The sequence below is a fragment of the Alteromonas infernus genome, from assembly GCF_902705815.1.
On sequence record NZ_CACSIG010000068.1, the window covers coordinates 1 to 57,671 of the forward strand.

Here is a 57,671-nt window from a genome sequence, read left to right on the forward strand (position 1 = left end):
AGTCGGTTTTTTTGTGCCTGTGGTTCTAACTTTCTCGTTAAACCACTTCCACAATAAACACCAGGCAAACCTTAACTATTTTTGGGTAGGTACGTTCTAGCTCGGTCATCACTCAAACGCTATAAGTACATCCATGCGCTGGTGCAATATTCTAGCGACCTCTATTCCAGCTTCGGTTTGCCAATAATATACAATGTGCTGTTGCGCGGGAAAGCTTCTAGCCTTTTCAAACAGTTCAGGTCTGTTTCTTCCCAAAGTTGGAGTAGTCGCAATCTGAATCATAGTTTCATGTAGCAGCGACACGTATTTCTTCGCCTGAGACAGCCCCCATTTTTCGATGGTCTTGGCGGATATGAGTCGCAAGTCTTCCTCAGCAAGCTCAGATAATTTATACCTTGCCATCGATTTCTTTGCTCACTTCAGCAAAAATATCCAGCGTAGACTTATCGGAAGTTTGCCCATCAGACAACTGTTTAAAGCCCTTACCAACCTCTTCTCTTAGTATCTCAAGTTGCTGTTGCTTCGATACATCTTTTTCAAACAACAACCGTAAACCATCTCTGATCACCTCGCTTGCAGATGTGTAAAGTCCTGATGCAACTTTTTCATTTATGCGTTTTTCAAATTCAGAGCCAAGAGTAACGTTCATAAACACCTCCACATGTTATGCTTATATTATGCGCATGTTATGATCATTTTGCTAATCTAAAGGTAGACTTTTTACAAAGCAGTACTAATTGCGCAAATTGGCTGGAATCTTGGTTGAGAATCAAAGTAGTTATGTAAAGAATTTGCAAAGTTTCTTTTTCGTCTGATAGGTAATTGATTTTATAAAACTAAAATAGCCACCGTCTTTTCAAAATCCGCTGCTAACGATAGCGTGGCGGTTCAAGTCCGCCCACTGGTACCAAACATTAAACCAACTTTTCAGTTGGTTTTTTTGTATCTGAATTTCAACAAATCGCCACGCAAGCGTGTCGGCCGAGTGTCGGTCCAATCAAAGTCCGCCCACTGGTACCATCTCTTCTTTATGAAGTAGATACTGAAACCGGCTCTACACCATAAACGGGGGATCAGTATTTATCCTGTTCTATTAATTTGGGGTAAATCAGACGAGTAAATTAACTTCAAACAAAAGCTTTTTCAGGTCTTGTCTAGAATCAAAAACTAGAAGAAGAATGACTGTCTTTGTAGACTCTTCAACTCGGTAAAGCACCACATTATGACTATCGACAAGAAGCTGCCTGTATTCGGTTAACCCTAACTCCAGGAGCCTGTCACTATGAGGCGCAGAATACGGATTTCCAGAGAGTTGAGACTTAACTTTCGATTTAATAGCTCGCTTGGCCTCGTTTGCAACATTGTGATTAAATTTTCTGATTAAAAATGCATCCAGTTTTTTCAAACAAAGTTTAAAAACCGGTGTCACTTTTATGCTGTATTCAATCGTCGTCAAATGCTTCATCCAGATCCAATAGCCCGTTCTGTCGCGCTCTGCGTTCTGACAAATTTATGAGTTTTAATAATGCTATAGTTTGTTGCTGTTCTTCGTAGTCATTCGCATCCTGAATAACATACTTTGGCTTGCCATTTTGCGTGACCAAAATGGGGTTATCCAGTTCCAGATGATTCGCATGTTCCTTCATGTAAGATACAGTTTGAGTTTTCATGACAATCTCTTTGGTCTAAATATAGACTTATTATAGTCCGATAGACGAAAAATGAAACGGATAGATTTCCGAGTGGACCGCAATATTTTCATGATATACCTATACCGGAGCATTTATTTAATCAATTCGGCTTCAAAATTGAAAACTCTGCATGTTATGCTTTTACATTAATTCAGCGATTCAAGACTACTTACTTGACAAAGTTTGATAAAGATTTCCCGAAACTAGAAATGCGGCTTGACGCATTTTTTGATGCCATTGATGACGAAGATTACAAACTTGCCCGACTCATTGTAAAAAAGGCGGTCAGGAAATTCCCCCGACATCCTGTTTGCTTCGCGCTTCAAGGGCTAGCAGCCGTATTTATCGATGACGATCATACCGATGGTTATTTGTTTTTTAAGCAAGCAATAAACAGTGGCTACGCACCTGCTTTTGTATATTTTAATTTTGGACTCTGTGCCGAAAAATCTGGCTCAGTTGCTGAATCTTTAGCGGCTTTTCAAAATGCGCTGGACAGTGCGTCACCGGAAGAACTTCATCAATATGAACCTGCCAGACTCCATCTCCAGGCGATAAGAGAGCAACTTCCCGAACACCTCACTTTAGAACAGTACCTTATAGACGCCGAAATTTTTGAAGAAGGTGTTGTATTGTTAGAAAGTCATAAGTTCAGTGAAGCGGCAAACTGCTTTACTCTACTGTTAAAAAGCCAGCCTGAGCATGTACAAAGCTGCGGCAATTTGGGAATTTGTCAGATGTATTTAGGCGATCACTTGTCTGCAAAACGTGCGTTTCATCGAGCATTGGCAATTGATCCAGATTACCTGTTAGCTGAAAATAACCTGACAATGTTAAAAGCGCTTGAAGACGGAGAGATAGAAGAGCTTCCAAGATTTGGTATTACCGATTTCTATGCAGAAAAAGAGAAAACCTCAAATCCTGCCACTGAACTCAATCAGGCTATATCACAAGCCATGGCCAACGAGCAGTTTGACTCAATTGAGGATGCCCAAGCATTTGTTGAGAACTATATGAATGAGCATAACAGTTCACCGAATACTGATATGCTTAACCTCACACCAAGCCAAACTCACAAGCTACTTACTGAGCCTTTCGAATCCAGTGATTTACTTAGCTGGCAATTTTCGAATGTTACCAAATTTACATCAGCCCCTGTTTATTGGTTAGCTGTAAATTTAATAGGAGCTTTAGGGGCTGATGGAGTTAAGTGCACCGCCAATGGAAATTTGCCCCGCAATTTATGTCGGTCGCTATTCGATAGTTATATGAAAGAGTTTGCTCCCAGCTTTATCGTTTCCAAAATAAATAAAGAAGACGATTTCATTAACCTACATGTAGTTCGCAGCATCTTGTTGATTGCCAAATTAATTCGTAAACACGGTGGGCGCTGGAAGCCATTGAAATCAACATGGCAACTTTATGAGCGCATACAGCAAGGTGATAACACAGCTGCGACTGAACTTTATCAAATACTGTTTAAAACGTATGCTACTGAGTACAACTGGGCGTACATTAGTGGTAATGAGAGCGATTGTGCATTCTATCAGTTCAGTATAGGTTACTCATTGTATATGCTTCGTCATCTTGGCACTGAATGGCGACATTACCGAGAATACCAGGTACTTTATGAGCAGGCTTTCCCAGATCAAGCAGATTCGTTGTCAGAGCTTTCAAAGATAGAATTTCCCTCCCAGTATATTTTTCATTTCTGGTTCGACTTTGCATGGCAAGTCGGACTAATAGAAAAACGTGAAAGCACCGATGAAAATACAAATGGATTTTCCAAAGAAATCGTAGCTACGCCTCTGTTTACCGAACTGATTTCTTGGCACATATGAATCCGGTAATAAAAAACGTCATTTACTCTAATCGAATGCGTGCGGCGTCAGTAATCACAGCGTCTTCAATAAACCTCAACTTATTTGTTATGGCATGGAATTTCAGATCAAAACACGCCGTTTATCTGAATCTGATAGAAAGGGATTCCACCTAAACCTCATCTCCTTTGTTTGGGGCTTCGTGGACTGGGGGAAGGAGAATCGGGTAAAGTGGCTTTAAGCATTTTCTTTGCGAAAAGCTGTTAGTCATGCAAAGAATTTGCAAAGCGTCATTATTACAATTTAAATTGCTGATTTAAAATAATTATTTCAAACACTAACTTTTCAAAATCCGTTGCTAGAAATAGCGTGCCGGCCGAGTGCCGTTCCATCGCGTGGCGACCAATCATAGTCCGGCCTCTGGTACCATCTCTTTTTATTTACTAAGAAGAGAAACAATAAACCGACCTTTGAGTCGGTTTTTTTGTGCCTGTGGTTCTAACTTTCTCGTTAAACCACTCCCACAATAAACACTAGGCAAACCTTAACTATTTTTGGGTGGGTGAAAACATCAAAGTTGTTGAAGGGCGCACTAGTTGAGGCGTCTACTTTCAGGCGGGCCCAGGTAACTCGGTTTTACGCCCCCCAAATTGGTAACGGGGCTATGAAAAGCGCCTTCAGATTTTATTGCTGGCGTTTTCAACCCTCCTGTATCAATAACAAATTTTTGAAATACTATTCCACTGTCTATCAACCATACTTTCAAGGTATGTTCACCAGCAAGTAACCCTTTGTGCTCCGATTTTTCGATTGCGATATGATTACTCACTCGCTCCCCCCCAAATGCCCGTTACATCATGTAAATTCAAGGTTTGGGGCGGTTCGTCATCAATGGCAACAGCGAACTTTAGCCCCTCTCCTCGTTTAAAGTTATAGGTAGGTGCAAGGTAACTCTCAAGTGTAATATCGGTATCGTCGAATAGCGTAAACGTATAGCTCAAATGTGGGGAGTTTTGAGTAAGCGGCTGCGCAGCTAAATTTCCAGGAGATACCGTTACGGCTGAACGTGCACGCCCATAGTTTGGAATTGTTATCCATGACAATCCCACTTTCCGTTAATCTCGCGGGCGTTGACTTTTCCCTCTGAAATCAGTTTATCTATTAGCGGGCTATGGCCAATGGTGCCAACGATAACAGCAGTTTTCTCTTGAATATCACCGTTAACAATTGTTGGGATCACCTCAGTAACTCGTTCGATATCTTTTTGCAAATGACCAATCACCTTTTGGACGCCAGAAAAATCCTTTGTGCTAATCCAAAGTGGTGCTGCACGCCCTTTATGGACAAGAGGGAATGCTCCCTGAATATTTTGCTCTTCAGTAACATAAGTGTTTGCATAGCTGGGCCTCAAACAAACAATCAGTTGTAAGCTAATAAAAACCGTAACTAACACGCCAATTCGCCAATTCGCCAATTCGCCAATTCGCCAATTCGCCAATTCGCCAATTGTTCATATCATCACCTGCTTAGAAGATACACAATATGTATTGAGATAGTGCTTGTGTGTCGGCATCGCTTCTGCTGTTCTACGCACGCTTTTTCGCAACCCTTCCATATTATGAATCAGCGCTTGTTGCGGAATGCTATCCACCACCCCATTATATTGAGTAGGATGAATGCCTTGGCCAAGCATAACGGCAACCCAGCTATGGGGAGTAAACAATGCATCTGGTTTAATATCGACCTCTCCGCTAGATTGAAATAGTGTCATTGTGTCTTTCAGAGATTGAGGGATTTGCATATCACGAACATGGCGCCAAAACGCAGAATCGTTGCGTGATGTAGCGTTATAGTGAAGTACAATAAAGTCTCGAATATCTTGGTATTCAGAAGCCATCACCTGGTTATAACGTGTTTTTTCAGCGCCATTCCCACCACGTAGTGGCCATAATTCTATCAAATGCTGAATACCCACCTGCACCAAGTGAATACTGGTTGATTCAAGTGGCTCAATAAATCCTCCCGCCAGGCCAATGGCAACACAGTTATTTTGCCAAAAATTTCGCCGGTGGCCTGTTTGGAATTTCAGGTGCCTTGGTTCATGTAATGGTTCATCTTGAAGATTGTCCATTAACGACGCTAGTGCTTCATCCTGACTCAAGTACTTACTGCAATAGACATAACCATTTCCGGTTCTATTCTGCAGAGGAATTTTCCACCGCCAACCCGCATCTTGTGCATAAGCTTGCGTAAATGGCCGAGGGTTTGTATCGCTTTTCGTTTGTACTGCTATAGCGCGGTCACAAGGGAGGTAACTTGACCAATCAATAAATTCACTGTTTAAACACTTTCCTATTAGCAAAGCACGAAAGCCGCTACAATCAATAAACAGATCCCCTTTAACCACTCGTCCATTTTCTAGCACTACAGACTGAATATCCCCGCTCGCCACATTTTGGTGTATATCTACCACCTTTCCTTCAATACGAGTAACTTGCCTTTTTTCTGCGTAGCGACGTAACAGTTTTCCGTAGGCTGCGGAATCAAAGTGATAAGCATGACGCATGGTTGAAATAATGGTGTTGGCGCTACCACGCGGCTGTGAAAAACGGCCTAACTTGGCGGCGACTGTGCATAGATTGAAGTCACAAATATCACTGCCTATGCCCTGTGAAATCACACCTTCCCTAGCTAGTTTATTGAGCTTTAGCCAAAGTTGATGAAAAGGAATTTGGGGCATATCTTTGCCGAAAAAGCCAAAAGGGTGAAAATAGCTTTTTCCTTTTTGATACCAATCTATAAATTCAATACCTAGTTTAAAGGTACCTGAGCATTCACTAAGCATGTGATGCTCGTCAATGCCAAGAAATTGATTAAACTCAGCCAGTAGAGGAATTGTTGCTTCACCTACGCCAATGATACCAATTTCGTCCGATTCAATAAGTGTTACATCGGTACCTGGGGGGGAAATTCGAGCTAAAGCTGCCGCGCACATCCATTCCGACGTACCGCCGCCTACAATAACAACCTTTGTCATCGGCGACCTCCTTGGCTAGGCCGGAAACCACCTTCCACAACATCACTGATCAACGCCCTATGGCTTGGAACCGCCGACATAGCATTGAGGCTTTGCTGACGAATGCTCTCAAATTCATGACGCGCATCATCGTAAAAACGTAGTGCACCTGCCCTCGCGCTGATATCCGTTTTAAACCCCATACCATAAAGAATGTACTGCCAGCTGTTTTCATCAAAAATATCGTGACTAGCGTCGATATCTAGAAATGAGGGCGGCCTATGCCTCCATTGTGATAGTTTTCCTTTTAGGTAATCTGAAGCGGTTTCTGGAAGACGGTTTTCACGCCAGAATGAGGTGTCATCGCGTTCACTCAGGTAATAATGGACCTTAATAAAGTCTGTCACGTGCTCGAAACGAGTACACATGGCTTTATTATACTGTTCAGCGGATTGCTCGTAATCTCCGGACCAAGGAAATAGATTACATATCATTAGTTCAGCCACTTCAGCAAAACTAATACCTGTGGCTTCCAATGGCTCAATAAATCCCGCAGACAAACCTACGCTAATACAGTTTTTATGCCATTGAGTCTTCCGATAGCCGGGTTCAAACTTCAACAAGCGATGCTGAAGTCCTTCGGCACTTGGTCCTATGTATTTTTTAAGTGCTTTTACTGCAGTTGATTCATCACAATGCTCAGACGAATAGACGTAACCAACGCCTCGCCTTTGATGCAAACCTATGTCCCATATCCAACCCGCTTCCTGTGCCGTGGTATACGTACATGACGGAATATCTGCCTGAGGGTTATCGTAAGGTACTTGCAACGCTACAGCGCGATCGCAAAACAACTCTTTTTTATAGGAGGTAAAAGGTATACCCATGGCGTCACCAATTAAGCGGGCTCTGAAGCCCGTGCAATCGATGTATAAATCTGCGGTTAGTTCACCGTTTTGACGAGCAACAACAGAAGCGATAGCCCCTTCACTATCTAAATTAACCTTTTCGATAGTATCAACAAGCCGCCTTACCCCACCTTCCATTGCTTTATTTTTCAGTAGCTCTGCCAGTTTTGTAGCATCAAAATGGTAAGCATAATTTAATGGCGCATCATAGTTTGGATGAGTGATTAACTTTGGCGCTAATCTCTTCTTAATGACCGTATCTTGAACAGTACATGCTTGAGCCCATGGTACGTCACCTGCTACCCCTAACAACCAATAGGGAAGCAAGTCCATATCGGTATGCTGTGACGCGACCTGAAATGGATGAAGGTAACTATCATCGGGTTTATCCGCAGGATTGTATTTCCAATTGTTAAACCGGATCCCTTGTTTAAACGTGGCGTCCGCATGCTTAATCAGATCACTCTCATCAATACCAATACGCTTCATGGTTTTTCGAATAATAGGAAAAGTCCCTTCCCCCACTCCGAGAATACCAATCTCATCTGACTCAATAAGCGTGATTGATACGCCACCGGAGGTATCCGTCGCTAACATACGCGCCATGTAGGCTGCAGTCACCCAACCCGCTGTTCCACCGCCAACGATCAATACACGCTTTTTCATATCAATACCTCTGATTTCAATGATTCTTGTGTTCACACACCTATTGAGTAATTAAAAATCAAACCCTACATGCAAACTTATTCGACGGTCAGCAATGAAAACAGCACGGTCTACAAATACGCCGTCCAAAATTTCCATCTCTGTGCGTTGTTCCTCATCGGTAAGGTTTTGTACATTGAGTTTTACATTAAACGTATCACTAAATCGGTAAGAAATACTTGCATCAAATCGACCAATAGCTGACGCGTAAACGGGTAGGCCGATTTGTATATCTTCTCCGGAGGTGGGATCGGTGTACACTCTCGTTGTACCAGAATCGTTAGTTGTTGTTAGGTAACGATCACGCCAGTTATAAGCTAACCTAGCGCTTATATTGTCTTTGTCATATAACAATGTTGCTGAATATGACCACTCAGACAAACCGATTACGGGAACATTCAGCGAATCACCGTTAATATCCAAGGCAAACGCATTGGGGGCATCGTTATCGATAAAGGTTACGTTGCTATCTACGCCAAAACCGCTTAGCCAACCCGGTAGGTTGTCAAAATAGGTGCGTCCCCCCAATTCGAAGCCTGCAATTTTTGTATCTTCATCGGCGTTGAAATTCGTTCGACTCGATACCGGCCCATCAAGAAAGACGCTTTCATCACTACTCACCAAGGCAGACTGGGGGTAATCTTCTTCTGAAAAGAACCCACTGGCGGGTGCAGAAAAGTTATTGAACGTTATGTAGTTTTCGATGGTTTTGTGGAATAGCGACAAGTGCATCGAAGAACCTTTCTGAGGGCTTCCACTGCAAGGCAACATAATAGCCATTTCGCACCCTTTCGAACTGATCTTGAGTATAACGAATCCCTGCGGGTACATAAACGCGGTCTCCGTTGTAGCTTGTGGCTTGATATGGTGGAAGAATGACATTGCTATCGTGAGACGCTATTTTTGAATAGGCAAGGTTAACCAGTACACCGAATTCTCCCATATCGGTATCAATACGGTTTGAGACCATCCCGGATAAAGCAGGTGTAACCTCTTTAGCAAAGTCACCGTAATCCGCAGTAACCGACGCATCAGCTTTGAAACCTTCGAAATCAAAAGGCATGCGAGTTTGTAAATCAACGGTACCTGATACTCCCCCTTCGATAAGATCGGCTCGGCTTGCCTTATAAACAGTAACGGCTTTGAGTAATTCGGGCCCCACATCAGCCCAACTTAGGCCCGATCCTCCATTGGCAGAAAACACTTCGCGCCCATTAATCAGTGTTTTAGTTTTACTTAGCCCACGCACTTGTATACCGGAGCCTTCGAACGCATAACCATCGGGTGAGCCCTCTGCTCCGGCTCTTATTCTGTTCATTGTCACACCAGGTGAACGCTCAAGAATTTCTAACAAAGATGTGCTCGGTACCTTACCTGCTTCATCAAGAACAATGGAATCGCCAATAGTATCTGCGGCACGTTTCAAGTCGATAGCATCTTGTAATGATTGCCGTTGACCCGTCACGGTTATAAGTTCAACGTCCTTAGTTTCCGTGTCTGATGTCGACTCTATTTTCCCGTTTTTCTCTTTAGAGGCTTGTACCGTCTTTTTATCCTTTTCTACGTCTTCTTCATTTGTACTTTGCGCAAATACAGGCGTAGTCATTGACATGATCGCTAAAGACAATAGCGAAAGTTTAAAAGTTGGATATTTCTTTTTCGTTGTGTCTATTTTTATATCAAGGAGGGGAGATTTTATTTTTCTAAAACTAGGCCTTGCAGCAGCCCTCCACATCGGTTGATATCAGGCCCCAACCTGACATTGTGCTTTATATGTAACCCTGAACGCCCAACAAACATACTTGTATACAACAAGTATTGGACAACTGCATTATCCCCAATCAAATTAACAAAAAAGTTACTTTTATTAACAACAAGGTTACGTTTGTTCAAAAACAGTGTGGAAATGGGGTAAAAGTAGAATTTTAATGGATAAAAATGATTAATTTATCCATTAAGGCGCTTGCGGCAACCGCCTTAAAAAATGAGTATTAAAAAAGGAATTTACTTAGCAAAGGCGGCGTGGATGGTAGGAATACTTTTGAACGGCCAAACGATTAGATAAAAAACTCTGGGTGATCGATAGGCAAGCGATCCAGTACTTTATAAACTCCGCGTAGGTGAACTGCCATGGCTGAAATGACTGCCTGTTGATTGCCTGACCGTATTGCCTCAATAATGACAGGATGTTGTTCAATTACTCTTCTATATTGGCCTTCCATATGCAGACTCAGGTTTCGCACACGATCCATATGCGCTTTTTCTTGCTCAATCATGTTACTGGCCCGTGCATAACCTGTATGGTTCGCGAGGAGTTGGTGAAAATCATCATCAAGCGATTGAAACAAGAGCGCATCGTCAATAGCGGCTGCCGCTTCTTGTTTTTGGATTATTACTTCGGCTTGTGAAAAAAGCTGAGGTTTTGCATGCTTTGCCAGGTAGCTAACGACTGAAACTTCGAGCGCCTCACGAATAAACCTTGCTTCTAAAATGGCTTCTTTGCTTAAGCGAGAAACATAAGTTCCACGCTGTGGACGCACGTCAACAAAGCCAAGATTAGCTAGCTTAATTAATGCTTCTCTCACCGGTGTTCGACTAACACCAAAATGTGTTGCTAATGCGGTTTCCGATATAAGCTGTCCTGGTTCGAGTTGCATACTGACGATTGCATCACGAATAAACCCGTATACCTGGCTACCTGCAGGACGGCTATAATCTATTTGCTTTGCATATTCTGTAACGTGTTCTAAGAACTGAACTGACTTACTACTCACAACGATAACCTCCTACATAGCGAGTCGACCATCGCTGTAGTTTACTAGGTGTTTAAAGGTAGTTCTCGGTCTTTAAACGCATCTTTCTAAAGCTTATGCGAAAGCACAGGTCGAAAGGCGTGGAAATGTCACATAGACTACATCACATAATCCACGCACTTGCTATTTTACCTACTCTCTACCAAACAGCTCACTAAAAAAACGACTGATAGCAGGCTGTGCCTTTGGCTTTGATTTTCGCTTGAACTCAATATTCAGCTTTTCAAATACTAGGTTATCATCAATACGATACACTGTAAGGTTATGAATACCTTTATCCAGATCATTCACCTCCCATTGTAATGTTTGCTTATTATTGATTACCGCCTTTGCCCATGCCTTTTCCTCTGCTGTTCGTTGTGCGCCCCCTGTGGCATGCAAATCAAAACTGAGGGTTTCCGCTGGTCTATCGTCAATTGCAACTCCCATTCTAATACCACCGCGGGCATAGGTATCTAGTGTGGGACTCAGTTCTATTGTAATAATTGCATCACCATAAAAAGGCTGATCGATTTCATAGGTGAGTGACACATTATCTTCAATGCGAGTAGGCCCCTCGCCTTGAGGCAATACGATCACACCAGCTTTGGCTTGGCCGAGATGCTCCACCTTCGCCCACCCCAACTCTTTATTGTTATTCGCTTTTACGTAGTCAGCAGCATGAATAACCTGCTTGCTCTTAGGTAACGACACCTCTTCAAATTCAACGTCAATATCATTTTTTCCACCATAAATAGTGGATACGACAGGCATGGTTTGCTGTTCAGGGTCGTTCCAAGTCACATAATTCATATGCACTTGATTAATCATGCCATCCCACTTTCCATCGTTAATTGAATGGTATTTGTCCGTCAGTGCTTTATCTTTCTCAAAATTTGTTTCAACGATATTTTTGAAATAATTAGCGCGAGCATCACCCGCATCCACCAATTTTTGATTCCAAGCAGCGGCAAAATACATTTCATAAAGATTGCTCATTGATGCAATGGGCCATTCTACGAGTTGAAAAAATGCTGAGTAATGTTTATCGCTTATTTTAGCTTTTACTTTTTCCATATCAGCCTCAAGTATTTGCCATTTGCTATAGTGCTGATAAAACTCCCCCGCTTTTAATGCAGGCGCCGATACCTCTCCTACCGCAAATGTATCTTGATTAAGCAACTCGGGCTTTCTCATTGCGGCATAGGTGCCATAGCGCGCTAAAAGATCGCCAACATCATTCGCTAAATCCACGCCAAACGATTGCTTAGCAAAGTCACTTGCGTAGTCTTGCAGTGCCTGCGTGTCCATTTTTTGAGGATCCCATGCCATCGTTAAGAAGAAATCAATGGGAAACTCTATAGGCTTGAGATCCCCTACATTTACTACCCACAAGTCCTTTGCACCCCGTTCATAAGACAAGTTCATTTGTTGCCATACCTTGCCAATTTGCACGGTATTGGTCCACTTATAGTTGCGCGGTACCCCGACGTAATCAAAATGGTAATACACACCGAAACCACCTTCTCTATCAACATTTTTTGTTGGCAGACGACGTACAAGCCCCCAGTTGTCGTCGGCAAAAAGCAGCGTAACATCGTCTGGCACTGTCATTCCCTTGTCATAGTAATCTTGAACTTCCTTGTATAGCGCCCAAACCTGTGGAGTTTGCTCAGCGGGTTTTCCTGTCACATCAGCAATAATTGCACGTTGGTCATCCACAACCTTTTCTAGTAACTCTATTGCGGTTCCTTCTGACATGGGCTCATCACCATCCCCTCTCATTCCAACAGTCACGAGTGACTCATAGGGCTTTCCGTTCCCCTTTGACATCATACGCTCGATACCCCCGCGCCAGAATTTTTGAATATTTTCACGGTTTGTTTCGTAATTCCAGGCGCCACCACCGGCTGGATTTTCAGACTTGCGGTGCCATTCAGCATGCGCACGCGTCATTGGTTCATGGTGTGACGTCCCCATAACCATTCCCATATTATCCGCTAAGGCTGTATTTTTGGGATCATCCAGATGAAACGCTTTACCCCACATTGCTGGCCAAATGTAATTTCCCTTTAATCGCAGAATTAAATCGAACACATGTTCATACATAGCCGCATTAACACCGCCAAACTTTTTCTGAGCCCATCCTTTTAAAGCTGGATCTTCGTCATTGATGAAGATACCTCTATAGCGAACCTTGGGTTGATCTTGCGTACTCCCTGCAGTAATAAAAACATTGCTCTTCTGCTCTGTAGGAACGTCGGCAAACCAATACCAGGGCGAGACCCCCATTTGCTCTGATATTTCAAAGGTACCAAAAATAGCGCCTCGACGGTCAGCTCCTACAATCACTAATGCGTGCTCAACGTCTGGCATTGGCTTTTCAACTACGGCTATTTTGTAAGCCTCCCACTGCCCTTTAATCTGCGATACATCTAACTTGCCTTTTTGTACTAGTTCATCAATCAACGCATCTTCACCTAGCACACCGATTATCACAGCTGGCTGAGAAATAGACTGGTTTTGCGAGATATCTGCTGGTTTGCCCCCCACTCGCTGAATATCCTGTGAAAATGCCTCAGCCACTCGTTTAACAGCGGAATCAGCGCTAGGAGAAATAATAATAGGTAATGGTTGACCGTCACTAATTAATGGCAGTCCTTCATTATCTTGGAAACAAACAGATGCTGGTTTTTCGCAGGCAAAAATTACCGGTGAAAATAGTGCGCACAGGATTGGTACCGACTTGATGATCGCTTTCATATGGATTATTCACTCAAATAACGGGTTGTTTATAAAATGTAAACACAGTATTTGCACCATAACAACAGCTAGTATACAAGTATGCATTATGTTTTTGTGGATTCGTATTTTGGTTTTTTCCTTTGCTAATCCTGGGGTATTTGAGAAATTTCGTATGTCATTTACTTAATTCTTTATTGTCTTTTAAATGAATTGCTTCGCTGTATATTTGCTTGATACGACGATAGGTCACATTTTATTAACAGGGATTCTAAGTATGCTATTTATTAGGAATTATAAGGGACTACTTGCCCTTACCTTGCTACTGTTAGCTACAAATGTTACAGCCAAGCAACGAGAAAAAATTGATTTTACTGGAGAATGGCGATTTTACCGCTACGCCGATAATCAAACGCCTGATAGCTTGATTTACGATACTCGCCCCAACGTTAACCAGTTTGACGACAGCCAAGCGGCGGATACTCGCCCTTCCGATGCGGTAACAGTTAATAGCCACGATGGCGTATTAAAATCCTGGATTCTTCCCACGGGAAATGCGTTTATTGCTAACCCCGATAAGCGCCATGTAAGACCCGAAGGCGAACCAGGCAAAGATTTTCCATTTGTTCAGAGAGCGTTCGATGACAGCCATTGGAAAGTGGTTAATTTACCTCACGACTGGGCCATCGCAGGGCCATTCTATAGTGGCAACAATCCTAAAGTGGGGGGCGGTATGGGACGTCTACCCTCCCACGGAGTAGCGTGGTATAGAAAGCAGTTTACGCTTGCTAAAGACGATAAAAACAAACGTATTTATCTGCATATAGACGGCGCAATGTCTTACTCAATGGTATGGCTAAATGGTCATCTTGTCGGGGGTTGGCCTTATGGTTATAGCTCTTATCAACTTGATCTTACGCCCTATGTCACTGTTGGACAAACCAATCAACTTGCTGTTCGACTTGATAACCCGCCGAAATCTTCTCGCTGGTATCCCGGTGGCGGTATCTATCGAAATGTATGGTTAGAAAAAACCGCACAGATCCATATCAGTCAGTGGGGAACGCAGGTGATCACACCTACCGTGTCTAAGGACAAGGCCACGATATCGATTACCACATCAATCAGAAATCATACGAAAAATGATCAGAACGTGAGTCTTCAACACCATATTTATGAGCTTTCAAAGCAAGATACCCTTAGCGAAAAGCCGGTATTAACGCTTCCTTCCCAAGCTTTAACGTTAGCTTCTGGAGAAGAACAAAAAAGCCAAGCTACTTCTGCGTTAAAGAACCCCAAGTTATGGGGGCCTATACCCCATCAAACACCCCATCGCTATGCAGTGGTTACGTCAGTCATACAGAACGGAAAAACACTTGACCAATACACCACGCCCTTCGGCGTTCGCAAGTTGGCGTTCAACCCTGATACCGGCGTGGTCGTCAATGGTGAGCACATTCCGCTACAAGGTGTTAACCAGCACCATGATTTGGGCGCCCTGGGCGCTGCATTTAATTTTCGGGCTGCCCAGAGACAATTAAACATTCTTCAGGAAATGGGGGTAAACGCTATTCGCATGGCACATAATCCTCCCGCGCCCGAACTTCTGACGTTAACGGATAAAATGGGAATTCTAGTATTAAACGAGTCGTTCGACAGTTGGTACAAGAAAAAGACACCACTTGATTTTCACCTTATTTTTGCCGATTGGCATGAACAAGATCTTCGCGCGCTAGTTCGACGCGACAAGAACCATCCTTCGGTGATCATGTGGTATATCGGTAATGAAGTTGGAGAACAATATACCGGAGAAGAAGGGGCTGAAATCGCCTTAAAACTAAAAAGTATTGTTAAGAGTGAGGACCCTACCCGCCCTGTTACTGCATCTATGAATTGGGCTAAGGCTGATTTCCCGTTTAGCGCAGCTATGGACGTAATAAGCCTAAACTATCAAGGGGAAGGCATCCGCCAAGAGCCTGAATTTGAAAATACCGACCGTATTCGCACTCCCCCCTCTTATCCCGCTTTTCGCGAAGCACACCCCGATAAAGTAATTTTATCTAGTGAAACAGCCTCCGCTTACAGCTCTAGAGGGCTTTACTTCTTTCCTGTTACACCGAAAACCAGTGCGCCGGTTCGCGATGGTCTTGGTGGAAATTCAAAAATTCATCAAGTCAGTAGCTACGAGCTACATGCGGTAGATTTTGGAGCATCAGCCGATAAAGTTTTTCGCTATCTAGATACCTACCCTTTTGTTGCTGGCCAGTTCGTATGGAATGGTTTTGATTACCTAGGTGAACCCACGCCCTACTATGCCGCGCGAAGCTCTTATTCCGGCATGATCGATCTGGCTGGTTTCAAAAAGGATCGCTTCTACCTCTATCAGAGCGAATGGCGACCGGATCTGCCTATGGCTCATATTCTTCCCCATTGGAATTGGTCCGGTAGAGAGGGAGAAATCACTCCTGTTCATGTGTTTACCTCCGGAGATGAAGCAGAGCTATTTATTAATGGGCAATCACAAGGGAAGAAAAAGAAAGGTCCCTTTGAATATCGACTTCGCTTTGATGATGTTCGCTACACGCCGGGAACAGTAGAAATGGTTACCTATAAGAACGGCAAGCGATGGGCAACCGACAGCGTAACAACTTCTGGCGTCCCCTCAGGTTTACGTTTATCCGCAGATCGCAATATCATCAATGCCGACGGAAAGGATCTATCATTTGTTACCGTTGATATCGTAGATAAAAAGGGTAATCCAGTACCCACTGCGACTCACCGCGTTCACTTTTCGCTCACTGGGCCTGGCCGGATAGTCGCAACAGATAATGGAGATTCGACAAACTTCACTCCATTTCCTTCTCACGAGAGGAAGGCGTTTAGTGGAAAGCTACTTGTTATCATTCAAAGTGAACACAACAAGCCTGGAGAATTAAAGCTTACCGCGAGCAGCCAAGCTTTAGAGCCTGCAGTCCTGACACTGCGTGCAAACTAAGAATTAACGTGTGCAAATGGCGGCTTATTCAGCTGCCCTTTTGCAGATTCAGTTTATAAGGAGGGTCTATGACTCGTTTCTATTTGTATTTGCTTTTGCTGCTTTGCTTTCCGAGTCAGGCATTAACTGTTCACCAACTTATTTCTGATGGTGTCGTATTACAACGAAACCAACCGATTCCCGTTAAAGGTACAACAAACAGCCAATACGTTTCCTTGTGGCTTAACGATAAAAAGATTGAAACGATTAGCACATCGGACAATCAGTGGATTGTCACTCTACCCCCGCAGCCGGCAGGAGGTCCCTTCACTTTAACAATAAAAGCCGATGAGGAACGGGTAATAAATGATGTCTACTTTGGGGATGTCTATCTTGCGTCAGGGCAATCAAATATGGAACTGACCATGGCGCGAATTGAAGAAGCCTACCCAGATGATGTCAATGACGCCAATTTACCTCTCGTCCGCGAGTTCACAGTGCCAGATACTTATCGTTTTGACGCAGAAAACAGCGACTACGCTGAAGGCCAATGGCTTCAGGCTACCCCTGAAAATATCAGGCAGCTTTCTGCCGTAGCGTACTATTTCGCCAGACACTTACATCTGTCTGAAAACGTCCCTATCGGCATAATCAATGCCGCGCTGGGCGGTTCTCCCATCGAGGCTTGGATGGCCAAGTCATCCTTGAAACCATACCCACAGGATATTGCTGCTGGCGAATATTATGCAAACCCTGACAATATCAAAACAACCAAGGAGAGTGAGCGCAAAGCGCAAGACGACTGGTATAAAAATGTGAACGCAAACGACAAAGGACTGCAAGGTACGTCCTGGTTTTCACCAGAATTGAATGATGGCAACTGGGAGAATATTGACATGCCCGGTAATTTACCGGGGTTTAACTCGGGTTTTGCTGGCGTGTGGTGGTTAAGAAAACATGTTCACCTTAACGACATACCCGATGAACCTGTCATTCTGCGTTTAGGGCGTATCGTCGATGCCGATGAGGCCTATGTCAACGGCGTAAAAGTGGGCAATACCACGTATCAATACCCTCCTAGACGATATACAGTGCCAAAATCCGCATTGAAAAAAGGAGATAACATCATTGCTATTCGTGTTATCTCAAATGGCGGTAACAGTGGGTTTATAACTGATAAACCTTACTTTTTAGGCACCGATGAGGAACATTCAGTTTCACTCGAGGGAACTTGGCAATACAAAGTTTCTCATCAAACGTCAAATACCCCTTCAACCACGTTTATTCGCTGGAAACCTATGGGTCTGTTCAATGCCATGATTGCCCCAGCCGCGGGTTTCCCGCTGTCAGGCGTACTCTGGTATCAAGGTGAATCGAATGCGTCACGACCTGCTGATTACAGTGATAAACTGACCGCGATGATGGAGCTCTGGCGAAGTCGGTGGCAACAACCTAGTTTGCCTTTTTTCATTGTGCAGCTCACTAACTTTATGCAACGGCAATCCGAGCCTGTTGAAAGTAGCTGGGCTGAATTGCGAGAACAGCAAGCAAAAGCGTCAAATACCCCCAACACCGCATTAATTGTTACGATAGATATTGGCGAGTGGAATGATATTCATCCTGTCAACAAGCGCGAGGTAGGTCGTCGACTAGCACTTGCAGCAAAGAACATGGTTTATCAGCGTGACGTTTCATATCAAGGGCCTAAAGTTCTCTCTGTAGAGCACAAAGATAACAGGATAGTCCTGACATTTGACTCCGAACTAGACAAAGCCAGAATAGAAGGTGACTTAGATCATAACTTCGCCGCTGCAGGAATGGATGATGCATTCTTTTGGGTGAAAGCAACGGTGAATGGCAATCAGGTCTACCTTCAACATCCGTCTATAAACAAAACCGTAAAATTACGCTACGCATGGGGAGATAACCCCGCGGCTTCGCTATACAATCGCGAAGGCCTTCCCGTGGCACCTTTCGAGCTTATCGTTTCCCACTAGCTTTCTTAATCAGTAATTTTGCGCGGGTCTACCGCGCAAAAAACACCCCGGCTAGCAATAGCCTCTTACGGGGCTAGGGTAACCCTATGCTGTTACTACTTACCAATTCCACAATGTACCGTCTTCTAGTCGATTAACAGGCAACATTGCTCTTTTATAAGGATATTTTTTAGCTAGAGATTCGTCTATATCTACACCGTGGCCAGGGGCTTCACCTGGCGTAAAGAAGCCACGGCTAAACTTATAGTCAAATGTAAATACCGATTCCATTTCTTCACTGAATGGCATGTGTTCTTGAATACCGAAGTTCGGAACCCAATAGTCAAAATGAAGCGCAGCTCCCATGCACACTGGCGACAAATCTGTAGCGCCGTGAAAGCCAGTTTTCACATGATAAAGGCTGGCGAAATCTGCGATTCTACGCATTTGAGAAATCCCACCCGCATGTACGATTGTGGCACGGATATAATCAATATACTGATTTTGGATGAGAGACCGACAATCATGGATTGAGTTAAACACCTCGCCCACCGCAAGGGGCGTTGTTGTGTGTTCTCTCACTAAGCGAAAGCTATCCTGATTCTCTGCCACCACAGCATCTTCCAGCCAAAACAGATGAAATGGTTCAAGTTCTTTGCCAAGCCTCGCAGCTTCTATTGGAGTTAGACGATGATGAACGTCATGTAACAAATGAATGTCGTTGCCAAATTGAGAACGCACCGCGTCAAACAGTTTAGGGGCAAAGTTAAGATATTTTTGCGTACTCCAAACATTTTCACCGGGAAGGGCTGCATCGGCAGGTTCATATTTTTTCCCTTCTTTGGCAACGCCATAGGTGCTGTCTAACCCCGGTATACCAGATTGGACACGCACGGCTTGGTAACCGTCATCTATTGCCTTACCGACCGCATCGAGGGTTGAGTCTATACACACGCCATTTGCATGAGTATACGTCATAATTTTATCGCGGCTTCGTCCTCCAAGAAGTTGGTACAGTGGAAGTTTGGCTACCTTTGCTTTTATATCCCACAGCGCCACATCAACAGCTGCAATCGCAGTCATACCAACTGGGCCCCGACGCCAGTATGCCCCACGGTATAAAAACTGCCAAATGTCTTCGATACGATGAGGATCTTTCCCAATTAATGTAGGGATCACGTGATCTTCTAGATAGCTGACTACCGATAGTTCCCTGCCATTGAGCGTTGCATCGCCAATCCCATATACTCCTTCATCGGTAACGATTTTTAACGTAACAAAATTTCGACCTGGCGAGCACACGATAACCTTAGCGCCGGTAATTTTCATCGGCTACCTCCTTAGAAAAGTAATTACTAAAAACACAGTAAAGAGCATATTGCCCGCCTTACTACCCCTGCCCAGGGGCATGAGGAAACGACATTTGTTTCATTTCGTCCAATGTCTTAGTAGGATGAACAAGCCCTTGTGGAATGGGTTGTTTGGAAAATTGTTGAAAATAAAGCACGCACGCATCTCGCCACCACAGTGCTTCTTTTACATGAATATCCATGGCCATTTGCACTTGACGAAATTGATGAGGGTCAAGCCTCCCTTCCAGTTTGTCCCAGTTGTCCGCCATAGCCTGCACTTGCTGCGCCCCTTCGTAGTAACGATGAACCAACTCCTCCCATAAAGTGCGGCGACTAGACCCAATAACATAGCTCCAGGGTAAATGATGGAACCAAAGCAGAAACTTTTCAGGCGTGGTTTTCGGATTTGCAAACTGAGCGCTTAGCGGTGAAAAATACTGAGCGACTGCATTTTCACCACTTGGTGAGCGGTCAAATCCAATGCCATATTCATCCGCACGGTGGTAATACGTAGAGTTCCAGTCGTCGCGCCCAAGGAAATCAACCCAAGGAGCAGGCCCGTAATGATGTCCAGCCCCCATAATGTGGTGCAACCCTAACGGTGTCATTACATCCACGGCAGTTTGATGACTTGTCATCATCATTTCTGTCACAGTATTAACGACATCGTCATCTTGGCTTAAGGTGAGACGCACCCAGTCGTCCGCCACTTCTACTGATGCTATTTCTGGATCCCAAGCCATACGACCGAATACATACCAATTAGATTGCAGGATAATATGACCGGTCCAGTTTCTATCTGTACCGATATTCGATACACCTGCCATACCGGTAACCTGATGATTAAATAACTGTCCATTTATAACTTTCGCTACCGTCGCCCCCTTTCCCCTTGCGTATGTATCAGATTGCAGTACTTCTTCGTACATGGGCCCGAGATAAACGAAATGTGTACTGAAACCCAGGTATTCCATCGTAATTTGGAACTCCATCATCAGTGGTGTATTAGGCATTGCCCCAAAAAGGGGACTGAAAGGTTCTCGTGGCTGAAAGTCTATTGGCCCATTTTTCACCTGCACCAATACGTTTGCATCAAACTGACCATCAAGCGGCGTAAACTCTGAATAAGCCTGCTTAGAGCGTTCTTCGCCTTTTTCATTGGCATAAACAAACGCCCGCCACATAACGTGACCATTGTAAGGGGCAAGCGCCTTTGCCAACATATTTGCACCTTGCGCATGGGTTCGTCCAAAATCGCCTGGTCCCGGCTGTCCTTCAGAATTGGCTTTCACTAAGAAGCCACCGAAATCAGGAATTTCAGCGTAAATCTGGGCCACTTTATCTTTCCACCACTGCTGAACCTGATGGTTAAGCGGGTCGGACGTGGATAGGTTGCCAATCAGTTGGGGGGAACTAAATTTCACAGATAAGTAAACTTTGAGGCCATAGGGGCGAAAGATATCCGCCAGAGCTTTCACTTTTGCTAAGTAATGAGGCGTTAGAATAAGAGGATCCGCATTGACATTGTTAAGCACAGTGCCATTAATTCCAACTGATGCATTTGCCCTCGCATAATCTATGTATCGCTGATAGCGATACTCGGGTAGCTTATGCCAATCCCAAATAGATTGACCCGCATACCCTCGCTCTACATGTCTATCTAAATTATCCCAGTGATTAAGCACCCTAAGTTTAATTTTAGGTGCAGAGGCTATATTTATCGCGCTCATCGAATGGCGTAACTGCATTTCTTTAAGCAACCTGAAGGTGCCATACAACGCACCTTCGTCCGTATTCGCTAGCACTAATACCAACGACTTCCCATCCTCATTATGGCGCTGTCTTATGACATAGCCTTCCTGAGCGGCTTGCTTAATATCTATCTCAAATTCAGTGGCCAATCGTTCAGCCTTCACACCAGCAGCAATTAGCAATCGCGCCCGTTGGGGCTCTGTCGCGTGAGGCTTTAAACCCATTTGGCCAAACGCATATTCCACTTCGTTTCTTAGTACCTCAATGGTCTCCGATTCACCAAATACGTGATAATCACTTAGTTGTTCGTCATACCCAGTAGCCACAGCGGCATTGTTTATACGATCGTATTTAAGCCACAATCGATAACCATCTTCTCCTTCTATTAACGAAGATGCCACGCACGTTAGCGACAGCATGTACAAGGACAGACAAACGAGATATTTCATAGAAACCCTATTAGACACAAACTTACCTTAGAATTACGTTGCAGCAAAAGCACCAAACAAACCGTCATGTGAAGATAATTCAGCCGCGTAGCTTACTTTCTTGCATGAGGCCCTATAGTCGTACCGACAAAGCCACCAGCTCGTTGACTGCTTAGCAATGTTGCGTCTTGAGGCTCACCCATGACTTTCCATTTTTCACCTTGCTTGTAGCTAAACTCTATTAATGCACCATTTCCTTTAATTTTGAGCTCAACGGGCTTATTTGCAGATATGGGTAGTACTGTTTCAAAGACGGTGATAACTTCACCACTATTCACTTGTTCCACAAAGCCAACATATCCGTCTGCGTCACGTCGCAGTCCTAAAAAATAATGGAAATCTGAATTTTGAAATGCAGCTAAGCCTGCGCTAACACCAGCATCACTAGGTAAAAGCAGTGTTGTGGAGGCAGAAAAAGACATTGCAGCTTGATGAACCCCCAAATAACTAACGGTATCTTTGCTATATAAAGGCGCTGACTGAGGTGTAATTACCAATGTCCCCTCGCTGAGCGACAGCCAATGCCTGTCAAAAGTGCGAAGCGTTTGCCAGCGCATACCTAAGGCCGTGCCATCAAAATCATCCGTCCAATCGTAAAACTGCACCCCGTTTTCTTTCACTGTATTAGCGGGTCGCGGCACCTGCACAGGTACAGGGGTGTTCTTCGGTAAAATATGCGGCCAACCGTTCTTCCATTCTACTGGCAGCAAGAAAGTATCCCTCCCTGTGTTATGTAGATCCCTTTCATAAGGTCGAGTCCCCAAGAATACTGCCCACCACTCTCCATTCTCTGTTTCGATGAAATCAGCATGACCTGCATTTTCTATTGCGTGTGGCCGTGGATACGCCAAATCACGCTGGGTAAGTATTGGATTTTCAGAGTACGGCACAAAGGGGTCATCTAATGAACGAGAACGAAAGATAACTTGGGAATGTTGAGGCCCTGTTCCCCCTTCAGCACAGGATAAATAGTACCAACCATTCACCTTATAAATATGAGGGCCTTCAATCCAGATAGGTTGCTGGGAGATATCCACTCCACCATTCACTAACAACTTCTGGCTCTTTGGCAGCACTTTTTTCTTTATCGGGTCGTATTCCCAAAGCCAAATAGCACGATGCCCGTCATAGAGAGGTTTTTCTGGAGGGGCATCGTTGTGAGCAATGTAGATTCGTCCGTCTTCGTCAAAAAACAGATCGGGATCGATGCCTCCAACTTCAGGTAACCAAATGGGTTCAGACCAAGGCCCAGCGGGGTTACTGGCTGTGATTATAAAGTTGCCACCATGTCCTACCGACGTTGTAATAAGGTAGAAAAGGCCGTCGTGATAACGTAGCGTGGGCGCAAATATTCCCTGAGACATACTCGCCCCTGCAAAATCCATCTGCGACTCTCGGTTAAGTGCATAGCCAATGAGAGACCAGTCAGTAAGGTTCTTGCTATGGAATATAGGTAAGCTGGGAGTATAGCCAAATGATGACGTAGTTAGGTAGTAGTCGTCTCCCTTTTTAGTGATAGAGGGGTCTGGGTAGAAACCGGGTAAAATAGGATTGCTATATTCATCCGCTGTTTCACTCAACATCCCCCGCGGGGTCGTGTACGAAAAGTTTAAAAACTTCACATCTTTCGATATAGCAGATGTGCTATCAGACTGTGCAGGATTTAGAGAAGCTGGACTCTCACTTACACAGCCAGAAATTGATGCGACGATAGCCAAAAAGAAACCGGGAAATATTAATTTCATAATTACCAATGCGTTAAGATAGTTCAACAATCAATGTAAATGTTAAGGCAACCCGCTGATATTTTTTCTTATGAAAAGTATCAACCGATGTTGTTTTTTTGCCTGTTAGTGAGGCTCACCACGATCTGTTAACTTGAGAATAAAATGTATGCTTTGAGGTTTCTCTACATCAGGTGCCACAACATGTACTCTAGCCATATTTTCGGCACTATGGATCTTGACGGTCTGATCTTTCATCGTCCCCGCTTCAGCATAATTAAACCAATAAAACTGTAATGCATCTCCATCAGGATCCGCTTCAATATCCGTCAGTACCAATAGTCTTGGTTTTTGATTTAAAGGCTGCCACCTTTCTTCGACTTCCGCTACAGCTAACGGAATAAAGCTCCACATACAAATGAGACAAAAAGCAAATTGTATCCGCGAGAGGCTCGTTACTGCTCTGGAAGTCATGACGAACTCCTATATGTAATTTAACACTACCTAATGACAAACTAATCGAATTAAGCATGCCCCGTCTTTTACAATAATCCGCTTTTGAATTTCGATTTTTTGTTCTTGTGTAAGTGAACAAGCCCTTTATTAATTAATGATAATTAATAATTAATGAGGCAGGCATGTTTAGTAGTAGCCGTAAAGCGAGACAGGCATGTTTAATAATTAATGAGACAGGCACGTTTAGTAGTAGCCGTAAAGCGAGACAGGCATATATAGAAATAAAAAATGAACAATAACATACACCTGGTTTACTCATCGTAATTAGTGCATGTAATTTTGTCTATTGGGAGAAGGGTATGGCTAAGAAATAAGGATGTATGAAAACCTTATTTTCAGTTAATAGTAGTTATTCCTTCACTCGCGTGAAGCGTCAGTACATTTAGCTATTCAGGCCCAACACTACCCCATTAGCCGCTTGGCATTTAGTCGTCCCTGAACCCATTGCTGTTGTTGATTAAAGGACACACGCGGTGAAGACAATTTTTAACGTTCTGGAAGTAAAACATCACGTGTGGACATGGGTAGCTTGTATTGCGTTTATAGGCGTGATCACTGTAGTAAACAATCGGTTTTTCACTACGGTTTCCCTAGAACCCCTTCTTTTATTACCCGTGGTAATCGCGAGTTGGTACGGTAACCTAACAACTGGCTTATCGGTGTCGTTTATCACGGCACTGGCCACGCTTGTTTCATACGACCACTCGTTACTCGCACTACCCGCCACAGACGCAATCTATACCGCACTGATCTACTTATCGTCGCTTTGCATTATGAGCATTTTAATTGATAACTTTAGTGCCGTATTTAAAGTGGAAGAAGCTGCGGCAGAACACGACCACCTTACGGGGCTGCTGAACCTGCGCGGGCTTTCCTCGATAGTGGAAGAAGAGATTGCTCGTACCAAGCGCTACCACCATCCTTTTACTATTGCCTATATTGATATCGATGACTTTAAAGCCATTAATGACACAAAAGGTCACTGCGAAGGCGATAGGATATTGTGTAAATTAGCAAAAATTATAACCACATCTTTTAGAGAAAGTGATTACATTAGCCGTATTGGTGGTGATGAATTCGTGTGTTTATTACCCGAAACGAAACAGCCCGACGCCAAAGTTGTATTCGATAAGTTACAAAGAAATTTAGATGAAGAATTTAATGCCGAAGACGCTATTGTAACGTTTAGCATTGGTGTGGTTACTTTTGAATCGGCTCCGCCCAATACACAAACGGCCCTGGCTTTAGTCGACAAAGTCATGTACCGCGTTAAGAAACTTCACAAAAACGATGCCGCATTTCAGGTTTACTCTTCAACACAATAAGTCAACTCCCCGCCTCAACATGTGATAGAACTTCGTTTTTTCTGAGCATACATGATATGCCTGTCTTATTAACCATTATTAACCCTCTAATAAGTGGGAAATATCGACATTAGAAGAAAGCATAGGGAGTAAACGCGCGTCTGCTATATCTTCGCATTTAGCTCATGCTCAGCTAGATTCACTATCACTTTCGTTTGTTGAAACTAAATACGCACTAGCGCTTAATCAATACTTCAGGTCAGCACAAACAATTTCAGAACAGCGATATCAAAAGAACTCCGCTGAACTTGCAGCGTTTAATGCTAAATATAAGCACCTTTCTTTGGACGTGTCGGACTTCCCCGTTCCCTCATCTCGCCAACAAGAAGGTTAGCCGATGACAACAGGAGCATGATTGGTGAAACCGAGCTTATCTTGGCTGACATTGAGTTCAGAGTTGGTTTAGCGCAAGACAACTTAGGTGATATCTATGTGGACAAGGCCATGCTCTACCAAATGGTGTCGCGAGTACCTGTTACGCAAAATGTAAGCAACTGGTCATCTTCATTTAATATTGGGATAAACCGCGTATTAACTGGAGAGCGAAAACGCAAACTCATCGTTCAGTCGGAGTTTGGTTTAGGCTTTACACGTGAAGTAATGCAAGGTTTAGGGGTGTATAGCGACATTATTGTGGGGGCAGGTGCAAATAAGAGTGAAGCCTTCGTATACGCTAAACCTGTTATTGGGTTATATGCCTATACAAAACTGAATAGTAAGTTGGCTGTTAACTTAAGTAGGACCTACAACCAATACGGTAGTGATAACCCAATCGATGCAGCATCGTTTAGCCTGCATCAATACGGTTTTAAAGACATCACGCTAGATTTTGAAGTGAATATACAGAAAGTCGATAATGAATATGAATCCAGTGCTTCTTTTATGTTGGGGTATCGTTTCTGAACTTATTGGAGAAAGTTACTTTATTTAGAATGCCCAGGGGGGGAGCGCTATTCTCCGTGGACAAACAATTGAAGTAACCCCACAAACCAATTAAAGTCGCTCAACATTAATCCTACCAAATTCCCATAGGGCCTTTTTAATGAACATCGAAAGACTGGAAACCAAGCAGCGCATGAGTCGCATTGTAAAGCACAATGGCGTTATCTATTTGTGCGGGCAAGTATGCGCAGACGCAACACAGGACATTACTCATCAAACCCAAACCATGTTAGATAAAGTCGATAGCCTACTTGTTCAAGCGGGCAGTGATAGAAAGCATATGTTGTCAGCTACCATTTATCTAAAAACCATGGATGATTTTGCGAAGATGAATGAGGTATGGGACAACTGGGTGCCCGAGGGTTATGCGCCAGCAAGGGCCTGCGTAACCGCCGATATGGCGCGCGAAGCTCTGCTTGTAGAAATCTCTGTCGTTGCTGCTGAGATTACTGATTAAGCATTAAAACGAAGAACTGATTTTAGGCTCGATGATTGTTGGTATGCCGACATTCATAGAGCCAACCATGCTAAATTTACCCAAGTATCCCTCACCGTCACATCTCTGAAATAAATATCCTATAGCGTATAAGATTCTCTGAAATGCCGTCAAAAGCACTATTTTAAAAACGCACATTGCTCCGATATGAGTTTTCATGAAGAAATTGAAACGCTATCAATACGAACGATATGCCATCCTCTGTCAACTTGCCTACCCCGACGCCGACGCGCAATACCAGAAAGTATTAGATCCTTTTCATGAACGGCATCTCGTCGATAAATACGGCAGAATGAGCGTAAGAATATTGTGGGTCGAAAACAAAAAAGAGGTCATCATCGTTTTTCGTGGCTCGTTGGGCTTTAAAGACTGGCTAGCTAATTTGGTTTTTATACCTTACAAACTGAACCAGTTGGATAGGCGCTTTTTTGTGCATTGGGGCTTTGCAAGGTTACTCGCACAACCGATGTATTCAAGCACGAAGACTTCAGATGACGCATTACCGCTTAGAGAATTACTGGTTAAAGTGTTAGAACCCCTTCGAGAGCAAGGCAAGCGATTTTCTTTTATTGGTCACTCATCGGGCGGTGCGGTCGCTGTGCTGATGGCTGATTATTTTCAAAGGCGATTCCCAAAGTCAGTAAAAAGAGTAGTGACTTTCGGGCAGCCCGCCGTTGGCACGCGCTCGTGGTATAAACATTACACGTTGCACCACAGGACCTATCGCATTTGTTGCGACCTAGATGTCATCACCTTCATGCCGCCGTTCCCTTTTTACTTTTGGCACGTGGGTAAAATGCTTTGGCTGCACGACGATAAAATATATGAAAACACGCCTACGCATAAGCGCTTTTTTATGTCGCTTCAAAGTTGGTTGTTACGCCCTATTACCTACCACTATATGCGAAAATATATCCGCAACAAGTCATTGTTTGACGAGCATTAAAGCGATCATTTTTAGCCTTTTTCGCGTAATTTAATGAGTTAATACACGCATTCCCATCCAAACGAGTTAGTTGGCAGGCGAGAGGAAAGATGGCTTCATTAATGATAGAGCGCGCAAAAGCAGCACTTAAAAACGCATTTGTCGGCGATGCACTTGCTATGCCGGTGCACTGGTTTTACAACCCAGCTGATATCTACAAAGCGTTTCGGTTAGGAATAGAACAGTTTGAGGATGCGCCCTCCTTTCATCCCTCTTCAATAATGTCGCTGCATTCCACACAACAAGGTGGCCGCGCAAACAAAGTATCAGCCAGCCAAAAAGAGATAGTGGGTGAGATCATTCTAAAAGGCAAAAGACAGTACTGGGGTAAAGACAATATTCATTACCATCAAGGTATGAAAGCAGGAGAAAATACGCTTAATGCCCACTGTGCCCGTATTGTCCTGACCTGCGCCCTGAAAGGTTATGACGCAGATGAGTTCTTAAACCAATACATTAGTTTTATGCGCGCCGATGTTCCTAAACACCCTGACACATATGCCGAGTCTTATCACAGAGGTTTTTTCGCGAATATTGAGCAAGGCATTCCAGCCGAAAAATGTGGTGCTGTTACCCATGACACGGCTTCAATAGGTGCGCTTGTGTCGGTAACACCTCTTGCCGTAGTAGAAGCAGCCAAGCACACTGCGCTTGAGAATGTAAAGCGCCTGTGTCGTAGTCACCTATATTTGACTCACCCAGATGAATCCCTGGCGTCAGTATGCGATTTCTATGTTGAGCTGATATACAAATTAATGCACCGCGAAGATGAACCACCCAAGGACATTTTGGGTGAAATTGCACGTAGTTCAGCAGGTATGAACTTGGCCGAGCTTACCGCAAAGAACAAAAGCGATATCGAAATTGTTGGGCGTATGTATTCACCAGCGTGTTATATCTCAGATGCTTGGCCCGCCGCTTTATATTTTGCTTACCGCTATGCTGATACCCCAAAAAAGGCGTTGATGGCGAACACCAATGTGGGAGGTGACAACGTACATCGCGGTTTTGTATTGGGAGCCCTGCTAGGCGTAATATACGGGGTTGAGATAACCCCGTGGTTTAGCGAATTAACCGACGCTAAAAAGCTAAACTCACTAATTGACTCCCTTGATATAAAGTAAATCAGATACAAAGGCTGCGTGATTTTACCGGTGAAGCGAACGGTAATTTATCACTATAAGGGCTACCGTTCATTGGTACTTCGCTTTACCTTAATTAGCATTGAGGCGAAACCTTACAGCGTCACTGTTTGACCAGTTCTCGCAGCCTTAAATATCGCGTTAACAATTCTAATATCAGCCAGTCCTTCACTACCGGTTACCATTGGCTGTCGCCCGGCTATTATGGCCAACGCATCGTTATCCATTTGAAAGGTTTGCTGCATGCCTTCAATCGGCGCAAGTGTCTTACCGTCAGATGTGGTACCGGTTACGCCGTTATAACTTTGCATAGGTTTAAGTTGATACCAACCGTCTTCACAGTCAGCTTTGAAATGATTAAACCCTTTTACTACGCTAGTGCCGCAATCCGCCACCAGTCCGTCGCCAAAGTCCATGGTAAATAAGGTAGTTTCATCAACTTCGGTAAACTTATCAGGAAAACGTTGTGGAGGATGGCTGCCGATAACAGCTACCGGCTCTCTGCCTGTTAAAAATCGGGCACCGTTTATCGCATAAACGCCCATGTCATATAGTGCGCCGCCGCCCATGTGCTTTTGCATACGCCAGTTGTCTGGCGACCTCCCCTGCCCTGAGTAACCGGCAAAGCTCGACACGGCCGTGATTTCTCCATAAGGCTTCGTATCTATATATTGATGAAAAGTACGGGTGTTAGGCTCGTGCTGCATACGATAGCCAATAGACAAGGTAACGTTATTTTTATTGCAGGCATCAATGATAGCTTGGCACTCCTCGCTATCCATCGCCATTGGCTTTTCACACCACACGTGCTTACCTGTATTCGCGGCCTTTACCGCGAAGTCTTTGTGCGTACCGGTTGGTGTAACCACGTAGATAACATCAATATCATCATTGTTCGCAATATCATCCATTGTGCGATAGGTATACACGTTGCTTTCTTTAATACCGTGCTGGCGTTGCCACTTGGGTATTTTACTTTCAGTGCCCGTGATAATGCCGCGCAATTCACAGTGATTGGTGTGCTGAAGTGCGGGCGCGAGCAAATTGGTACTGTAATTACCTAGCCCCAGCAGCGCAATGCCCAGCTTCTTTTTGGTGGGCTGGGCCAGTAAATAAGGGCTCTGAGCGACTAACAACCCTGAACCGGCCAATTGAAGAAATCGACGACGAGAAATGCGAGGCATTAGCACCCTCCACTAAGAAATTAACCCTGTATGGTTTAAGTAGTGTCTTTGTTACTTAGAAAGATCACTACTTTTTTATCCCATAGGATAGGCAACAGAGCAATAATGAAAAACTAGGCTTATACCGTGAGATAACGCAACTTAGTTCCTTCGTATCGCTTTCGCTTGCCTAGCTTCGGCTACGATGGGTTCAAGATCACTCAGATCTAAAGGTTTTACAAGGTGATGGTCAAACCCTGCCGCTTTAGAGCGCTGAATATACGAAGGTTGTCCCCACCCGGTTTGCGCTACAAATATGGCAGGAGCTAAGGCGCGTTTTTTGCGAAGAGCAGCACATAAATCGTAACCATTCATGCCCGGCATGCCAATATCCAACATTACCAAATCCGGAGTGAAAGATTCTACCGCTTTTAATGCTGAAGGGCCGTCTTCCACCACCTGCACCTGACAACCCTTTGCCTCCAAAATCCAGCCCATGGTAATAGCAGCGTCTTGATTGTCGTCTGCTATTAATACATTGAGTTTTTCTGAAGGCGCTTCTGGTATGTATTCGACTTTTTGACTCTTACTGGGCGATGAAGAAACATTGTTTGAGATGGGAAAGGTAACCTCAAGTTTTGTGCCTTTGCCTACCCCATCACTATATACATTCACGCTACCGTCGTGCATTTCCGTGAACCGTTTTACCAAGGTTAACCCAATGCCTAAACCGCCCTGCGAGCGCTCGAGTCCGCCTTCTACCTGGCTAAACATATCAAAGACGGTTTCTAACTTATCGGTAGGGATCCCTTCACCATTGTCTTTAACTGTAATGGTAACCTTGCCACCGACGGTAGTGATAAGAACTTCTATAATTCCACCAGACGGCGTGTATTTCGCGGCGTTATTAATGATGTTTGAAAAAATTTGGGACAAGCGTATAAGATCGCCATCAACCCAAATGGGAATCGTCACTTTTTCCAATAATAACGTATGCTGCTTTTCATCAATTAGGGGTTGAATAGTTTCTATCGCCGTACCCAGAATTTCACACAAGTTCACGGGTTTACGGTGAATTCTTATTTTCCCCTGGGTAATACGAGACACATCCATAAGATCATCAACCAGCCTTGTCATCTGGCTTACTTGACGTCCGACTCGCCCAAAAGCCTCACTCTTTTGACTTTGGCTATAATCATCCGACTGTAAAATCTCTAGGGCGTTTCGAATAGGTGCCAACGGATTACGAAGGGGTTCACGTTTTTCGCTGTGTATCTATAAAAGTAAACAGAGGCAAAAAGCGATGAGTTCCAGTGTTCAGGTGCCATGTAAATATTTATAGGCATAACACCTGTAAACGCGAAACAGTGTATAGTGAACCCAAACAACCGAAAAGATTGAAGAGACATCTAAGCAAGTGAATTACCTGCGCGCTTAATGAACTTTAATAATTAAAACGTCGTAATATTTACACCTTTTTTCTCAGTAAACATTAGCGACAATCACTTCTCATCAGAGGCTAAGACATGGATAACGCTGGCTCTACTCAAGACAAAACAAAAAAAGAACTTAGCTGGCGCATACCCAAAAATAGCTAAGCAAACTAGGCTATTAAATATGCTGGTGGTCTTCGCTTTTATCTACACGTTATATTTAGCGAAATCGTTACTTATCCCGCTTTTCTTTTCAGCGTTTATCGCCCTATTGTTGAGTCCTCTGGTTGCTTTTGCAAGAAAGCTGTTTGTACCCCGAACTATTTCGGCAGGAGCGTTAATTGCGATACTGGTGACGCCGTTCACCCTACTTACGCTAGAACTTGCTGAACCCGCTGAGCGTTGGATACACGACCTTCCTAAAATAGCCGCCGAGATCACGGAAGAAATAGAAGAAATTAGTAAGAGTATAGACGCCTATACTGCGCCTGCGGAATCTGCCCCCGTAGAAAAAGAGTCTTCCTTTTTCGACTGGTTTCGCGACGATAACGCGTCTGAAAAGCCCGCCACTCAACCAGATACTACAAATTCAGTAACCGACAAAATTAAACAAAGTGGTATTGATATGGGCCTAACACTTTTTAGTAGCGCACCATTTTTGCTAGCGCAAATTCTAGCCTGCATAGTGTTAATCTTTTTTTTATTGGTCTTCGGGCCTAACCTGTTTCACGTCTTTATAAGAGATTTTCCAGTGGTGACCAACAAGAGGCGTACACTGGTTTTAGTAGATCAAATTCAACGGCAGCTTTCCTCATATATCGTAACGATAAGTATCATAAATACGTGTTTAGGGCTGGCTACAGCTGGTGCATTCCATTACTTAGGAATTGAAGATGCGCTACTGTGGGGAGCACTCGTAGCTTTGATGAACTTTGTGCCTTATTTAGGCGGCATTGCAAGTTGTTTGGTGTTGCTCGTTGTAGGGCTCGTTCAATTCGGGCTTGCTAGTGGTGCATTTTTGCCTGCAGGCATCTTTTTGGCGCTGAATATTATGGAATCTCAGTTGATTACGCCAGCCGTTCTGGGTCGAAGCATGCAGCTAAACCCGTTGATCATCATAATCTGGATAGCCATCACAGGCTGGCTCTGGGGCGTGGTGGGCGGTTTTACTAGCAGTGCCTATACTGATGTGCGTTAAGATTATTCTAGAAAATCTAGGTGTTTTTAACCACTGGATTAGGCTTATCGAATCCAAGTAAACGTTTAATCACTGCTAATTTGCTTATGGCAATAGTGTTGCCTGAAATGTTTTGACGCGCTTCCTAGCGACTCTAATCGGGGTACGTATCACCCATGGGGTGGTAGCACGTTTACCGGCATTAGGTTTATACGTTCACCCAACAAAGCTAAGCCATCAAGCCTCTGTAGTAGCGAGTCTATTGTTCTTACTACATACATCGCCTACACAGAAACAGAGTCTCGCACTACGACTTTGCGCCACAAACCAGCGCATTGCTCAACAAATTGTTTATGGATAGGGTGAGACTGGTATTCGTTTTGTGCCTCAACGCTTTCGAAAAACATGAGTTCGGACACATCAAACGAATTATCGATAACGTCACGCTTTAAGGTATTTGCCGGCACGCCAATGTGAATGGAGTGAATCTGCGGTATGGCTTTTAACGACTCTAACCCCGCAATCAACTTTGCTTTATCTTCGGTAGAACCCGGGTTATTAAGCCAAAAGTAGACCATATGAAGTACAGGCGGAAGCATGGTATCTGTTGCGCTAGACGTTTCGGTGGTTGCAGCCACAACCGCTGAAGGCGCAGCGCTTGCCGGTAAAGCGGCGATAGAAGCTAGCGCGCTAGCACGCGTAACAAACTGCCTACGTTTTATGTCTGTCATCTTTTACACTCTCCATCTTTTACACTACCTTGGTCGGCGTTGTACTTTGAGTTTACTTACCATGGCACTATGAGCAAGATGAAGCAACTTTACTTTGCGATTATGTTGAACAGTGCATTAGCTCTTGCTCGCACTACATGCAGTTCAAACTGTGCCGGCCCGCTTAACCCTGCTCTAACTGCACTTCATATTAAGGTTTAAAAATAACTATGAAACCGCTTTGGGCACATTAAGCGCTTCCCGTGCATCATTAGTCAGTTTAACCAACGCTTTTCGTACATCTGTTGACGAAACACACAGCGCCTCAAAAGGGACAAACCACGTTTGTTTTTCTGTACCGCAATGCATGCCTTCTGGAAATACGCTATGCATTATTGGCTCTTCAACGTTAACACCCTTTTTGTGCTGCAAAATAAGCTGCATCGCGTCTTGATGATCTTCGTTCATATGGTTAATCATACTCTCTGGCGCGCCATGCCAGTCTTGGGCTTCAACACTCCAATAGGCTTTATCAACCCAATGGATTTTTCCGAAACCACCGATAAAGCGTACTCGTTCAGTGCGTATAGCATAAAAATTAAAATCGTGGGTTTGCTCGTATTTTTTAGCTTGCGGAAACAAACGAAAATACTGCGCTTTTACGTCGTTTTGCTTCGCAAGCTCAGCACTTCCCATAATAGTAACGCGACCGTTCGCCTGAGAGTCATCCTCACCGGCATCGAAAATAGTTAAGCTTACCTTGTCGTTCGCTTTAATATTGCGAGTGTGAAGCGCGATATCGCTAATATAGATAATTGCGTCACCGGCTGGCGTTAGTAAGTAAGGTACAACCGAACCAAAAGGGTAGCCGGGCATTGATGTTGAATGCGTGCCCAATACACCGCTGTGATGGGTGCGGCTTAGCTGTTTTGCTTGAAATGCAATATCTTGCATGCTCATGGTTAACTCCGTTCTTGTTTTTCGGTTTTCGCGAAAATTAATGTGTCACGAAAACTTGTTTTTGTTCGTTTTTAATTAGGTTTAGCTGGGTGTGATAGCACCGAGATAGCATATCGGTAGTAAGAACCCGCGCGGGTGGTCCGTCGGCTAAGCACCGCTTTTTACCCAGTAAAATCAGTCTGTCGCAGTAAGGGGAAATCAAATTAAGGTCGTGGCTTACACAAACGATGCACAGCCCTTTTTCTCGTAGAGCGACCAGTTGCTGCATTACCCGTTTCTGATGCCGTAAATCCAGCGCCGAGGTGGGCTCATCTAACAGCAAAAGCTTGCCTTCCAAGCTCTCGTTCTGATCACTTGGTAATATTTGAAGAACAGCCTTGGCCAGAAATATCCTTTGCCTTTCACCGCCTGACAAGGTTTGTATATTTCGAGCAAGCAAGTGTGTAATGTCAAACTGCTCAGCTACAAGATTAATCAGACGACTCTTTTGTTCTAACAACTCAATATGCTGATATCGCGCCAAATGAAGTAGTTCATCGGCAATAAAACCAAAAGGCGTCGATGCGCTTTGTGCCATTACAGCACGCTGCAACGCTAAATGGTTTGCGCTTAGCGAACTTATCGCTTGCCCGCCAAGGGTTAGCTCTCCATTAAACGGCGTTTCTACACCACTAAGTATACTTAATAGCGTAGACTTACCACATCCGTTTTCACCGGCGATAGCGGTAAACTCAGCGGTGTGGAAAGAAAGCGATAGCGGCTCTAGCAAGCGCTTCTTACCTCTGGCAATGACAACATCTTTTAATGTAAGCAACTCAGTGTTTAACCGTTTGCCATTATCACTTTGCTCTAGTCTTTCAATTTTCATATTAGCTACACCCCACCACTAAATATACGGCGCTGCTGCCACAGTAAGTAAAGGAAAAATGGCGCCCCTACTGCAGAGGTAACAATACCAATAGGTATTTCCATAGGCACAAACAGCGTTCGCGCAAGCGTATCGGCGACTATCAATAATAGCGCCCCTGTTAGCGCACTGGCAGGAATTAGAACCTGGTGATTTACGCCAAATATTGCCCGGCACATATGAGGCACCACTAAACCTACAAAGCCGATAATGCCGCACAGCGCTGTCGCTAATGCCACGGAAAACGCCACCAACCATAAAACCCTTTGTTTATAGCGCGTAACATTTAGCCCCATGTAGGCTGCTTCTTTTTCACCCAGTGCCATTAAGTTAAGGGCATTACGGGACTTCATTAACCCTGTAATAGCAATAAAACTCGCTAAAGCGACCAAACCACAAAGCGTCCAGCTTGCTCCGGCTAAACTCCCCATAGTCCAGTAGCTTATTTGGCGAAGCGCATCGTCGCTTGCCACGTAACTAATAGCCCCTATGACTGTGCCGGTTAACGCATTAATGGCTACCCCTGCCAAAATAAGTGCTGCCACCGATACACCTTGCGGACCATTTGAAAACCGTAAGACCGTCCATACAGATAGTAGTGCTCCACCAAACGCCCACATGGCTACCCATACCGATTCAAGTGCAGGAAGAAGTGGAGGCACAATGGTCATACTCAGCGCCGCGGCGGCGGCTGCGCCACCGGCAATACCGATTAAGCCAGGGTCGGCGAGCGGATTGCGCACTAGACCCTGCATTGCGCAGCCAGATACGGCTAACAGCGCGCCAATCAGCATAGTCATGATCACCCTCGGCAACCTTATTTCAGACAGCACATACCAATGGGTGGTGTTTGCTGACGTATTTTCTACCGTATTTTTTACCGTATTTCCGCCGCTAATGAAGTATCTAAGTTGCTGTTCAATATCAATTGGTAAACTGCCGCGGGTTAACCCCACATAAGCACAGGTCAACAGCAATAAGAGCAGTATTCCCATGCCAATACGCTTTCGCTGTGCGCGGGCATTAATAAGCTGAAGTACCACAGGCACCGATGAGTAATCGCTTGGGTTATCACTGTGCTTAGCTGCGGAAGATAACTGCATTATTGACTCGTTCCACTATAAGCAGCTTTTTGCGTTTGCTTAATTTCAATGGCTTTTTCTGCATACTCTGCAACATACTGAAGCGCCACATGAAAGCGCGGGGAAAGGCCCAAGCTTATGCTGCTATCCATGGCTTCAACTAGGCAATGTTTACCAGCAAACGTGGCAGCTAACGCGTGATGTGTACAAAGGGCCTCCTTCGCACTTTTGCCACGAAGCATGTGCCCTGCTGCAATTACAACATCGGGGTTTTGCATAAGCACAGACTCTGCATCCATCACTTTGTAACCTTCCACAGCTGAACCAATATTAACGATACCAAGAGTATCGAATAGCGCTTGAGGCACGGTATCTTTACCAGCTACCGTTATTCCCCTGTCATTGTTCGCCACCACAAAGAGCGCTTTGATTTGTGTATTGAACGCTGAGGTTTTATCGGCGTACCGCGCTTTTTGTTGCTCTACCTTCTTTTCTATATGGTGGATTAGTTCAATAGCCTGCTCGCTAGAGGCAAGTTTTTTGCCAATGTCTATCACCAAGGCTTTCAAGCCGCTAAGGTTTTTATCCACGTCAAAAGTAGTAACGTCTACGCCGGCATGGGCTATTTGTTCAAGCGCAACGCTTGGGCCTGTTGCCTCTGCTCCTAATAGCATTGTGGGCTGCTGGGCCAATACCCCCTCGGTGCTTAGCTGACGAAAGTACCCAAGCTTAGTCAAACTTGCTGCTTCTTGTGGAAACATACTGGTACTATCGGTCGCGATTACCCAGTCGCCTCGCCCTAACGCGAACACAATTTCGGTGATACTGCCGCCAGCAGTGATTATTCGAGGCGGCGCAGTTTGCGTTTCATTTAAAGGGGCGCTAAACGCCCCTACAGCAAACAAACACCACCCTACCATCACCGTAGAAATCGCTTTTGCGGCTATTGAAGAAAATGAGAGTGTGTGTTGCGGCATCATTTACTCTCCGGTCACAGGGTCAACGCGGAAGCTATAGGCACCTGATGTACCCTCTTCATCGTAATAGCTGGTAATTTGAAACTTATACGTGGTGTCGCCAGCCTGAATTAAATAAACCCCAAACTGTGAGTAAAGTAAGTGGCTGGTGCTGTCGTAGAAATACCAGTTGTTCGTACTCATCGCGTACTCACTGACCGTCTCTTCACTGAAGCCATAATACTGCGCCGCTTCTGTGTCCACGCCGTTATACGTTTGTGCATCGGTGCGAAGTACAGTGGCGTCATCCGCAATAGTCAGTGCAAATTCCCCCGCGCCGTCTGCGCACGGAATAGTGAGGTCCCAGCCGTCAGCTTGTGTAACCACCAGCTGCAAATCAAAATCTACGTAGACAGCGTCGCTACAACCTACCGCATCAAGGGTCAGCGCGACTTCTTCGGCAAAGGTAGTTTGCCCATCAAGAACGCTTTGGTGCATAACGCCAAGGGTTATTTCACCAATACCTCGCCCTTCAGTGACGATATCGGTAACGTGAAATTTTGTGTAGTTGCTGTCTGAAAACACGATGTAATACGTATCTTCATTTGGCGTTACTACGTGAGTGGTAAAGTCGTAATTGTAAAAGGTATCGCCGATGACTTGGGTTTCTGTATCTGTGCTGAACGCTTCAGCTTCTGGGATATCGCTTTCGGTAACAGCCAAGTAGTCGTCTAGTTCGCTGTCTGCGGTCGCATTTAGGAACAGTTCAGATGCTGGCGCGCCAGTATCATCATAAAAGTCGCTGTTATTTCCAGTAAAATAAAGGCTTACTGGCGTGTCTTGATGCGTATTTAAGAACACATTAGTACGTTTAAAACCAATATCCCACGCAGTATCCGTTGCGGCTTCTTCATCGGTAAGCGTAAGCTGCGTCTGTGTATCTAAGTCAAAGTAAACTGCAACAGGCTCTGATGTCGAGCCCGTACTGTACGGCCCATAAATGGTTGCTTCTTCGTTTCCACCGTCAGAACTTCCATCATCTGAACCTCCGCTACCATCGGTTACTTCGTCAGGTGTTTCAACTGGGGTGTCATCGCTACTTGAGCCACCACACGCAGTTAGGCCGAATGTCATAGCAAGCAATAACGCTAAATAGGTCTTATTCATGTGTTTTCCTTATTTTAAATTCGCTGTGTTAAGCAGCGGGTTTTATTTATTGGTTTAATTTGTTGGTCTAATTTGTTGGTCTAGGTTTTTAACCTAAGTTTTTGGGCCATTTTTTTTGGCCCGATTTTTTTGGGGCCGTTTTTTTTGAAAGTGGCGCCTTGTCAGTTTGACGTCTGTCGTTAGGTGTTTTTTTGTTCTCAAACGTTTTTTCTATGTCGGTGCTTTCGTTTTATGGTTATTTCAATACTGGTAACTCACGCCCAAATACAATCGCCTTGCAGCAATCGGTCTAGCGTCGAAAGCCCCCGCTAAAAGTGCCTCGGTTGAGCGATGTTCATCGGTAAGGTTTTCAAGTCCTAGGCGCGCTTGCCACTGAGGCGTGAACTGGTGCTGTACGACCGCGTTTAGCGTGGTAAAGCTATCTTTCGCTATTGAGCTATAGCCAATAGAAGGTGACACATTTCCCTCATGCACACCGTAAAGCTGTAGACTGGTGTCGGTATGACTAAACTGATAGGTAACGGAGGCTTTAACTAAGTGGGTAGGACGTTCAGGCAAGCGCTGCGAACTGCCGTCTTCGGCAACTAGGTAGCTGTAATTCAATTGCCACTGCCAATTGTCATCTTGCGCGCTAGCGCTTAAATCAGCGCCGTATAGGGTAGCTTCATCAATATTTTGATAAACGGAGATATCTAAACCCGCGTCTTGCGATGCATCGAGGTCTACCGCCGTGGTAATGAAATCATCAGCTTTGGTGTAATGAAGGTTAATATCGACCTGATATAACCAGTCACTTTTGGTGGGCTCTATCCGAAGGTTAGCGCCTAAGTTGGCATTTAGCGCTGTTTCAGGCGTAAGTGCGTCGTTGCCAAGCACCATATAACCTAAGTTACTGTGGTCGAATACGTAATAGCGTTCCTTAAGGTTAGGCACGCGATAGCTACTGCCAGCCCCTGCGCGAAGTTGCCACGAAGTACTGTCAGCACTAAATGACTGGCTTGCACTTGCTTTAAACGCGGTATGCCAGCCGAAATCAGAATCGTTTTGTATTCTTGCGCCAGCTACAAGCTGGGTGTGGTTTTGCTGCCAGTTCCCTTGTAAATAAAGCTCGGCACTTTCCCGGCTCACATCGTCAACTTCAACCGTACCCGTGCTGAGGTTTTGCTGATCCAGCGTATCGCCATGTAAAACAACGCCGCCTACCCACTCAATATCTTTGGTGGAATAAATTTTTTGCGCTTCTAGTTCCGCCAGCTGGATATCGGTTTGACGCAACCCGTTGCTGTTACCGCTTTCTTCATCATGTGAAAGATAGCGCGTATTGATATGCCAATCATATTGCTGCTCAAGGCGAAAATCGTGTTGCCACTGGGTTACGTTAGACAGATAGCTAATGATAGTGGCTTGACCGGGTATTGATGATTGAGGCTTGTCTTTTTGTTCATCCAACCACTGCCCCTTGTATTGCACGCTCACGCTATTTATCAATGTAGATAACGACATTTGCACGAAGGATTTGTCTACCGCGCCTCCATCTTGTGATGTAGTTTCGCCGTCGTAATCAAAACCCGGGTTGGTAATGTTCTGAGCCGTTATGCCAAGCTGCCAATCACTAATTGCTTTCGCAGCAGTTATCCTAGACGTGTGCCCGATTTCATCACCTTCAATTGCATCATCGGTAAAGTATGATGCCTCGTAGTCTGCTGAAAACTGCGACCCTTCCACCTTCTCGGTAATGATATTGATAACACCACCCATGGCAGAGCTGCCGTAAAGTACTGATGCCGCGCCACGCACTATTTCAATTTGTTTAATATTGGCAACGCTAATTTGGTCAAGGTCGACGGAAGAGCCTGTGGGAGAAATGATGGGCTGGCCGTTGATTAACACCAACACATGATCGCCATTGAACCCGTTTAGCTGAACGTTGTAGCCGTCTTTTTGACTTCGCCTCACCACAACGCCCGGCATCACCTCAAGCACTTGGCGCAAGGTACCTTTACTTAGTCGCGCAATCTCCGCTTTATCTACTACATCAATTTTTACGGGCGAAGAAGCCAATAGTTTAGGTGTCCTAGTACCTGTCACCACAACGCGCTCAAGGGCATCTTCTGCTAATACTGGAAAAGACAAAGGAAGGCTAACGACGACCAGAAGGGAAGGTACAAAGCGGGCTTGTTTCATCAATAATTCTTTTAATGCAAATGATAATGATTTGTGTTTGATCTTATTTATTTAAAACCGTTTTGCAAGGAAAATTGTTAACCGCTCTCATGAAAAATGTCTAAGCTTCTAATAAGTAAGACTTTTAAAATGCTATTTAGAGGGTGAAAAAAGAAATCGAGGAGTAAACAAACTTGGCAAGATAATTGATTTACAAAGTAGATATTAAGGTAATAACAACGAGATTTTGACACTATGCGCCTACCTACTAAACAACTTATCAATAAAATCGAAAATTTGTCTAATGGCCTAACACCAGAGCAGCTAACAAGCTTTCTCGATATTATTGACGCTATGACGGCACTGGTTGAGGAAGCTGGAGAGTTAAAAGCTGATAGCGACACCAAAAATAATAGCCCCAGTACAGGGATGTCCGTATTCCACTAGACTAAGGTTTACAGTGTTCACTGCCTTCAAGTAAGAGCGCTATAGCAATACCAAGAATGATGAATATTCGTTTTTGCTCATTTGCAGTTCGTTTATGTTCGTTTTATGATACGTCCCAATTAAATGTACATGGGAAGTTGCGTCAGAATAAGAACTAAACGGCCTGTTAGTTAGATGAACAGTTAGTGCAATATTGCGCAACATAAAACGCTTTTCTGCCTTCATTTTCCCTAACATAACTCTGTCGTTTCTTTTTCTGCACAGCGCGTTGTACTGGTTAAAGATTTAAAGGATGAATTATGTTACCTCTCACGGAACCAACGCTTTTCCGCCAGTGTATTGCTGAATTCATAGGCACGGCGATTCTGATTTTCTTTGGTGTTGGTGCAGTTGCAGCACTGGTATTAACAGGTGCTTCGTTCGGTCAATGGGAAATAAGTATTGTCTGGGGGTTTGGCGTAGCTGTTGCCATTTATTGTACTGCTGGGGTTTCGGGTGCACATATTAATCCTGCGGTAACCATTGCGCTTGCTCTTTTTCATGGTTTTGAAAAGCACAAAGTAGGCCCCTTCATCCTTTCTCAGTTTCTGGGAGCATTCGCTGCTGCCGCACTTATCTACGGCTTATATCATCAACTTTTTACAGACTATGAACTTACTCACAACCTTTCGCGCGATAGTGTAGAGGCTCTGGCGACCGCCAGCATTTTTTCTACTTTTCCTCACGAAGCCCTTTCATTCTGGGGTGCCTTTGGCGTTGAATTCGTTATCACTGCAGTGTTGATGTTTGCAATACTGGCATTGGGCGATGAAAACAACGGTGCATCACGTGGAGCCATGAACCCGCTACTAATTGGTATTGTCATCGCTGTCATTGGTTCGTCTTTAGGACCGTTGACCGGTTTTGCCATGAACCCAGCTCGCGATTTTGGTCCAAAGCTCTTTTCCTATATTGCGGGATGGGAGCATGCGCTCTCCGGCGCGAAAGCCACTCCTTACTTTATTGTACCTATTATTGCGCCTATATGTGGTGCATCCTTTGGCGCTTGGCTTTACCCTGTATTAATAGGTCGCTCTCTTTCCCAAGACAGTCGCGCTTGTACTATTCCTAGCGATTGCGAAACTTCCGTTGTTACACAAACTTCTCAAGAGAGTTTTGATAGAGGGTAAGCTGACTGTTGATATACGAGCGGCAATGGCCTATTTTACGCCGCAGTTGAATTTACAAAGAAGCATAGCGCGTGTTTTATTTAATAACAGTTACTGTCCTTTGGGCATTTTCCTTTTCGCTTATTGGCGAATTTTTAGCAGGATCAGTAGACAGTTATTTTGCTGTTTTGACACGCATTGTGCTCGCCACACTGGTTTTCCTTCCCTTTCTTAAGCCGGCATTATTAAACCTTAAACAAAAGGCGATCCTGGCGAGTTTAGGTGCTGTGCAGTTAGGGTTAATGTACATCTTTTTTTATCACGCATTTTTGTTTTTAAGCGTGCCAGAGGTGTTGCTTTTCACCATTTTCACACCGCTTTACGTAGCCATTTTAAACGACGCACTCTTTAAGCGCTTCACCCCGTTTTACTTGTTGTGTGCACTTATCGCTACCACAGGGGCTGCCATTATTCGTTTTAACGGCATTAGCGATAATTACTGGTTTGGCTTTGCCGTTGTTCAAGGTGCTAACCTTTCCTTTGCGCTAGGACAGGTGGGTTATAAAAAACTCACCTCCACCTTCAAAACACAAGTGCCCTATCACAACGTGTTTGCGTGGTTTTATTTAGGCGCACTGGCTATAGCACTACCTGCTTTCTTCATTTTTGGTAACACTAGCCAACTGCCGCAGAATGCTCAGCAGTGGGGCATATTGTTGTGGTTAGGTATCGTGGCATCGGGGCTTGGGTATTACTTTTGGAATCAAGGCGCACTGAAAGTATCAGGAGGCACATTAGCCATCATGAACAACGCGCTTATTCCAGCAGGGCTGGTGGTTAATTTACTGCTTTGGCAAAAAGACACTGATTTTTCTCGTTTGTTTCTTGGCGGTGCCATCATTGCCATTGCGCTTTGGATGTCTCATCAATACAGCAAGAAACAGAAGCAGCTCTAAGCCTCAACAAAGCCGACTCTACGCAGGGCTATACTCGCTAATCATGGTGTAGTCTTTGCGCGGCCCTTTGACCTGCCATGTTGAGCGCCACACTGGCAACTTTGCGAAGTCATAGTGCACTACGTAGTTGTCATCGCCGCATAAGTGTTCGGCATTCGGGTTGCTCGCACTAAATGTATGAAAATAACGTTCATCGTCAAACAAAACATCGAACACACCATGCTGTGACTGTTGCCAAAAATAGCGGCGCTCGGCAGGCATAATGTTTCCATTTGGCGCGGTTACTTCGCCCTGTTCGTAATAATTCAGCGTCGGTTTCTCCCACGCAGGCTCCCAACAAAAAGCAGCTGTCCCAACAAACGAAAAAGTATCCCCGTTTTGCTGGATAATTTTCCGACGCAAATGCCAGCGCCCTGCGAAGTCGTCAAGAGACGCGGGGCCCTTAGAAGGCGCTGACAACGTCGATACGCTGGGGCTAGATGACACCTTAGAGCCTGTCATATAATACATCCAATCACTTCACAATTAATCAGACCAAGCAATAGTAAGCACTTACAATAAGCGTACTTCCCTACTACCAAAAATAGGTCACGGTAGCCGAATACTGTTCGCCCCGCCCTGGCGTGCCGGGAATTTCTTCAAAACGTTCATCCCAAAAGTTATCAACTGCCAGTACTAGGTTTAACCCTTCAATTTGAGAAGGTGAATAGGTGAGTGTAACGTGAGAGAAGAATGCCGAATCACTGCCGTTTCTAAGCGCGTTGGTTTCTTGCTTGCGCCACTCGTTGTCTATGCGAACTTCAACCGTATCAGTTGCAAACCACACCAGTCCAAGGGTTACTCTATGCGGTGGATAGTTTAGCGCGTAAAAACTCGCATCCACACCTTCAATGCCGTAGTCTTCTGACTTATCAAGATAGGTATAACTGGCAACCACATCCGCATTATCAAAGCGCTTAATCGCAATTAATTCAAACCCTAGCGTTTGAATATCTACGGGGTTTGCGCTGCGTGCCGAGGTGGAATCGAAACTATAAGTCCAGTCGGTCAGCTCGTTATCCCAGCGATAGAAAACGGCGGTATCAACTTTCCATGATTGCTCATCAAACGACGCGCCAAGCTCGAGGTTTTTACTCACCTCTCGCTGTAGCTGATTATTACTTCTGAACAAGCCACTCGTGGTGCTGCCGCCCACTGCAGTATAGCCGGCCACTTGAGTCGCTTCTGCATACGAAAGATATAAATTTCGCGAGGCATTATCGCCAGTTTGCGTGTACCAGTTAAAATCGCCCACAAAAGACAGCCGGTCTTCATCGCGATTAGTATCATCAAACGCGCCACCTAAGCGTACGGTAATCGACTCCTTAGTGTTTAGCTGGGTACGATACTCTGGCACCACACTAATGTTGTAGTAGTCGCGGGAAGTGAAGTTATTTTCTAGCGTGGTCGATTCAATGTCGTCTGCAGTAATTTGCGCGGAGTAGTTGATACCAAAGTCTGGCGAGAGGTTGTGAGTACCAGAAAGCGCGAGTGATTTTACCTGCGTTTCGTGAAACGCCTGAAAACTTTCTGGGTTTTCGCGCGAAAATACATAGTGGTCATCGTTTTCCCTGTAATAACCCGATACCTCAAAGGCACTTTCATTACCCTTTTCACCGTAGCGCTGCTTATGATTTAGCATTACCAAACGCGTTTCAATATCTTCGGTTTCGTTAACGTCAAAGGGCGTATACAAATTAGGCCAACCAAAGAACTTTTCCTGATAACCATAAAACAAGTCGGTTTGCGAACGCTCACTTGCTAACTGAACGCGACCTGACGCGCGTTCAAATTGGTGATCCCCATTGGCAATAGTGCCATCGCTTTCAGAGCGAGAATACTCCCCTTCCACACCCACAGACCAAGCTGGATAGCTTTTAAGATGTTGATTTACTGCGCCGTGAACGCGCTGCAAATTGAAGTTATTGTTGCCCACGCCAACAGATACACTGCCCGCCTCTTGAATAGGTCGCCATCCGTGAGACACCGTACCAACAGAGCTATTTACACCATAAAGCGCGTTATCAACACCGGTAAAAATACTCGGCTCAGTCAACATTTCTGGCGCAATAGGAATTTCGGCGAAATAGTGCCCCGTTTGCGGGTCGATTAGCGTTGCGCTACCTACGCGAAAGCCGGTGTTCTCGAAGATACCACCGCGGATGGTGACATCGGCCTGTGCTTCGGCCATGTTTCTTGATTGCAAATCTACCCGCGGGTCGTATTCCAAATTTGAAATGGGTGAATTAAACGTACCAACCGGCTTGTTATTCGCAGTTGCCGCCCCTTCAATCGTAATTTTTTCGACGTTCGCTTCAGCCTTTTCTGTGGATATAACATCTACGTTTTCCGTTGCGAAAACAGATAAAGGAAGCGCAGATAAAAATAGAGAAAATGTTTTATGAAACATTGAGTGTCCTAGTTCCTAGTGCTAGTTCATATTCACAAACGCTAAACGCTTTTCAGGCACCTGACTTTTGCAGGTGCGTAACACGTACTATCACCGATACTGACTTTTATTACGTCGGTTTATAGTGCGTAGTGTAATTTATGGTTAAGTGTTGGCTTATCGCTTAAATAAGGTCGCGAAGTGTATAGCATATGTGAACATAGGAAAACGTCACTTCGCTGAGTTTAGACCAGTCTCCAACTATAAATCACCTTGCCAAAAGAAATGAGATAACATAACATCACCCTTGTTTACAAACCCTGCTGAAGACTAGTTAAACCTTCTTATGCTTAACTCTAAAATACCGTTTTTATTTTCGTTAGTTGGACTATCTGTGAATGCCGCTGCGCAAAGTAGTAAAAGTTCCCTTCAAGATGCTCACGATGAATTAGAGCACATCGAAGTAAAAAGACACTTTCAGCCTTATCGTGGTAACGTACCGCTTATCGACACGCCGCAAGCAATTGACCGAATTACCGCCGATACATTAGCAAATGAAGGGATCACACGCTTCATCGATGCACTGGATTTTGCGCCGACTATCGTAAGGCAAAACAACTCGGGCGGTATGTTCGATAGCTTTGCTATTCGTGGCTTTTCTGGCGATGAAAACAATCCGTCGGGGTATCTGATAAACGGCTTTAACGTACGTGGCTACAGCGGCAATAGAAGTACGGTTAACGTTCAAACTATTGAAGTAATGAAAGGGCCAGGCTCTGCCCTTTATGGGCAAGGCGAGCCTGGCGGTACCATCAACATCATCACCAAAAAACCGCAGTTTGAAGAGCAAGGCTACGTTCAAGGCACCGTCGGTAATTTTGATAAGAAGCACGTAGAGTTCGATTATACGAACGGCATTAGTTCAGATATGGCGTATCGCATTAACGGTTCGTACGAAGACTCTGATACTTATCGCGATAACGTGTTTTTCAAGAATTTAAACCTTAACCCTTCATTTATTTGGAACCTCTCTGATCACACCAGCTTAAGTTATCAGATGGAAATCTTAGATCAGGAAAAGCCTCTTGATCGCGGTGTATTTATCTTAAATAACGACTTTGACGCTGTAGATGCCGAAGACTTTTACGGTGATATCAGAGACGGTGCCCATGAAGTTAAAGCCTTTGGACATCAGCTAGTGTTAAATCACGAGTTGAATCACAATTGGCATTTTCTTAGTGGCTTTGCCTACAGAGACTCATCTTTTAAAGGACAGTCTTCAGATACCGAGCTGTCAGAAGGTCGTCAGCTTTTGTATACCGACCCATCTGTACTTTCAAGGCAGCGACGAACCCGCGACTATCAAGCGCAAGACTTATCGCTACGCTTTGAATTAAGTGGCGTGGTGGATGTGGCAGGCTTTGTAAACAACGTCTTATTTGGTTTGGACTACTACAACTACCACATAGATACAGACTATCGTCGTTGGCGCACGGCGTGGGGCGCGGGTGATACCACGTATAGTATCGACCCTGAAAACCCAGACTACACTATTTTCAGACCTGACGTGACGCCCACTACACTCACCGCCGAAAAGCAAAAAGGGTTAGGATTTTATGCACAAGACGTTATAGAACTTACCGATGCCACCAAGCTTTTAGTCGGCTTTCGTGTGGACAAGTTCGAGCAAGACATTTTTAATAAGCTGAGCGAAGAAGGGCAAGAACAAGACCAAACGGAAGTGACGCCACGCTTCGGTTTTGTGTATGAAATCAATCACGCTGTAAGTCTATACACGAGCTATGCAGAAGGTTTCAGACCCAATCCAGGGCTTGATTCAGACCGCAACGCCTTTGACCCTGAAGAGACCACCTCTTTTGAGGTAGGTGCGAAGTGGGAAAACATCGCCGATAGGTTCTCAGGCAGCATTGCGATTTTTGATGCAGCAAAGACCAATATGCTAACCGCTGAACCTAACACGGGCTTTTCAGCCACGCTCGGTGAAGTTGAAAGCCAAGGGGTTGAATTCCAGTTAACCACTGACCTTACTTCAGACATTCGTCTTGATATGGCCTACGCATACATAGATGCTAAAACCGCGAATGAAGTCAACAATTTGGATTGGGGGGTGCCTATTCCAAAGGGTTCACGCTTAATCAATATTGCTAAACATTCGGGGTATATCTCGCTTAACCATTTCACCCGCGTATTTGAAAAAGAAGCATTCTTTGGTGTGACCATGCGTTACGTGGGTGACCGCTTAGGCCAAACCACCGATCCAACATTCATCTTGCCGTCTTACACCCTTGTGAACCTTGCAGGGTCGGTGAATATTAGCGATGCGCTCTCTATGAGGTTTGACGTGAACAATCTGTTCGACAGGGATTACTTTGAGAACTCATACCACCAGCTTTGGACCATGCCCGGCTCACCGACTAACTATACGGTAAGCGTTAAGTACCAATTCTAGCAGTTCATTGCGAACACTTTTTGTTTGAGCAATATTTTTCAACTGCGCTAGATGCAGGTTTAAAACCGTAAATAAAAGCCGGAAGTGTCTTAATCACACTTCCGGCTTTTCGGTTTTATAGCTTCAGCAAGAATAAAATTCGCTCGCCTCGCTACAAACGCTCTAAATCAAACGTGCCTTGCTTTGACAGCTTTTCATTCAACGGTTTCACTTCTTCGCCAAACAAGGTTTCTAGCTGCACTTTATATTGCTGCCACTTTGACTCTAAGTCTTTCAATCGCTTCAGTGCACCAGCTTGTGCCGGCGCCCCCGTTCTGTCGAAGTTATCCATTAAGAAACGCACTTGTCTGTCGAGCATATTCGGCCAGTTAATATCATCCTCAAAGGTTTGATGTTTAGGCTGAATAACTAATGCTTCCCAGTCGTCGATTGCACTAACAATGCGCTCGATAGATGCAGACACATTGCTTGCCAGCATGACGTTGTCTTGCGAAACATCACTCAACTGCGCGCGCACATCACGGGCTTTTTGCAAGTGTGCAAACAAATCGTTTAACAAGGTTTCTGTTGCCTGAATGCTCTTTTCAACCACTTGAAGCTGCGCTTTGTCGGCCTCTTCTCTTGGGTCTGGAAGCACTTTAAACGCACGAGTTTGTGCCTGTTCACCCACGGTGATCTTCGCCTTGTAGTCGCCCGGCATCACGCGAGCACCTTTCCAACCGCCAAACAGTTTTACATTCTCAATGCAGTTTAGTGGCTCACGGCGAAGGTCCCACACGAACGTGTTGTACCCTGCTTTGGTCGATGGGTGTTTAAATTTGATAGGGCTGCGAACGTCTTCGTTACCTTTTGCGCATTTCTCAAAAGCACTCGATGCTGATGACAGTGTACGAACCAACTCATTGTCTGCATTAAATATATCAATGCGTAGCGTTTGGTCTTCTTCTAATACATCTTTCAGGTAATAGCGGAAAGTCGCGCCACGTGGCGGATTTTTCGCTTGTGGCTGATCGGTCATGCCGCCGCCAGATAACAAGCGAACGCCATCAACCGGTTCAAATTGAAATAGCGCTTCATCATCAAGGGACTTATGCACTTCGCGCAGGGGGCTAATGTCATCTAAAATCCAAAAGCCTCGCCCTTGCGTTGCAACAACCAGGTCGTCACCCTTTACCTGCATATCGGTGATCGACACCGGCGGAAGGTTTAAATCTAGCTCTTGCCAGTGTTTGCCGTCATCGAAGCTAATAAACATGCCGCTTTCTGTCCCCGCGAACAGCATGCCCTCGCGCTCTGTATCCTCGCGCACTACACGGACGAAGGCGTCTTCTGGCAGCCCTTCGTCAATACGTTTCCAACGCTTGCCGTAGTTGTCGGTTTTGTAAATGTAGGGCGTATAGTCATTTAATTTATAGCCTGCTACCGCAACGTAAGCTCTGCCTTGTGCATGAGAGCTAAGTTCAATGGCATTTACCTGCGCTTCTTTTTTGTGAGGGGTAATATCTTTCCAGTTTTTACCTTCATCACGGGTGATATGCAGCTTACCATCATCGGCCCCCACCCAAAGCTCGCCTTTGTTAACCGCTGATTCGGCAATATAGAAAACCGTATTGTAGTATTCAGCCCCAGCTTGCTCGTTGGTGATCGGCCCGCCGTTTAGCCCCTGCTTTTCAGGCTCGTTACGGGTTAAGTCTGGACTGATTTCTTGCCAATTCACACCCCGGTCGGTGGTTTTTAGGATCATCTGCGTACCATAGTATACGGTGTCAGGATCATGCTTTGACACTATCACTGGGGCATTCCAGTTGGTGCGATACTTTTGATCTCGTGCGTTTCTGCCAAACACATATTCAGGGTATGGCATTATAGGGCGCGTAAGCCCGGTGTCGCGGTTATACTCTGTTAGCGTGCCGTTGATGGTAGTGGCGTAAATAAGGGTTGGATCGTCTGGGTTAAACGCAATATGCGCACTCTCGCCGCCGCCAACAGAAAACTGATCTTCTATACCCATACCGTCACCCCAGGTTTCAGACGGCGTTGCCATAGTTGAGTTGTCTTGCTGGCCGCCATACACATAGTAAGGGTTTAAGTTATCAGTGATTACACGATAAAACTGCGCCGTTGGCTGGTTGTAAATGCTTGACCACGATTCACCACCGTCGAAGGTAACCGTTGCGCCACCGTCATTAGCATTGATCATGTTTAAGCTGTTTTCCGGGTTTATCCACATATCGTGGGTGTCACCGTGGGGCAGAGATTTAATTTCGAAGGTTTTGCCGCCATCAATGGATTTATGCAGCTGCACATTCATCACATACAGGGTATTTTCATCTACCGGGTCAACCTTAATGTGGTTGTAATACCACGCGCGAGCTTTAAGAATATTGTCGCCGTTCATTAGCTCCCATGATTTACCTGCATCATCACTGCGATATAAACCGCCTTCATCAGCCTCGATAATGGCGTAGAGGCGCTTTGGGTTAGACGCAGCAATATCAACACCTACTTTACCAATAAGCTTAGGCAGGCCCTTTTCTAGCTTGTCCCAGCTTTCACCGCCGTCTGTTGATTTGTAAAGGCCACCGCCCTCGCCGCCTGATTTAATAAACCAAGGCGTTCTGCCGTGATGCCACATGCTCGCATAAAGAATTCTGGGGTTGGTTGGGTCAATAGCCAAATCAGCTGCGCCCGTGTCGGCATTCACTTTTAATACGTGCTGCCATGTTTCGCCGCCATCCGTCGTTTTGAATATACCGCGCTCTTCATTCGGCCCCCAGATATTGCCCTGCACCGCCGCCCAAGCTATATCAGGATTAGTGGGGTGTATGCGAATTTTAGGGATTTGACCCCGTTTATCTAACCCCATCAGCTTCCAGTTTTCACCGCCGTCAGTAGATTTATAAACACCTTTTCCATGGCTTGTGGTTACACCTCGAATAGGGCCTTCACCAGTACCTACGTAAATAACGTTAGGGTCTGAAGGCGCAACCGCGATAGAACCAATACTGCCTACTTTAAATGTTTTATCGGATATAGCTTTCCACGATAAACCCGCGTTTTCGGTTTTCCACACACCGCCACCAGCGGTGCCCATAAAATAAAGGTTGGTATTACCTTCAACCCCAGTGACCGCCACCGAGCGCCCGCCGCGATAAGGTCCAATGAAGCGATACTCCATTTTGTCGAAAAGTTCAGGGCTAACCGTATCTTCAAGTGCGAATGCAGAATGCGAGAAACTAGAAAGTGCGCTTACGCAGATAGCAAAAGCCGCCACCAATTTCCGAGAAACCAGTCTCTGTGAAACCATAGAAAGTGCCTTGTTGTGTTTTTTATTTTTAATAAGAAGAACTTCTTATACTGCTTTGTTGAAGGCGTTATGGCAAAAGTTTTTATAACAAACGCTTTAAACGTTCATAGAAAGGGAATAGGAATAACGAAATATTGGATGCGGCGTCTTTTTACGCCGTTGCTGGAAACTAATGACGCAACTGCGCTACGGCAGGGCAGTTGCGTCTATAGAAAACTAAAGTGTGTGGCTTGCGAAGATCCAAAAACCTACCGAAACAAGCACAATTCCACCAAATGCCTCTGCTCGTTTGCCAATCAGTGTGCCTAAAGCGCTGCCCAGCATAATTCCCATGGTAACCATCGAAAACGTCGCAACGCCAATTAACGCTGAGGCTATCGCAATGTTCACATCAATTAACGCAAGACTCGCCCCCACCGCCATGGCGTCTATGCTGGTGCCTAGGGCAGTAATACATAGCAAAATAAAGGATTGTTGTTGAGACGTTGACTCTTCTTCTGCGGGTTGGAAGCTCTCAAGTAGCATATAGACGCCCAATCCAGAAAGAATAATTAACGCAATCCAATGGTCCCACGCCTCAACATAAGAAGACGCCGCGCGACCAATCAGCCAGCCTATTAATGGTGTAATTGCTTCTATCGTTCCGAACAAAAGGCCAATTTTAAGGGCAAAGCTTAAACGAGGGCGGTTGATTTTCACACCTTTACCGATTGCCGCGGCAAACGCATCCGTAGACATGGCAAAGGCTAGCAAGATGAGAGCGAAGATACTCATAGTTTTGAAACTCCGGCCAGGCTAATTGAGTCCACGATAAAACCACACGCCTGACCTTTCGGCATGGAATTATCGATGGTCTCGCCAACCAAGAGGTGTTTGTACCATGGTAATGTGACCAATTATGTTGATACAAACTTTTCCATCAGAAACGGAAACAGGCTACTCCCCAACGAAGAGTGCAAATATAAAACCCTTGCTGTCAAATAATCAAGTAGATTGCGACAAAATGCCCACGTTGAGATATAAATGGCGAGATGTCTATGCCTTTGATTGGCGCATTTTTCTTCAAGCGACCTTAATATTAGTAATGTCAGGGTATGCATTTCTTTGATAGCAATATCCAGAGCAAAAAGAGGTCTAGCTAGTCTAAATACGGCGTTGCCTCAGCGCTTTAACGATTTCGTTGTGCATATCCCGTCTCAGCCCTTACAATGAGAGCTACTTAGTTGTTACAGCGTCAACACTTATCGCTAGCGTTGTGTAAATCAGCATTACTTCATTAAAAGAGATAATTTTTATGCTACGTCTAATTTCTTTAGCCTTTGCTCTAACTATTGCTGGCTGCGCCACCCTTTCTCAACTATCGGTTTATACCGTATCTAATGCTGAACTAGAGCAAGTGCTTGATAGCTGATAGCCAGATAAGTACATTACAAAAAAAGACATCACTTGCCGGTATACCTTTGTTTTTAGATGTTGAGGATATGACCGCAACCATAGGCCCAGATGGCAGAGACGTGGTGCAGTTAGGCGCTATTGCTACAGCTCGCGTGAGCGCGTTTGGTTTGAACTATCCGGCTAAAGTCAGTCTGTCTTTAGAAGGTACGCCTTATTACGATAGCGAAGAAAAGGCGATTTTTGTGCGCTCGCTATCGCTGCTTGACAGCACCATTGATGCGGGCGGCTTTAAAGGTAACCTAGCCCCGGTGAGCGGCGAGTTTATGCAGCTTATTAATGGGTACTTGTCGACTAACCCAGTTTACCGATTAGATTCTACCAATAAAGCCGTTAGCTTATTGTCAGCGGTGCCATTGCAGTTGAGCGTAGAGAACGGTCAGCTTGCGTTAAGACCCAAGCAGTAAGCGTTGAGCCTTAACCTACAACAAAGGTTTAGAACGATAATGTTTCGTTCAAATGAGGTATTGTTGCTTCCCATCCCTTTTCTTTAATGGCGCTACACAAGGCTTGTTTAGCGCCCTCTTCACCATGCACCAAGTATATCTTCGGTGTTTTTTCGAAATGCGATAGCCAATTGATAAGCTGAGATTGACTGGCATGGGCAGAAAACCCACCTAAGGTATGGATTTGCGCGCGAATAGCAATATCCTCTCCGGCCATTTTGATACGCGTTGCGCCATCTACCATTTTTCGCCCCGGCGTGCCCATGGCCTGAAAGCCAACAAAAATCACATGAGATTGCTTGCGCCACAGGTTTTGTTTTAAGTGGTGGCGAATACGCCCGCCGTTACACATACCGCTGCCGGCGATAATTATTGCGCCACTCACCACTTTATTAAGCGCAATCGATTCTTCTGTAGAGGTGGTATAACTCAAAATAGGCAACAAGGAGTGTAAGCTTTGGTTGTGGCTGTGTGCTCGCTCGGCACTTTCTTCAATAGCGTCGAAGTCCTCTTCGTTATACACATCTTGATAGCGATGGTAAATCTCCGTAACTGCAATGGCCATAGGGCTGTCTAAATACACTTTTTGATGGGTAAGTTTGCCCTGCTGATACAGCTCGCCCAGGCGAAAAATTATCTCTTGGGTACGCCCTACTGCAAATGATGGAATAAGAATGTTGCCGCCATTCTCACTGGCTTCAAGAATAACCTGTTCAAACTCATCGAGCGTCTCTTCCATTGAACGGTGATTGCGGTCACCATAGGTAGATTCAAGAAGTACAACATCGGCTTCAGTAACGATATCTGGGTCGCGAAGTAATGCAGCCTGTGAATTTCCAAGGTCACCAGAAAAGACCAACTTTTTACTCTGCCCATTTTCAGTGATAAATATTTCCACTATCGCTGAACCCAGAATATGCCCCGCATCGGCAAAATTTATTTCAACGTCTTGCGTGATTTTACGTTTGGTATGATAGCGAGTCGATTTACACTGCTTCATAACGCCGTCCACTTCTTCTTGCCGGTACAAAGGTTCGATGAGCGGTTTACCCGAGCGCTGGCGGCGTTTATTTTCCCATTCCGCGTCGCGCTCTTGTAAAGAAGCCGCATCCTTTAACAGCACTTCTATTAGCTCAACGGTCGGCCGTGTCATGTAAATAGGCCCGCAATACCCTTCTCGTAACAAAATAGGTAAACGGCCAGAATGATCTAGGTGTGCATGGGATAGAATAACAGCGTCAATTTGACTCACATCGATAGGTAGAGGCTTGTGATTTTTAGCTTCTTCATCTCGCCTACCTTGGTACAGACCGCAATCTAAAAGCAAAGTACTATGCTCAGTTTTTAGTAGGTGCATAGATCCTGTCACCCCCTCCACCGCGCCTAAAAAAGTTAGTGTTGCCATATCAGGCTCCTTTCATCATGCTAAGAATGCGTTTGATTATCGACTTGAATTACATTTGCTGTTGTTATGCTGTCCTCTACCTGTTGAATTCGATTAAATACTTTGACCCACATTTGAGCTATCTGTAAAAGGTATTCCATACACTCCGTTGCATCAGTCATTTGCACAATCGCAATATCACCTTGTGTCGCCCCCATCACCAAAGCTGACTTGAGTTTATGATGCTCTTTTTCTAGTAAATCAAACTGCAAATTTAACGCGTCACTACTATCAAACTGTCTCCAACGAACCATTCTCATAAACTCAGTGGTAACTGATAAATGATTCAGTAATTGTCCTTCTAATTCTGGTCTTCCAAGATTTTCTCTTCGTTTGCTCAACGTTAATATTGCTGAGGATTTTTGCGCGATGGAATAAACATAGTGCTCAACACGCATAAGCAACGATAATGCGTGTGTGGTTTCTTCGCTTAGCGCCGCTCGCTCAACGCCTACGATAAATTGCGACACGTGCTGACATAGCTTTTCCACAACACTAATGTCGTTTTCCACTGCGGTCACTTCGCTAACTTTCACGGAAAGTAATTTGGGGTAAACGTTTAAAAAGCGATCCGAAATTGACAACAGTTCAAGAATAAGTGCGTTTACTGCCAAATCCGGCGTCTGAGCGATATTTTTATCTAGGTGCTTAGGTTTGGAGGCCTCCTCTTCTAGCGACACAAAACGTCTTTCAAGAAAGCTTGCTAGCCTGTCGTTCATAGGAAAAACAATCGCAACGCCCAACACATTGAATAAGGTATGAAAAATGGCAAGGGTAATGCCTGGATTAGCTTCAATCTCGATTAGCGCGGTCAACCAATGAATAAAACCAAACAAGAGTGGCAAGAGCAATGCAGCCACAAGGGCAGTAAGGACGTTAAACACAACTTGCGCAGCGGCCACCCGTTTAGCACTTGATGTCGCGCCTATTGATGCGAATATAGCCGTAGATGTGGTGCCAATATTGGCACCAATGACCATTGCACCCGCAGCATAAATACCCACTATGCCAGACGTTGCCGCAGTAATGGTCAATGCAATAGACGCACTGGATGACTGCGTAAGTACTGTCATTACAAAACCAATGGCCAGGTACACAAGAAAACCTTCAACGCCAGAGGCTTTAAATTGACTAAAGTCGAAGGTACTTACTATTCCTTCAAAGGCAGTTTTCAAACTGTCTATGCCTACAAAAAACAGACCAAAACCCGCAATTGCTATACCTAAAGAGGCTAGCCGAGTATTCGGTTTAAGCAGCTTTAAAAGCATGCCTACGCCAATCATAGGCAACGCGACGGCTTGAATATTTAACTTGAAACCAACGAGGGCAACAAGCCACCCTGTCATGGTCGTACCGATATTTGCACCATACACAATACCCAATGCATGCCGCATACTCAGTAAACCTGCGTTAACAAACCCTAGAGAGGCCACAGTTACCGCACTTGAAGATTGCACTAAAGCAGTCATCGCGGCACCAGACACCACACCTCTAAATGGCGTTTTACTCCACGTGGCAAGCAATGTACGTAAGGCGTTGCCCGCAGCTAACTTTAGCCCGTCCGTCATCATGCCGATTGCAAGTAAGAACAGCCCTAGCCCACCAATAATATTGCCCAGCAGTAAGACGCTATCCATTGGCTTTCCTTTTTACGTTGTATATCGGCTATCGTTAGCTAAAGGCAAGTACGCCCACCGTTATCATTCCCGAAGGTTAACGAGAGTAGACCGGGCAATGTCGACACGTTGAGGCCCCGACGTTCAGATTAATGCTGCGCATTAAACCTATGCAGCGTACCTTCATAAAAGTATAGATAAGAGTACAATGTCTAAAAGCCGTATTGTTTGTTCTTAGTCAAACAATGTGTACATTAAACAAGCTTCAATGCTGGACGTTGAATAAGGCTCGCCATTGATGTGCTTTTCGCAGTCAACAGCCTGTCAAACAGATGACATAAAGCGTTGCCATGAACATGAAAAAGGTGAGGAAGTGACAGAACGAATTGAAACGCTAGATGAATTCGCAAAGCATGTAGATTACTCATTGCTTGACACGCTTACGCCCGATCCCCAATCAACTAGCGACGGTAACGACCACAACCCTCGTCAAGTTTTCTCTGGTCACTATGTGCCGGTTACTCCGACCCCATTAACGTCGACTAAATACATCGCTCACAGCGAGACCCTGTTTGCCGAATTAGGGTTAGACGACAGTTTGGCAACATCTAAAGCGTTCACGCAGCTCTTTTCAGGGGATATGTCAGCAGTACCTGCACCTATGAAACCATTCGGCTGGGCAACCGGCTACGCACTTTCAATTTACGGTACTGAGTACACGCAGCAGTGCCCGTTTGGGACGGGTAATGGCTATGGTGACGGCCGAGCAATCTCTATCGTGGAAGGGGTCTTCAACGGCAAGCGTTGGGAGATGCAGTTAAAAGGTGCGGGACGCACGCCTTATTGTCGCGGCG

47 protein-coding genes and 1 riboswitch (1 of these 48 running past the window's edge) are annotated in these 57,671 nt (G+C 44.8%); of the genes, 15 read left to right on the forward strand and 32 right to left on the reverse strand.

Translation table 11 applies throughout. The features are described from left to right. Positions 1 to 108: 108 nt before the first annotated feature. The 4 genes from ACX5J7_RS16440 to ACX5J7_RS16455 all read right to left on the reverse strand — a co-directional run bounded on the left by ACX5J7_RS16440 (position 109) and on the right by ACX5J7_RS16455 (position 1,670). Positions 109 to 402 carry a type II toxin-antitoxin system RelE/ParE family toxin gene (locus ACX5J7_RS16440; RefSeq protein WP_024016872.1) on the reverse strand — a complete coding sequence of 98 codons (294 nt, stop codon included), beginning with the start codon at positions 400 to 402 and terminating at the stop codon, positions 109 to 111. Further along, complete coding sequence (locus tag ACX5J7_RS16445; RefSeq protein ID WP_024016873.1) at positions 389 to 649, reverse strand: type II toxin-antitoxin system ParD family antitoxin; 261 nt, start codon at positions 647 to 649, stop codon at positions 389 to 391. Before ACX5J7_RS16445 ends, ACX5J7_RS16440 begins: the two co-directional genes overlap by 14 nt. A 459-nt stretch (positions 650 to 1,108) precedes the next feature. After that, positions 1,109 to 1,465, reverse strand: coding sequence for a type II toxin-antitoxin system RelE/ParE family toxin (locus ACX5J7_RS16450; protein ID WP_012519647.1), 357 nt, complete (start codon positions 1,463 to 1,465; stop codon positions 1,109 to 1,111). Further along, complete coding sequence (locus ACX5J7_RS16455; RefSeq protein WP_012519648.1) at positions 1,443 to 1,670, reverse strand: type II toxin-antitoxin system prevent-host-death family antitoxin; 228 nt, start codon at positions 1,668 to 1,670, stop codon at positions 1,443 to 1,445. The genes ACX5J7_RS16450 and ACX5J7_RS16455 overlap by 23 nt, the downstream gene beginning before the upstream one ends. A gap of 194 nt (positions 1,671 to 1,864) precedes the next feature. Here ACX5J7_RS16455 and ACX5J7_RS16460 point away from each other — a divergent pair, with 194 nt between their 5' ends. After that, positions 1,865 to 3,532: a tetratricopeptide repeat protein gene (locus ACX5J7_RS16460; protein WP_015067961.1), complete on the forward strand. Its 1,668-nt coding sequence runs from the start codon at positions 1,865 to 1,867 to the stop codon at positions 3,530 to 3,532. Between the two features lie 571 nt (positions 3,533 to 4,103). Here the strand turns inward: ACX5J7_RS16460 and ACX5J7_RS16465 are convergent. The 9 genes from ACX5J7_RS16465 to ACX5J7_RS16505 all read right to left on the reverse strand — a co-directional run bounded on the left by ACX5J7_RS16465 (position 4,104) and on the right by ACX5J7_RS16505 (position 13,695). After that, the gene (locus ACX5J7_RS16465; RefSeq protein WP_278384852.1) at positions 4,104 to 4,340 is read right to left on the reverse strand and encodes a hypothetical protein; all 237 of its coding nucleotides are present in this window, start codon (positions 4,338 to 4,340) and stop codon (positions 4,104 to 4,106) included. Then, complete coding sequence (locus tag ACX5J7_RS16470) at positions 4,333 to 4,614, reverse strand: hypothetical protein (RefSeq protein WP_278384851.1); 282 nt, start codon at positions 4,612 to 4,614, stop codon at positions 4,333 to 4,335. Before ACX5J7_RS16470 ends, ACX5J7_RS16465 begins: the two co-directional genes overlap by 8 nt. Continuing rightward, positions 4,602 to 4,964, reverse strand: coding sequence for a hypothetical protein (locus ACX5J7_RS16475; protein ID WP_287151199.1), 363 nt, complete (start codon positions 4,962 to 4,964; stop codon positions 4,602 to 4,604). The genes ACX5J7_RS16470 and ACX5J7_RS16475 overlap by 13 nt, the downstream gene beginning before the upstream one ends. Positions 4,965 to 5,021: 57 nt before the next feature. Continuing rightward, positions 5,022 to 6,548, reverse strand: coding sequence for a tryptophan halogenase family protein (locus tag ACX5J7_RS16480; RefSeq protein ID WP_498707558.1), 1,527 nt, complete (start codon positions 6,546 to 6,548; stop codon positions 5,022 to 5,024). Beyond that, the gene (locus ACX5J7_RS16485; protein WP_498707559.1) at positions 6,545 to 8,101 is read right to left on the reverse strand and encodes a tryptophan halogenase family protein; all 1,557 of its coding nucleotides are present in this window, start codon (positions 8,099 to 8,101) and stop codon (positions 6,545 to 6,547) included. The genes ACX5J7_RS16480 and ACX5J7_RS16485 overlap by 4 nt, the downstream gene beginning before the upstream one ends. 51 nt (positions 8,102 to 8,152) lie before the next feature. Then, on the reverse strand, positions 8,153 to 8,872 hold the full coding sequence (locus ACX5J7_RS16490; RefSeq protein ID WP_287151195.1) for a TonB-dependent receptor domain-containing protein: 720 nt from the start codon (positions 8,870 to 8,872) through the stop codon (positions 8,153 to 8,155). Further along, positions 8,820 to 9,746, reverse strand: a complete 927-nt coding sequence (locus tag ACX5J7_RS16495; RefSeq protein ID WP_287151193.1) for a TonB-dependent receptor plug domain-containing protein — start codon at positions 9,744 to 9,746, stop codon at positions 8,820 to 8,822. Before ACX5J7_RS16495 ends, ACX5J7_RS16490 begins: the two co-directional genes overlap by 53 nt. Positions 9,747 to 10,197: 451 nt before the next feature. Continuing rightward, on the reverse strand, positions 10,198 to 10,914 hold the full coding sequence (locus ACX5J7_RS16500) for a GntR family transcriptional regulator (protein WP_498707561.1): 717 nt from the start codon (positions 10,912 to 10,914) through the stop codon (positions 10,198 to 10,200). 171 nt (positions 10,915 to 11,085) lie between these two features. Then, the gene (locus tag ACX5J7_RS16505; RefSeq protein WP_498707563.1) at positions 11,086 to 13,695 is read right to left on the reverse strand and encodes a glycosyl hydrolase 115 family protein; all 2,610 of its coding nucleotides are present in this window, start codon (positions 13,693 to 13,695) and stop codon (positions 11,086 to 11,088) included. A 256-nt stretch (positions 13,696 to 13,951) separates the two neighbouring features. Here ACX5J7_RS16505 and galB point away from each other — a divergent pair, with 256 nt between their 5' ends. Then, positions 13,952 to 16,669 (forward strand): beta-galactosidase GalB, encoded by a 2,718-nt coding sequence (galB, locus tag ACX5J7_RS16510; RefSeq protein WP_498707564.1) that lies wholly within the window; start codon positions 13,952 to 13,954, stop codon positions 16,667 to 16,669. Positions 16,670 to 16,737: 68 nt separating this feature from the next. Beyond that, entirely contained in the window at positions 16,738 to 18,645 is a 1,908-nt protein-coding gene (locus tag ACX5J7_RS16515) for a sialate O-acetylesterase (protein ID WP_020744201.1), read from the forward strand. Positions 18,646 to 18,744: 99 nt separating this feature from the next. On the opposite strand, the gene manD is transcribed toward ACX5J7_RS16515, so the two are convergent. From manD to ACX5J7_RS16535, 4 genes are all read right to left on the reverse strand, one after another. After that, the gene (gene manD, locus ACX5J7_RS16520; RefSeq protein ID WP_015067968.1) at positions 18,745 to 19,953 is read right to left on the reverse strand and encodes a D-mannonate dehydratase ManD; all 1,209 of its coding nucleotides are present in this window, start codon (positions 19,951 to 19,953) and stop codon (positions 18,745 to 18,747) included. Between the two features lie 61 nt (positions 19,954 to 20,014). Then, entirely contained in the window at positions 20,015 to 22,177 is a 2,163-nt protein-coding gene (locus ACX5J7_RS16525; protein WP_498707565.1) for an alpha-glucuronidase family glycosyl hydrolase, read from the reverse strand. A 92-nt stretch (positions 22,178 to 22,269) separates the two neighbouring features. Further along, positions 22,270 to 23,961, reverse strand: coding sequence for a glycoside hydrolase family 43 protein (locus ACX5J7_RS16530; RefSeq protein WP_015067970.1), 1,692 nt, complete (start codon positions 23,959 to 23,961; stop codon positions 22,270 to 22,272). A 105-nt stretch (positions 23,962 to 24,066) separates the two neighbouring features. Next, complete coding sequence (locus ACX5J7_RS16535) at positions 24,067 to 24,414, reverse strand: hypothetical protein (protein ID WP_015067971.1); 348 nt, start codon at positions 24,412 to 24,414, stop codon at positions 24,067 to 24,069. Positions 24,415 to 24,929: 515 nt separating this feature from the next. Between ACX5J7_RS16535 and ACX5J7_RS16540 the strand changes: the two genes are divergently transcribed. The 5 genes from ACX5J7_RS16540 to ACX5J7_RS16560 all read left to right on the forward strand — a co-directional run bounded on the left by ACX5J7_RS16540 (position 24,930) and on the right by ACX5J7_RS16560 (position 29,367). Then, positions 24,930 to 25,781 (forward strand): GGDEF domain-containing protein, encoded by an 852-nt coding sequence (locus tag ACX5J7_RS16540; RefSeq protein ID WP_015067972.1) that lies wholly within the window; start codon positions 24,930 to 24,932, stop codon positions 25,779 to 25,781. Positions 25,782 to 26,171: 390 nt separating this feature from the next. Further along, the gene (locus tag ACX5J7_RS16545) at positions 26,172 to 26,723 is read left to right on the forward strand and encodes a DUF7840 domain-containing protein (protein ID WP_020744203.1); all 552 of its coding nucleotides are present in this window, start codon (positions 26,172 to 26,174) and stop codon (positions 26,721 to 26,723) included. A gap of 139 nt (positions 26,724 to 26,862) precedes the next feature. Beyond that, the gene (locus ACX5J7_RS16550; protein WP_020744204.1) at positions 26,863 to 27,219 is read left to right on the forward strand and encodes a RidA family protein; all 357 of its coding nucleotides are present in this window, start codon (positions 26,863 to 26,865) and stop codon (positions 27,217 to 27,219) included. A 196-nt stretch (positions 27,220 to 27,415) separates the two neighbouring features. Further along, entirely contained in the window at positions 27,416 to 28,204 is a 789-nt protein-coding gene (locus ACX5J7_RS16555; protein WP_020744205.1) for a lipase family protein, read from the forward strand. An 89-nt stretch (positions 28,205 to 28,293) separates the two neighbouring features. After that, complete coding sequence (locus tag ACX5J7_RS16560) at positions 28,294 to 29,367, forward strand: ADP-ribosylglycohydrolase family protein (RefSeq protein ID WP_498707568.1); 1,074 nt, start codon at positions 28,294 to 28,296, stop codon at positions 29,365 to 29,367. A gap of 113 nt (positions 29,368 to 29,480) precedes the next feature. On the opposite strand, the gene ACX5J7_RS16565 is transcribed toward ACX5J7_RS16560, so the two are convergent. Beyond that, positions 29,481 to 30,569, reverse strand: a complete 1,089-nt coding sequence (locus ACX5J7_RS16565; protein WP_498707570.1) for a Gfo/Idh/MocA family protein — start codon at positions 30,567 to 30,569, stop codon at positions 29,481 to 29,483. A 141-nt stretch (positions 30,570 to 30,710) separates the two neighbouring features. Continuing rightward, the gene (locus ACX5J7_RS16570; protein WP_498707571.1) at positions 30,711 to 31,787 is read right to left on the reverse strand and encodes a hybrid sensor histidine kinase/response regulator; all 1,077 of its coding nucleotides are present in this window, start codon (positions 31,785 to 31,787) and stop codon (positions 30,711 to 30,713) included. 378 nt (positions 31,788 to 32,165) lie between these two features. Between ACX5J7_RS16570 and ACX5J7_RS16575 the strand changes: the two genes are divergently transcribed. Continuing rightward, the gene (locus tag ACX5J7_RS16575) at positions 32,166 to 33,179 is read left to right on the forward strand and encodes an AI-2E family transporter (protein WP_498707572.1); all 1,014 of its coding nucleotides are present in this window, start codon (positions 32,166 to 32,168) and stop codon (positions 33,177 to 33,179) included. Positions 33,180 to 33,442: 263 nt separating this feature from the next. Here ACX5J7_RS16575 and ACX5J7_RS16580 read toward each other — a convergent pair whose 3' ends face one another. The 7 genes from ACX5J7_RS16580 to ACX5J7_RS16610 all read right to left on the reverse strand — a co-directional run bounded on the left by ACX5J7_RS16580 (position 33,443) and on the right by ACX5J7_RS16610 (position 41,124). Further along, positions 33,443 to 33,889, reverse strand: coding sequence for a Dabb family protein (locus tag ACX5J7_RS16580; RefSeq protein WP_024016878.1), 447 nt, complete (start codon positions 33,887 to 33,889; stop codon positions 33,443 to 33,445). A 207-nt stretch (positions 33,890 to 34,096) separates the two neighbouring features. Beyond that, entirely contained in the window at positions 34,097 to 34,828 is a 732-nt protein-coding gene (locus ACX5J7_RS16585) for a HugZ family pyridoxamine 5'-phosphate oxidase (protein WP_287148777.1), read from the reverse strand. 37 nt (positions 34,829 to 34,865) lie between these two features. After that, entirely contained in the window at positions 34,866 to 35,696 is an 831-nt protein-coding gene (locus tag ACX5J7_RS16590; protein ID WP_287148778.1) for an ABC transporter ATP-binding protein, read from the reverse strand. Positions 35,697 to 35,701: 5 nt separating this feature from the next. After that, positions 35,702 to 36,838 (reverse strand): FecCD family ABC transporter permease, encoded by a 1,137-nt coding sequence (locus tag ACX5J7_RS16595; RefSeq protein ID WP_287148779.1) that lies wholly within the window; start codon positions 36,836 to 36,838, stop codon positions 35,702 to 35,704. Then, positions 36,838 to 37,797, reverse strand: coding sequence for a heme/hemin ABC transporter substrate-binding protein (locus ACX5J7_RS16600; protein WP_287148780.1), 960 nt, complete (start codon positions 37,795 to 37,797; stop codon positions 36,838 to 36,840). The genes ACX5J7_RS16595 and ACX5J7_RS16600 overlap by 1 nt, the downstream gene beginning before the upstream one ends. After that, complete coding sequence (locus ACX5J7_RS16605) at positions 37,798 to 38,940, reverse strand: HmuY family protein (RefSeq protein ID WP_287148781.1); 1,143 nt, start codon at positions 38,938 to 38,940, stop codon at positions 37,798 to 37,800. It abuts the gene before it with no gap. Positions 38,941 to 39,180: 240 nt separating this feature from the next. Then, the gene (locus ACX5J7_RS16610) at positions 39,181 to 41,124 is read right to left on the reverse strand and encodes a TonB-dependent receptor plug domain-containing protein (protein WP_498707574.1); all 1,944 of its coding nucleotides are present in this window, start codon (positions 41,122 to 41,124) and stop codon (positions 39,181 to 39,183) included. 234 nt (positions 41,125 to 41,358) lie between these two features. Between ACX5J7_RS16610 and ACX5J7_RS16615 the strand changes: the two genes are divergently transcribed. The 3 genes from ACX5J7_RS16615 to ACX5J7_RS16625 all read left to right on the forward strand — a co-directional run bounded on the left by ACX5J7_RS16615 (position 41,359) and on the right by ACX5J7_RS16625 (position 43,654). Continuing rightward, positions 41,359 to 41,550, forward strand: a complete 192-nt coding sequence (locus ACX5J7_RS16615) for a hypothetical protein (RefSeq protein WP_333973138.1) — start codon at positions 41,359 to 41,361, stop codon at positions 41,548 to 41,550. Positions 41,551 to 41,849: 299 nt separating this feature from the next. Beyond that, positions 41,850 to 42,719, forward strand: a complete 870-nt coding sequence (locus ACX5J7_RS16620) for an MIP/aquaporin family protein (protein ID WP_015067987.1) — start codon at positions 41,850 to 41,852, stop codon at positions 42,717 to 42,719. 71 nt (positions 42,720 to 42,790) lie between these two features. Next, complete coding sequence (locus ACX5J7_RS16625) at positions 42,791 to 43,654, forward strand: EamA family transporter (RefSeq protein WP_012519674.1); 864 nt, start codon at positions 42,791 to 42,793, stop codon at positions 43,652 to 43,654. 18 nt (positions 43,655 to 43,672) lie between these two features. On the opposite strand, the gene ACX5J7_RS16630 is transcribed toward ACX5J7_RS16625, so the two are convergent. Then, entirely contained in the window at positions 43,673 to 44,155 is a 483-nt protein-coding gene (locus ACX5J7_RS16630) for a DUF6314 family protein (protein WP_024016894.1), read from the reverse strand. Between the two features lie 73 nt (positions 44,156 to 44,228). After that, the gene (locus ACX5J7_RS16635) at positions 44,229 to 46,103 is read right to left on the reverse strand and encodes a TonB-dependent receptor plug domain-containing protein (protein WP_498707575.1); all 1,875 of its coding nucleotides are present in this window, start codon (positions 46,101 to 46,103) and stop codon (positions 44,229 to 44,231) included. A 325-nt stretch (positions 46,104 to 46,428) separates the two neighbouring features. Here ACX5J7_RS16635 and ACX5J7_RS16640 point away from each other — a divergent pair, with 325 nt between their 5' ends. Further along, positions 46,429 to 48,552, forward strand: coding sequence for a TonB-dependent siderophore receptor (locus tag ACX5J7_RS16640; protein ID WP_498707576.1), 2,124 nt, complete (start codon positions 46,429 to 46,431; stop codon positions 48,550 to 48,552). Positions 48,553 to 48,703: 151 nt separating this feature from the next. Here the strand turns inward: ACX5J7_RS16640 and ACX5J7_RS16645 are convergent, their stop codons facing one another. Further along, positions 48,704 to 51,859 (reverse strand): WD40/YVTN/BNR-like repeat-containing protein, encoded by a 3,156-nt coding sequence (locus tag ACX5J7_RS16645; RefSeq protein ID WP_498707577.1) that lies wholly within the window; start codon positions 51,857 to 51,859, stop codon positions 48,704 to 48,706. A 216-nt stretch (positions 51,860 to 52,075) separates the two neighbouring features. Beyond that, positions 52,076 to 52,633: a manganese efflux pump MntP gene (locus tag ACX5J7_RS16650; RefSeq protein WP_198816123.1), complete on the reverse strand. Its 558-nt coding sequence runs from the start codon at positions 52,631 to 52,633 to the stop codon at positions 52,076 to 52,078. Between the two features lie 40 nt (positions 52,634 to 52,673). Beyond that, a riboswitch (yybP-ykoY riboswitch) is annotated at positions 52,674 to 52,816 on the reverse strand. 443 nt (positions 52,817 to 53,259) lie between these two features. Between ACX5J7_RS16650 and ACX5J7_RS16655 the strand changes: the two genes are divergently transcribed. Then, entirely contained in the window at positions 53,260 to 53,718 is a 459-nt protein-coding gene (locus ACX5J7_RS16655; protein WP_498707578.1) for a YceB family lipoprotein, read from the forward strand. 28 nt (positions 53,719 to 53,746) lie between these two features. On the opposite strand, the gene ACX5J7_RS16660 is transcribed toward ACX5J7_RS16655, so the two are convergent. Both ACX5J7_RS16660 and ACX5J7_RS16665 read right to left on the reverse strand, forming a co-directional pair. Next, positions 53,747 to 55,162: an MBL fold metallo-hydrolase RNA specificity domain-containing protein gene (locus ACX5J7_RS16660; protein WP_474376844.1), complete on the reverse strand. Its 1,416-nt coding sequence runs from the start codon at positions 55,160 to 55,162 to the stop codon at positions 53,747 to 53,749. A 20-nt stretch (positions 55,163 to 55,182) separates the two neighbouring features. Further along, positions 55,183 to 56,838 carry a Na/Pi cotransporter family protein gene (locus ACX5J7_RS16665; RefSeq protein ID WP_474376843.1) on the reverse strand — a complete coding sequence of 552 codons (1,656 nt, stop codon included), beginning with the start codon at positions 56,836 to 56,838 and terminating at the stop codon, positions 55,183 to 55,185. A gap of 277 nt (positions 56,839 to 57,115) precedes the next feature. Between ACX5J7_RS16665 and ACX5J7_RS16670 the strand changes: the two genes are divergently transcribed. After that, on the forward strand, positions 57,116 to 57,671 hold the 5' end (the start) of the coding sequence (locus ACX5J7_RS16670; RefSeq protein WP_441296394.1) for a protein adenylyltransferase SelO. The gene runs 1,223 nt beyond the window's last position; 556 of the gene's 1,779 nt are visible here — the first part of the coding sequence; its start codon is at positions 57,116 to 57,118; the stop codon falls past the right edge of the window.

Coding starts and splice junctions, on each gene's coding strand:
- ACX5J7_RS16565 (WP_498707570.1), bottom strand. CDS start 30,569: ATGCCTCGCATTTCTCGTCGTCGATTTCTTCAATTGGCCGGTTCAGGG.
- ACX5J7_RS16525 (WP_498707565.1), bottom strand. CDS start 22,177: ATGAAATATCTCGTTTGTCTGTCCTTGTACATGCTGTCGCTAACGTGC.
- ACX5J7_RS16495 (WP_287151193.1), bottom strand. CDS start 9,746: ATGACTACGCCTGTATTTGCGCAAAGTACAAATGAAGAAGACGTAGAA.
- ACX5J7_RS16620 (WP_015067987.1), top strand. CDS start 41,850: ATGTTACCTCTCACGGAACCAACGCTTTTCCGCCAGTGTATTGCTGAA.
- ACX5J7_RS16610 (WP_498707574.1), bottom strand. CDS start 41,124: ATGAAACAAGCCCGCTTTGTACCTTCCCTTCTGGTCGTCGTTAGCCTT.
- ACX5J7_RS16600 (WP_287148780.1), bottom strand. CDS start 37,797: ATGATGCCGCAACACACACTCTCATTTTCTTCAATAGCCGCAAAAGCG.
- ACX5J7_RS16660 (WP_474376844.1), bottom strand. CDS start 55,162: ATGGCAACACTAACTTTTTTAGGCGCGGTGGAGGGGGTGACAGGATCT.
- ACX5J7_RS16605 (WP_287148781.1), bottom strand. CDS start 38,940: ATGAATAAGACCTATTTAGCGTTATTGCTTGCTATGACATTCGGCCTA.
- ACX5J7_RS16650 (WP_198816123.1), bottom strand. CDS start 52,633: ATGAGTATCTTCGCTCTCATCTTGCTAGCCTTTGCCATGTCTACGGAT.
- manD (WP_015067968.1), bottom strand. CDS start 19,953: ATGAAAATTACCGGCGCTAAGGTTATCGTGTGCTCGCCAGGTCGAAAT.
- ACX5J7_RS16440 (WP_024016872.1), bottom strand. CDS start 402: ATGGCAAGGTATAAATTATCTGAGCTTGCTGAGGAAGACTTGCGACTC.
- ACX5J7_RS16560 (WP_498707568.1), top strand. CDS start 28,294: ATGGCTTCATTAATGATAGAGCGCGCAAAAGCAGCACTTAAAAACGCA.
- ACX5J7_RS16585 (WP_287148777.1), bottom strand. CDS start 34,828: ATGAGCATGCAAGATATTGCATTTCAAGCAAAACAGCTAAGCCGCACC.
- galB (WP_498707564.1), top strand. CDS start 13,952: ATGCTATTTATTAGGAATTATAAGGGACTACTTGCCCTTACCTTGCTA.
- ACX5J7_RS16615 (WP_333973138.1), top strand. CDS start 41,359: ATGCGCCTACCTACTAAACAACTTATCAATAAAATCGAAAATTTGTCT.
- ACX5J7_RS16545 (WP_020744203.1), top strand. CDS start 26,172: ATGATTGGTGAAACCGAGCTTATCTTGGCTGACATTGAGTTCAGAGTT.
- ACX5J7_RS16580 (WP_024016878.1), bottom strand. CDS start 33,889: ATGACAGACATAAAACGTAGGCAGTTTGTTACGCGTGCTAGCGCGCTA.
- ACX5J7_RS16590 (WP_287148778.1), bottom strand. CDS start 35,696: ATGAAAATTGAAAGACTAGAGCAAAGTGATAATGGCAAACGGTTAAAC.
- ACX5J7_RS16645 (WP_498707577.1), bottom strand. CDS start 51,859: ATGGTTTCACAGAGACTGGTTTCTCGGAAATTGGTGGCGGCTTTTGCT.
- ACX5J7_RS16630 (WP_024016894.1), bottom strand. CDS start 44,155: ATGACAGGCTCTAAGGTGTCATCTAGCCCCAGCGTATCGACGTTGTCA.
- ACX5J7_RS16515 (WP_020744201.1), top strand. CDS start 16,738: ATGACTCGTTTCTATTTGTATTTGCTTTTGCTGCTTTGCTTTCCGAGT.
- ACX5J7_RS16450 (WP_012519647.1), bottom strand. CDS start 1,465: ATGAAGCATTTGACGACGATTGAATACAGCATAAAAGTGACACCGGTT.
- ACX5J7_RS16595 (WP_287148779.1), bottom strand. CDS start 36,838: ATGCAGTTATCTTCCGCAGCTAAGCACAGTGATAACCCAAGCGATTAC.
- ACX5J7_RS16490 (WP_287151195.1), bottom strand. CDS start 8,872: ATGCACTTGTCGCTATTCCACAAAACCATCGAAAACTACATAACGTTC.
- ACX5J7_RS16445 (WP_024016873.1), bottom strand. CDS start 649: ATGAACGTTACTCTTGGCTCTGAATTTGAAAAACGCATAAATGAAAAA.
- ACX5J7_RS16555 (WP_020744205.1), top strand. CDS start 27,416: ATGAAGAAATTGAAACGCTATCAATACGAACGATATGCCATCCTCTGT.
- ACX5J7_RS16635 (WP_498707575.1), bottom strand. CDS start 46,103: ATGTTTCATAAAACATTTTCTCTATTTTTATCTGCGCTTCCTTTATCT.
- ACX5J7_RS16550 (WP_020744204.1), top strand. CDS start 26,863: ATGAACATCGAAAGACTGGAAACCAAGCAGCGCATGAGTCGCATTGTA.
- ACX5J7_RS16575 (WP_498707572.1), top strand. CDS start 32,166: ATGCTGGTGGTCTTCGCTTTTATCTACACGTTATATTTAGCGAAATCG.
- ACX5J7_RS16640 (WP_498707576.1), top strand. CDS start 46,429: ATGCTTAACTCTAAAATACCGTTTTTATTTTCGTTAGTTGGACTATCT.
- ACX5J7_RS16665 (WP_474376843.1), bottom strand. CDS start 56,838: ATGGATAGCGTCTTACTGCTGGGCAATATTATTGGTGGGCTAGGGCTG.
- ACX5J7_RS16480 (WP_498707558.1), bottom strand. CDS start 6,548: ATGACAAAGGTTGTTATTGTAGGCGGCGGTACGTCGGAATGGATGTGC.
- ACX5J7_RS16505 (WP_498707563.1), bottom strand. CDS start 13,695: ATGAAAGCGATCATCAAGTCGGTACCAATCCTGTGCGCACTATTTTCA.
- ACX5J7_RS16535 (WP_015067971.1), bottom strand. CDS start 24,414: ATGACTTCCAGAGCAGTAACGAGCCTCTCGCGGATACAATTTGCTTTT.
- ACX5J7_RS16485 (WP_498707559.1), bottom strand. CDS start 8,101: ATGAAAAAGCGTGTATTGATCGTTGGCGGTGGAACAGCGGGTTGGGTG.
- ACX5J7_RS16455 (WP_012519648.1), bottom strand. CDS start 1,670: ATGAAAACTCAAACTGTATCTTACATGAAGGAACATGCGAATCATCTG.
- ACX5J7_RS16530 (WP_015067970.1), bottom strand. CDS start 23,961: ATGAAATTAATATTTCCCGGTTTCTTTTTGGCTATCGTCGCATCAATT.